The sequence below is a fragment of the Mesorhizobium sp. WSM3626 genome, from assembly GCF_000513935.1.
GTDB lineage: Bacteria > Pseudomonadota > Alphaproteobacteria > Rhizobiales > Rhizobiaceae > Mesorhizobium > Mesorhizobium salmacidum.
In genome coordinates this window covers 1-56,015 of the sequence record NZ_AZUY01000030.1, presented here as the reverse complement: position 1 = coordinate 56,015, position 56,015 = coordinate 1, and the positions used below count along the sequence as shown (strand labels likewise).

The 56,015-nt window shown below is 62.9% G+C and carries 55 protein-coding genes and 2 pseudogenes (1 of these 57 running past the window's edge); 27 read left to right on the top strand and 30 right to left on the bottom strand.

Annotated elements, in window-relative coordinates; translation table 11 throughout:
* A protein-coding gene (locus M653_RS0120170) for a DUF4864 domain-containing protein (RefSeq protein ID WP_027144959.1) crosses the window boundary here: on the top strand, positions 1-271 show its 3' portion. It extends 149 nt beyond the left edge of the window; the window shows 271 of its 420 coding nt (coding positions 150-420); its start codon lies off the left edge, out of view; the stop codon is at positions 269-271.
* 19 nt (positions 272-290) lie between these two features.
* Here the strand turns inward: M653_RS0120170 and tgt are convergent, their stop codons facing one another.
* From tgt to coaD, 7 genes are read right to left on the bottom strand one after another with little or no spacing between them, the layout of a single operon-like run.
* A complete protein-coding gene (gene tgt / locus M653_RS0120165; RefSeq protein WP_027144958.1) occupies positions 291-1,421 on the bottom strand; it encodes a tRNA guanosine(34) transglycosylase Tgt in 1,131 nt (376 codons plus the stop codon).
* The gene (locus M653_RS0120160; RefSeq protein WP_027144957.1) at positions 1,414-1,683 is read right to left on the bottom strand and encodes a hypothetical protein; all 270 of its coding nucleotides are present in this window, start codon (positions 1,681-1,683) and stop codon (positions 1,414-1,416) included. The genes tgt and M653_RS0120160 overlap by 8 nt, the downstream gene beginning before the upstream one ends.
* Positions 1,673-2,761, bottom strand: a complete 1,089-nt coding sequence (queA, locus tag M653_RS0120155; RefSeq protein ID WP_027144956.1) for a tRNA preQ1(34) S-adenosylmethionine ribosyltransferase-isomerase QueA — start codon at positions 2,759-2,761, stop codon at positions 1,673-1,675. The genes M653_RS0120160 and queA overlap by 11 nt, the downstream gene beginning before the upstream one ends.
* Positions 2,761-3,210 carry a DMT family transporter gene (locus M653_RS0120150; RefSeq protein WP_027144955.1) on the bottom strand — a complete coding sequence of 150 codons (450 nt, stop codon included), beginning with the start codon at positions 3,208-3,210 and terminating at the stop codon, positions 2,761-2,763. The genes queA and M653_RS0120150 overlap by 1 nt, the downstream gene beginning before the upstream one ends.
* Positions 3,211-3,222: 12 nt before the next feature.
* On the bottom strand, positions 3,223-3,735 hold the full coding sequence (locus M653_RS0120145; protein ID WP_015317720.1) for a peptidylprolyl isomerase: 513 nt from the start codon (positions 3,733-3,735) through the stop codon (positions 3,223-3,225).
* A gap of 26 nt (positions 3,736-3,761) precedes the next feature.
* On the bottom strand, positions 3,762-4,349 hold the full coding sequence (locus M653_RS0120140) for a peptidylprolyl isomerase (protein ID WP_027144954.1): 588 nt from the start codon (positions 4,347-4,349) through the stop codon (positions 3,762-3,764).
* 17 nt (positions 4,350-4,366) lie between these two features.
* The gene (coaD, locus tag M653_RS0120135) at positions 4,367-4,867 is read right to left on the bottom strand and encodes a pantetheine-phosphate adenylyltransferase (RefSeq protein WP_027144953.1); all 501 of its coding nucleotides are present in this window, start codon (positions 4,865-4,867) and stop codon (positions 4,367-4,369) included.
* Positions 4,868-5,073: 206 nt separating this feature from the next.
* Here coaD and M653_RS1000000135845 point away from each other — a divergent pair, with 206 nt between their 5' ends.
* On the top strand, positions 5,074-5,226 hold the full coding sequence (locus M653_RS1000000135845; protein WP_084636784.1) for a hypothetical protein: 153 nt from the start codon (positions 5,074-5,076) through the stop codon (positions 5,224-5,226).
* 62 nt (positions 5,227-5,288) lie between these two features.
* Here M653_RS1000000135845 and gyrA read toward each other — a convergent pair whose 3' ends face one another.
* The gene (gene gyrA / locus M653_RS0120125; RefSeq protein ID WP_027144952.1) at positions 5,289-8,090 is read right to left on the bottom strand and encodes a DNA gyrase subunit A; all 2,802 of its coding nucleotides are present in this window, start codon (positions 8,088-8,090) and stop codon (positions 5,289-5,291) included.
* A 132-nt stretch (positions 8,091-8,222) separates the two neighbouring features.
* Here gyrA and M653_RS0120120 point away from each other — a divergent pair.
* Positions 8,223-8,571, top strand: a pseudogene (locus tag M653_RS0120120) (SulP family inorganic anion transporter); the annotation flags it as partial.
* 42 nt (positions 8,572-8,613) lie between these two features.
* On the opposite strand, the gene M653_RS0120115 reads toward M653_RS0120120, so the two are convergent.
* A complete protein-coding gene (locus M653_RS0120115) occupies positions 8,614-9,444 on the bottom strand; it encodes an AraC family transcriptional regulator (RefSeq protein ID WP_027144950.1) in 831 nt (276 codons plus the stop codon).
* An 85-nt stretch (positions 9,445-9,529) separates the two neighbouring features.
* Between M653_RS0120115 and M653_RS0120110 the strand changes: the two genes are divergently transcribed.
* From M653_RS0120110 to M653_RS0120100, 3 genes are all read left to right on the top strand, one after another.
* Complete coding sequence (locus tag M653_RS0120110; protein WP_027144949.1) at positions 9,530-10,066, top strand: hypothetical protein; 537 nt, start codon at positions 9,530-9,532, stop codon at positions 10,064-10,066.
* A 165-nt stretch (positions 10,067-10,231) separates the two neighbouring features.
* Positions 10,232-10,681: a hypothetical protein gene (locus M653_RS0120105; protein ID WP_156938231.1), complete on the top strand. Its 450-nt coding sequence runs from the start codon at positions 10,232-10,234 to the stop codon at positions 10,679-10,681.
* 116 nt (positions 10,682-10,797) lie between these two features.
* Complete coding sequence (locus tag M653_RS0120100; protein ID WP_027144947.1) at positions 10,798-11,427, top strand: MarC family protein; 630 nt, start codon at positions 10,798-10,800, stop codon at positions 11,425-11,427.
* Between the two features lie 17 nt (positions 11,428-11,444).
* On the opposite strand, the gene M653_RS0120095 is transcribed toward M653_RS0120100, so the two are convergent.
* Positions 11,445-11,870: an OsmC family protein gene (locus M653_RS0120095; RefSeq protein WP_027144946.1), complete on the bottom strand. Its 426-nt coding sequence runs from the start codon at positions 11,868-11,870 to the stop codon at positions 11,445-11,447.
* A 131-nt stretch (positions 11,871-12,001) separates the two neighbouring features.
* Positions 12,002-12,526 carry a single-stranded DNA-binding protein gene (locus M653_RS0120090; protein ID WP_027144945.1) on the bottom strand — a complete coding sequence of 175 codons (525 nt, stop codon included), beginning with the start codon at positions 12,524-12,526 and terminating at the stop codon, positions 12,002-12,004.
* A gap of 227 nt (positions 12,527-12,753) precedes the next feature.
* On the opposite strand from M653_RS0120090, the gene M653_RS0120085 reads away from it, so the two are divergent.
* From M653_RS0120085 to M653_RS1000000134590, 10 genes and pseudogenes are all read left to right on the top strand, one after another.
* The gene (locus tag M653_RS0120085; protein WP_027144944.1) at positions 12,754-13,068 is read left to right on the top strand and encodes a metalloregulator ArsR/SmtB family transcription factor; all 315 of its coding nucleotides are present in this window, start codon (positions 12,754-12,756) and stop codon (positions 13,066-13,068) included.
* A 14-nt stretch (positions 13,069-13,082) separates the two neighbouring features.
* Positions 13,083-13,550, top strand: coding sequence for an SRPBCC domain-containing protein (locus M653_RS0120080; RefSeq protein ID WP_032935673.1), 468 nt, complete (start codon positions 13,083-13,085; stop codon positions 13,548-13,550).
* Between the two features lie 23 nt (positions 13,551-13,573).
* Positions 13,574-14,179 carry an ATP-dependent Clp protease proteolytic subunit gene (locus tag M653_RS0120075; protein ID WP_027144942.1) on the top strand — a complete coding sequence of 202 codons (606 nt, stop codon included), beginning with the start codon at positions 13,574-13,576 and terminating at the stop codon, positions 14,177-14,179.
* An 88-nt stretch (positions 14,180-14,267) separates the two neighbouring features.
* Positions 14,268-14,567 (top strand): hypothetical protein, encoded by a 300-nt coding sequence (locus M653_RS0120070; RefSeq protein WP_032935671.1) that lies wholly within the window; start codon positions 14,268-14,270, stop codon positions 14,565-14,567.
* Positions 14,568-15,267: 700 nt separating this feature from the next.
* Positions 15,268-18,189 (top strand): excinuclease ABC subunit UvrA, encoded by a 2,922-nt coding sequence (gene uvrA / locus M653_RS0120065; RefSeq protein WP_027144940.1) that lies wholly within the window; start codon positions 15,268-15,270, stop codon positions 18,187-18,189.
* The gene (locus tag M653_RS0120060) at positions 18,189-18,593 is read left to right on the top strand and encodes a DUF302 domain-containing protein (protein ID WP_032935669.1); all 405 of its coding nucleotides are present in this window, start codon (positions 18,189-18,191) and stop codon (positions 18,591-18,593) included. Before uvrA ends, M653_RS0120060 begins: the two co-directional genes overlap by 1 nt.
* A complete protein-coding gene (locus M653_RS0120055) occupies positions 18,590-19,054 on the top strand; it encodes a GNAT family N-acetyltransferase (protein WP_027144938.1) in 465 nt (154 codons plus the stop codon). The genes M653_RS0120060 and M653_RS0120055 overlap by 4 nt, the downstream gene beginning before the upstream one ends.
* Positions 19,055-19,082: 28 nt before the next feature.
* Positions 19,083-19,889 carry a DUF72 domain-containing protein gene (locus tag M653_RS0120050; protein WP_027144937.1) on the top strand — a complete coding sequence of 269 codons (807 nt, stop codon included), beginning with the start codon at positions 19,083-19,085 and terminating at the stop codon, positions 19,887-19,889.
* 156 nt (positions 19,890-20,045) lie between these two features.
* Positions 20,046-20,279, top strand: coding sequence for a hypothetical protein (locus tag M653_RS0120045; RefSeq protein ID WP_027144936.1), 234 nt, complete (start codon positions 20,046-20,048; stop codon positions 20,277-20,279).
* A 117-nt stretch (positions 20,280-20,396) separates the two neighbouring features.
* Positions 20,397-21,546 (top strand): annotated as a pseudogene (locus M653_RS1000000134590) (GGDEF domain-containing protein).
* 49 nt (positions 21,547-21,595) lie between these two features.
* Here the strand turns inward: M653_RS1000000134590 and M653_RS1000000135840 are convergent.
* The 6 genes from M653_RS1000000135840 to urtA form a co-directional block, all read right to left on the bottom strand.
* Entirely contained in the window at positions 21,596-21,772 is a 177-nt protein-coding gene (locus M653_RS1000000135840) for a hypothetical protein (RefSeq protein WP_084636783.1), read from the bottom strand.
* A gap of 261 nt (positions 21,773-22,033) precedes the next feature.
* Positions 22,034-22,729 (bottom strand): urea ABC transporter ATP-binding subunit UrtE, encoded by a 696-nt coding sequence (gene urtE / locus M653_RS0120030; RefSeq protein ID WP_027144935.1) that lies wholly within the window; start codon positions 22,727-22,729, stop codon positions 22,034-22,036.
* Between the two features lie 69 nt (positions 22,730-22,798).
* Complete coding sequence (gene urtD, locus M653_RS0120025; RefSeq protein ID WP_027144934.1) at positions 22,799-23,545, bottom strand: urea ABC transporter ATP-binding protein UrtD; 747 nt, start codon at positions 23,543-23,545, stop codon at positions 22,799-22,801.
* A 6-nt stretch (positions 23,546-23,551) separates the two neighbouring features.
* On the bottom strand, positions 23,552-24,787 hold the full coding sequence (urtC, locus tag M653_RS0120020; RefSeq protein WP_027144933.1) for an urea ABC transporter permease subunit UrtC: 1,236 nt from the start codon (positions 24,785-24,787) through the stop codon (positions 23,552-23,554).
* Positions 24,784-26,400, bottom strand: a complete 1,617-nt coding sequence (gene urtB, locus M653_RS0120015) for an urea ABC transporter permease subunit UrtB (protein WP_027144932.1) — start codon at positions 26,398-26,400, stop codon at positions 24,784-24,786. The genes urtC and urtB overlap by 4 nt, the downstream gene beginning before the upstream one ends.
* Positions 26,401-26,514: 114 nt before the next feature.
* Positions 26,515-27,792, bottom strand: coding sequence for an urea ABC transporter substrate-binding protein (gene urtA, locus M653_RS0120010; protein WP_245262238.1), 1,278 nt, complete (start codon positions 27,790-27,792; stop codon positions 26,515-26,517).
* 344 nt (positions 27,793-28,136) lie between these two features.
* On the opposite strand from urtA, the gene M653_RS0120005 reads away from it, so the two are divergent.
* The gene (locus M653_RS0120005) at positions 28,137-28,544 is read left to right on the top strand and encodes a hypothetical protein (RefSeq protein WP_027144930.1); all 408 of its coding nucleotides are present in this window, start codon (positions 28,137-28,139) and stop codon (positions 28,542-28,544) included.
* An 88-nt stretch (positions 28,545-28,632) separates the two neighbouring features.
* Here the strand turns inward: M653_RS0120005 and M653_RS0120000 are convergent, their stop codons facing one another.
* Both M653_RS0120000 and M653_RS0119995 read right to left on the bottom strand, forming a co-directional pair.
* Positions 28,633-29,346: a DeoD-type purine-nucleoside phosphorylase gene (locus M653_RS0120000; protein WP_027144929.1), complete on the bottom strand. Its 714-nt coding sequence runs from the start codon at positions 29,344-29,346 to the stop codon at positions 28,633-28,635.
* An 86-nt stretch (positions 29,347-29,432) separates the two neighbouring features.
* The gene (locus M653_RS0119995) at positions 29,433-32,009 is read right to left on the bottom strand and encodes an ATP-binding protein (protein ID WP_027144928.1); all 2,577 of its coding nucleotides are present in this window, start codon (positions 32,007-32,009) and stop codon (positions 29,433-29,435) included.
* A gap of 329 nt (positions 32,010-32,338) precedes the next feature.
* Here M653_RS0119995 and M653_RS0119990 point away from each other — a divergent pair, with 329 nt between their 5' ends.
* Positions 32,339-33,088: a flagellar biosynthetic protein FliO gene (locus M653_RS0119990; RefSeq protein WP_027144927.1), complete on the top strand. Its 750-nt coding sequence runs from the start codon at positions 32,339-32,341 to the stop codon at positions 33,086-33,088.
* A gap of 136 nt (positions 33,089-33,224) precedes the next feature.
* On the opposite strand, the gene dksA is transcribed toward M653_RS0119990, so the two are convergent.
* Positions 33,225-33,641 carry an RNA polymerase-binding protein DksA gene (gene dksA, locus M653_RS0119985; RefSeq protein ID WP_027144926.1) on the bottom strand — a complete coding sequence of 139 codons (417 nt, stop codon included), beginning with the start codon at positions 33,639-33,641 and terminating at the stop codon, positions 33,225-33,227.
* A gap of 273 nt (positions 33,642-33,914) precedes the next feature.
* On the opposite strand from dksA, the gene M653_RS0119980 reads away from it, so the two are divergent.
* From M653_RS0119980 to M653_RS0119965, 4 genes are all read left to right on the top strand, one after another.
* On the top strand, positions 33,915-34,418 hold the full coding sequence (locus M653_RS0119980; RefSeq protein ID WP_027144925.1) for a histidine phosphatase family protein: 504 nt from the start codon (positions 33,915-33,917) through the stop codon (positions 34,416-34,418).
* 76 nt (positions 34,419-34,494) lie between these two features.
* On the top strand, positions 34,495-35,973 hold the full coding sequence (locus M653_RS0119975) for a YcjX family protein (protein ID WP_027144924.1): 1,479 nt from the start codon (positions 34,495-34,497) through the stop codon (positions 35,971-35,973).
* Positions 35,970-37,055, top strand: coding sequence for a TIGR01620 family protein (locus tag M653_RS0119970; RefSeq protein ID WP_027144923.1), 1,086 nt, complete (start codon positions 35,970-35,972; stop codon positions 37,053-37,055). The genes M653_RS0119975 and M653_RS0119970 overlap by 4 nt, the downstream gene beginning before the upstream one ends.
* Before the next feature lie 123 nt (positions 37,056-37,178).
* Positions 37,179-37,730, top strand: coding sequence for a hypothetical protein (locus M653_RS0119965; protein WP_027144922.1), 552 nt, complete (start codon positions 37,179-37,181; stop codon positions 37,728-37,730).
* A gap of 104 nt (positions 37,731-37,834) precedes the next feature.
* On the opposite strand, the gene M653_RS0119960 is transcribed toward M653_RS0119965, so the two are convergent.
* The 3 genes from M653_RS0119960 to M653_RS0119950 all read right to left on the bottom strand — a co-directional run bounded on the left by M653_RS0119960 (position 37,835) and on the right by M653_RS0119950 (position 40,538).
* On the bottom strand, positions 37,835-38,101 hold the full coding sequence (locus M653_RS0119960; protein WP_027144921.1) for a hypothetical protein: 267 nt from the start codon (positions 38,099-38,101) through the stop codon (positions 37,835-37,837).
* 179 nt (positions 38,102-38,280) lie between these two features.
* On the bottom strand, positions 38,281-39,489 hold the full coding sequence (locus M653_RS0119955) for an MFS transporter (protein ID WP_027144920.1): 1,209 nt from the start codon (positions 39,487-39,489) through the stop codon (positions 38,281-38,283).
* 59 nt (positions 39,490-39,548) lie between these two features.
* Complete coding sequence (locus M653_RS0119950) at positions 39,549-40,538, bottom strand: AraC family transcriptional regulator (protein ID WP_027144919.1); 990 nt, start codon at positions 40,536-40,538, stop codon at positions 39,549-39,551.
* Positions 40,539-40,699: 161 nt separating this feature from the next.
* Between M653_RS0119950 and M653_RS0119945 the strand changes: the two genes are divergently transcribed.
* Entirely contained in the window at positions 40,700-42,535 is a 1,836-nt protein-coding gene (locus M653_RS0119945; protein ID WP_027144918.1) for a monovalent cation:proton antiporter-2 (CPA2) family protein, read from the top strand.
* Positions 42,536-42,550: 15 nt separating this feature from the next.
* A complete protein-coding gene (locus tag M653_RS0119940) occupies positions 42,551-43,096 on the top strand; it encodes a DUF924 family protein (protein WP_027144917.1) in 546 nt (181 codons plus the stop codon).
* A gap of 10 nt (positions 43,097-43,106) precedes the next feature.
* On the opposite strand, the gene folK is transcribed toward M653_RS0119940, so the two are convergent.
* Genes folK through folP form a run of 3 tightly spaced genes read right to left on the bottom strand, consistent with a single transcriptional unit; the run spans position 43,107 to position 44,814 of the window.
* Positions 43,107-43,619, bottom strand: a complete 513-nt coding sequence (gene folK, locus M653_RS0119935; RefSeq protein WP_027144916.1) for a 2-amino-4-hydroxy-6-hydroxymethyldihydropteridine diphosphokinase — start codon at positions 43,617-43,619, stop codon at positions 43,107-43,109.
* Positions 43,603-43,962, bottom strand: a complete 360-nt coding sequence (folB, locus tag M653_RS0119930; RefSeq protein ID WP_027144915.1) for a dihydroneopterin aldolase — start codon at positions 43,960-43,962, stop codon at positions 43,603-43,605. Before folB ends, folK begins: the two co-directional genes overlap by 17 nt.
* A gap of 3 nt (positions 43,963-43,965) precedes the next feature.
* Positions 43,966-44,814, bottom strand: coding sequence for a dihydropteroate synthase (gene folP / locus M653_RS0119925; protein ID WP_027144914.1), 849 nt, complete (start codon positions 44,812-44,814; stop codon positions 43,966-43,968).
* A 114-nt stretch (positions 44,815-44,928) separates the two neighbouring features.
* Between folP and M653_RS0119920 the strand changes: the two genes are divergently transcribed.
* The gene (locus tag M653_RS0119920; RefSeq protein ID WP_027144913.1) at positions 44,929-45,549 is read left to right on the top strand and encodes a DUF922 domain-containing protein; all 621 of its coding nucleotides are present in this window, start codon (positions 44,929-44,931) and stop codon (positions 45,547-45,549) included.
* A 221-nt stretch (positions 45,550-45,770) separates the two neighbouring features.
* A complete protein-coding gene (locus tag M653_RS0119915; protein WP_027144912.1) occupies positions 45,771-47,252 on the top strand; it encodes an MDR family MFS transporter in 1,482 nt (493 codons plus the stop codon).
* Here M653_RS0119915 and M653_RS0119910 read toward each other — a convergent pair whose 3' ends face one another.
* From M653_RS0119910 to M653_RS0119900, 3 genes are all read right to left on the bottom strand, one after another.
* Positions 47,253-48,284 carry an NAD(P)/FAD-dependent oxidoreductase gene (locus M653_RS0119910; protein WP_027144911.1) on the bottom strand — a complete coding sequence of 344 codons (1,032 nt, stop codon included), beginning with the start codon at positions 48,282-48,284 and terminating at the stop codon, positions 47,253-47,255.
* 89 nt (positions 48,285-48,373) lie between these two features.
* Positions 48,374-48,694, bottom strand: a complete 321-nt coding sequence (locus M653_RS0119905) for a 2Fe-2S iron-sulfur cluster-binding protein (RefSeq protein ID WP_027144910.1) — start codon at positions 48,692-48,694, stop codon at positions 48,374-48,376.
* 144 nt (positions 48,695-48,838) lie between these two features.
* Positions 48,839-49,207 (bottom strand): Hpt domain-containing protein, encoded by a 369-nt coding sequence (locus M653_RS0119900; protein WP_027144909.1) that lies wholly within the window; start codon positions 49,205-49,207, stop codon positions 48,839-48,841.
* 276 nt (positions 49,208-49,483) lie between these two features.
* On the opposite strand from M653_RS0119900, the gene M653_RS0119895 reads away from it, so the two are divergent.
* Positions 49,484-55,675, top strand: a complete 6,192-nt coding sequence (locus M653_RS0119895) for a kinesin (protein ID WP_027144908.1) — start codon at positions 49,484-49,486, stop codon at positions 55,673-55,675.
* Between the two features lie 175 nt (positions 55,676-55,850).
* On the opposite strand, the gene M653_RS01000000133100 is transcribed toward M653_RS0119895, so the two are convergent.
* A partial coding sequence (locus M653_RS01000000133100; protein ID WP_051442751.1) for a transposase occupies positions 55,851-56,015 on the bottom strand: 165 nt, incomplete at its 5' end.

Below are 56,015 nucleotides of genomic sequence, written 5' to 3'. Positions count from 1 at the left end.
CTTCGCCGCCCCGAACGTGAAGCAGGTCTTCCCGACCGTCGAGGCCTTCATGAACATGGTGACCAACGGCTACCCACCGGTGCGCAAGCCGCAGTCCTATTCCTTCGGCAAGTTCGAGGAGACCGGCCCGGGTTCGATCGTCCAGCACGTGCTGATCGTCGGCCCCGACGGCAAGGACTACGAGGCGGTCTACACGCTGCAGCAACAGCCCGACGGCACGTTCCAGATCACCGGCTGCAGCCTGCGTGCTTCGAACTCGCTGAGCACCTGAACGCTGCAGCGCCGGGGCGTTACAACGCCGGGATGTCGCCTCTCGCCCAGCCTTCGCTGATCTCGGCGCCGCGTGCCTCGAAGCTGCCCGCCTCGATCGCGGCCCGGATGTCCTGCATCAGCTTCTGGTAGTAGGAAAGGTTGTTCCAGGTCAGCAGCATCGCTCCGAGCGCCTCCTGAGAGCGCACCAGATGGTGCAGATAGGCGCGCGAATAGTCGCGCGCCGCGGGGCAATCGCTCTCGTCGTCGAGCGGGCGCGGATCGTCGGCGTGGCGGGCATTGCGCAGATTGACCTTGCCGCGCCTGGTATAGGCAAGACCATGCCGGCCGGCCCTCGTCGGCATCACGCAGTCGAACATGTCGATGCCACGCGCCACCGATTTCAGGATATCGTCCGGCGTTCCCACGCCCATGAGGTAGCGCGGCTTGTCGTCAGGCAGTTCCGGGCACGTGATGTCGAGCATGTCGAGCATCACTGCTTGCGGCTCGCCGACAGCCAGGCCGCCGACGGCATAACCCTTCAGGTTCATCGCGCTCAGCGCCTGCGCCGAGCGCACCCTGAGCGCCGCGTTGTCGCCACCCTGCACGATGCCGAACATCGCCTTGCCCGGCTGGTCGCCGAACGCCGTCTTGCAGCGATCCGCCCAGCGCAGCGACAATTCCATGGCGCGCTCGATCTCTTTCATCTCGGCGGGCAGCGCCGTGCATTCGTCGAGCTGCATCTGGATGTCGGAATCGAGCAGCCCCTGGATTTCTATCGAGCGCTCTGGTGACATCTCATAAGCCGCGCCATCGATGTGCGAACGGAAGGTGACGCCCTTTTCCGTCAGCTTCCTCAGCTTCGACAGCGACATCACCTGGAATCCGCCGCTGTCGGTCAGGATCGGGTGCGGCCAGCGGGCGAATTCGTGCAGACCGCCGAGCCGCGCCACGCGCTCGGCCCCGGGCCGCAGCATCAGGTGATAGGTGTTGCCAAGGATGATGTCGGCGCCGACGCCGCGCACCTGGTCCATGTACATGGCCTTGACCGTGCCACCGGTGCCGACCGGCATGAAGGCCGGTGTGCGGATTTCGCCGCGCGGCATGTCGATCAAGCCGCGCCGCGCCTTGCCATCGGTCGCCAGCACCTTGAAGGTGAACGTCTCAGCCATTGAATTCCTTGTCGTGGACCGGCGCATCCGGCGCCTGCCTGTCGAGCGATTGGCGATATCGGATGCAGCCGCGCATGAATTTGGGCCAGGGGGGCACAGCGATCGACGGCTCGGTCTTCTCAGGCAGCAGGTCCCACAGATCGGGGTGATGCCAGCACAGATCGTGGCCTGTGGTGTCGCGGTGTGCGCGAATGCCGGCGCGCAGCTTTTTCACTTCCGCGATCAGGCTTTCGCGATCGAGGGTTTGCAGATCATCGTCCATCGCTCATCTCCGCTCGGTAAAGCAGGCTTGCGTCGCCATAGGAGTAGAACCTGTAGCGGTTCGTTATGGCATGCGCATAGGCGGCACGCATCGTGTCGAGGCCGCTGAAGGCCGAAACCAGCATGAACAGCGTCGAGCGCGGCAGATGGAAATTGGTCATCAGCATGTCGGCGGTGCGAAAGTGGTAGCCGGGCGTGATGAAGATGTCGGTCGGGCCTGACCACGGCGCCAGCGTGCCGTCTTCACGCGCCGCGCTCTCGAGCAGGCGCAGCGAAGTCGTACCCACGGCAATGATGCGCCCGCCCCTTGCCTTCGTGGCGTTGAGCGCCTCGGCGGTCGCCGGGCTGACCGAGCCGATCTCGGCATGCATCTTGTGGTCGGCGGTGTCGTCCGCCTTCACAGGAAGGAACGTACCGGCGCCCACATGTAAGGTGACGAAGCGGCGCTCGATGCCCTTGGCGTCCAGCGCCGCAAAAAGCTCCGGCGTGAAATGCAGGCCAGCGGTGGGCGCGGCAACGGCACCTTCTTCCCGGGCATAGATGGTCTGGTAGTCGGAACGGTCGCGCTCGTCGTCATCGCGCTTCGAGGCGATGTAGGGCGGCAGCGGAATGTGGCCGACCGCGTGCAGCGCCTCGTCGAGGAAGGGACCGGATAGATCAAAGCCGAGCAGCGCTTCGCCGCCCTCGCCCTTTTCGATCACCGTGGCATCGAGCTGGCCGAGGAAACAGGAATTGCCGTCATGGCCAAAATGGATGCGGTCGCCGGCGGCGATGCGCTTTCCCGGCCGCATGAACGCCAGCCAACGGTCTGGAGCCATGCGCATGTGCAGCGTGGCCTCGACCTGCGCCACCGCCTCGCCGCGCCGCCTGATCCCTTTCAGCTGCGCTGGAATGACCTTGGTGTCGTTGAAGACCAGCACATCGCCGGTGCGGAGCAAGGACGGCAGATCGCCAACCGTGCGGTCCTCCAGCCCCTTGCCCGGCTCGATGACGAGCATTTTGGCGCTGTCGCGCGGCTCCGCCGGGCGAAGCGCGATGCGCTCCTCCGGCAAGTCGAAATCAAAGAGGTCGACGCGCATCAGTACAGCCGAACGAGCAGCGCTCCGGCCAGCAGAAGCACGGCGCCGGTGATCCGGCCGAGCGAGATTTCGCGCACAGCGACGCCAAGGAAGCCGACGCGGTCGATGAGCATACCGGCGATCAACTGACCGGCCACCAGGAACGCCATCAGGGCGGCCGCACCAATGCGCGGCGTCAGGATAGTTGAAAGCGTGACGTAGAAGCCGCCGAGCATGCCGCCGGCGACGAACAACCAGGGTGCCGGCGCCTTCCAGTCGAGCGAAATCTCTTGCAGCTTCACCACCGTGACGGAGATGATGCCGAGTACGATCGCACCCGACAGGAACGAAAACGCGGCGGCCGCGACCGGGAGACCCAAGCCGCGCGCAAGCTGCGAGTTGATCGGCGCCTGAATGGCAATGAAGGCGCCGGACAGGATGCCGAGAAGCGACCAGACGACGCCCATCATTGTCGTTTCGCCTTACTTGACGTCGGCCGCGACCTTCAGCGACACGATCTTGTCGGGATCCTGCACCGGCTCGCCGCGCTTGATCTTGTCGACATTGTCCATGCCTTCGATGACCTGGCCCCAGACCGTGTACTGGCGGTTGAGGAACGCGGCATCGTCGAAGCAGATGAAGAACTGCGAGTTGGCCGAATTCGGGTTCTGCGAACGGGCCATTGAGCAGGTGCCGCGGCCGTGGTTCGCGTTGGAGAATTCAGCCTTCAGGTCAGGCTTTTCAGAGCCGCCCATGCCGGCGCGCGATGGCGCAAACGAAGGCTTGCTCGAATTGCCGAACTTGACGTCGCCGGTCTGCGCCATGAAGCCTTCGATGACGCGATGGAAGACGACGCCGTCATAGGCGCCTTCGCGGGCCAGTTCCTTGATGCGGGCGACATGGCCGGGGGCCAAATCAGGAAACAGTTCGATGACGACCTTGCCCTTGGTCGTTTCCATGATGAGCGCGTTCTCGCGGTCCTTGATCTCGGCCATGTCAGATATCCTTTTGAAAAATTGAATTATTTGTCGGCGGCGATGCGCACTTTGATCATGCGGTCGGGATCGGTGACCGTGCCATTGTCCGCCTCGTCGCCCTTCTTGATCTTGTCCACCAGCTCCATGCCGCTGACGACATTGCCGACGATTGTGTACTGGCCATCGAGCGGCGGTGCCGGTGCGAACATGATGAAGAACTGCGAATTGGCGGAATTCGGATCCTGCGAACGGGCCATGCCGACCACGCCACGCTTGTAATGCTCGGTCTGCGAGAATTCGGCCGGCAGGTCGGGCAGGTCCGAGCCGCCGGTGCCGACGGCCTGGGCATTGAAACCCTTATTCATGTTGCCGAACTTGACGTCGCCGGTCTGCGCCATGAAGCCGTCGATGACACGATGAAAAGCGACATTGTCATAGGCATGATCGCGCACCAGCTTCTTGATCTGTGCGACATGCTTGGGCGCCAGGTCGGGGCGCAGGGCGACAGTCACGTCGCCATCTTTCAGGGTGATGATCATGGTGTTTTCCGGATCGGCGGCATAGGCGGAAACGGACGCGGTCAAGAGACCGGCGAGCACAACAAAGAATGAGGCGAGCCTTTTGAGCTGCATGGGGATTTTCTCCGGGCTTATTTCGCGAATTTCGCGGTGAGCGCACCGGCCACGGCCGCCGGCACGAAGGGACGGATGTCGCCACCCATCGAGGCTATCTGGCGCACAAGTGTGGCGGTAATGGTGCGCACCGATGGGCTGGCGGGCAGGAAAACCGTCTGCAACTCAGGCGCCATGGTTTCGTTCATGCCGGCCATCTGCATCTCGTAGTCGAGATCGGTGCCGTCGCGCAGACCGCGGATCATGATCGAGGCGCCTTCTCTTCTGGCGGCATCGATCACCAGCCCATCGAAAGCGACCACTTTGATGCGGGCGCCGTCGCGACCGAATTCGGCTTTCGTGGCGGCTTCGATCAACCGCACCCGCTCTTCGAAGGAAAACAGCGGCTTCTTGCCCGGATGAATACCGATCGCGGCATAAACGATGTCGGCAACCGCCAGCGACGCTTTCAGCACATCGAGATGGCCGTTGGTCAGCGGGTCGAAGGAGCCTGCATAAAGGGCGATGCGTTCGGTCATGCGGGAGCTTCTAGCGAGCCTCTCTCACAAAGGCAAATCCGATTGGCAGGTGGCCCGTGAACCTTTTCCGACACATGAACGACAGATGAATACGCTGATCACGCAGCCTTCACGCAGCCTTCACGCAGCGTTCACTAGGTTCCACCCTTAATAAGATGAAACCAAAGTCCCATATATCCGTTTGTAAGGCGCAGGAGAACACGCACATGCTGATCTACATGCTCGCCACCGCGATGACCGTCGCCATGCTGATCGCCACAGTATTCGGGCTGCACCAGGAGGCACAGCGCATCCGCGTCAAGGCAACCACCAAGCGCTTCGAAGGCTTTGGCTCGCGCAAGCCGTATCGTCACTACTAAGTCAGTCCCGACTTGCTGCCACGCCGGCCATCGGCCGGCGTAAGTCAAGCCGGCTCCAGGGACTATTCGGCGCTATCCGGACCGCTATCAGTCGCCGTATCCGACTCCGCGCCACCCTCGACGGCCTCTTCCGTTTCCTCGTCCGATTGCGGCTCCGAAATCCGCTCGACCGAAACCACCTTTTCACCTTCAGCCGTGTTGAAGATGGTCACGCCCTTGGTGGCGCGGCTGGCGAAACGGATGCCGTTGACTGGCACCCGAATGACGGTGCCGCCGTCCGATACCAGCATGATCTGATCGTCGTTGCCGACCGGGAAGGTTGCCACCAACTGGCCGATTTCGGCTGTTTTCGAGACGTCGGTGGCGCGGATGCCCTTGCCGCCACGACCGGTCAGCCGGAAATCGTAGGACGACGAACGCTTGCCGTAACCATATTCGGTCACCGTCAGCACGTACTGCTCGTGCGCCTTGAGGAATTCGTAGCGATCGTCTGGAAGCTCGGTCTCCTCGCCGATCTCCTCATTGGTGAGCGCGATCTCTTCTTCCTCTCCAGCCGTCTCGGCGGCAAGCCGTCGCTCCGACGCCGCCCGCTTGAGGTAAGCGGCGCGTTCCGCCGGTGAAGCATCGACATGCTCTATCACCGACATGGAGATGATGCGGTCGGTCCCGGCCATGGTTATACCGCGCACGCCGACGGAGTTCCGGCTCTGGAAGACGCGCACGTCGCCGACCGAGAAGCGAATGCACTGACCCGAATTCGCCGTCAGAAGCACGTCGTCATTGTCGGTGCAGGTCTCGACGCCGAGGATTTCGTCGCCCTCCTCCTCCAGCTTCATGGCGATCTTGCCGTTGCGGTTGACCTGTACGAAGTCGGACAGTTTGTTGCGGCGCACGGTGCCGCGCGTGGTGGCGAACATCACGTCGAGTTCGCCCCAGCTCGTCTCGTCCTCGGGCAACGGCATGATCGTGGTGATGCGCTCGCCCTGCTCCAGCGGCAGCATATTGATCAGTGCCTTGCCGCGTGATTGAGGGTTGCCGATCGGCAGGCGCCAGACCTTTTCCTTGTAGACGATGCCGCGCGAGGAGAAGAACAGTACCGGCGTGTGGGTGTTGGCGACGAACAGCCGGGTGACGAAATCCTCTTCCTTGGTCGACATGCCGGAGCGGCCCTTGCCACCGCGGCGCTGCGCCCGGTACAGCGAAAGGGGCACGCGCTTGATGTAGCCGGAATGGCTCACCGTCACGACCATGTCCTCGCGCTGGATCAGGTCCTCGTCTTCCATGTCCGCGCCGCCGTCGGTGAGCTCGGTGCGGCGTGGCGTGCCGAACTCGTCGCGCACGGCGGCGAGTTCGTCCTTGACGATCTGCTGGATACGCGCGCGAGACGACAGGATGTCGAGGTAGTCCTTGATCTCGTCGCCGATCGTGTTCAACTCATCGGCGATTTCGTCGCGGCCGAGCGCGGTCAGGCGCTGCAGGCGCAGTTCGAGGATGGCGCGCGCCTGTTCCTCGGACAGATTGTAGGTGCCGTCCTCGTTGATGCGGTGGCGCGGATCGTCGATCAGAAGGATCAGCGATTCAACGTCACCTGAAGGCCAGCGCCGCTCCATCAACTGCTCGCGCGCCGTCTGCGGATCCGGCGCGGTACGTATAAGCTTGATCACTTCATCGATGTTGGCAACGGCGATGGCCAGACCAACCAGCACATGGGCGCGGTCGCGCGCCTTGCGGAGCAGGAACTTTGTCCGCCGGCTGATCACCTCCTCGCGGAAGGTGACGAAGGCCGTCAGCATGTCGGTCAGGTTCAGCAGCTCCGGCTTGCCGCCGTTTAGCGCCACCATGTTGGCGCCGAAGGACGTCTGCAGCGGCGTGAACCGGTAGAGCTGGTTGAGGACAACGTCGGCAACGGCATCGCGCTTGAGCTCGATGACGACGCGATAACCCTGACGGTCGCTTTCGTCGCGGATGTCCGAAATGCCCTCGACGCGCTTGTCGCGCACCAGTTCGGCCATCTTCTCGATCATCGAGGCCTTGTTCACCTGGTAGGGAACCTCGGTGATGATGATCGATTCGCGGTCGTTGCCGCGCTGTTCGATGTTGACCTTGCCGCGCATGACGATGGAGCCGCGGCCGGTGGAATAGGCGCTATAGATGCCGGAGCGGCCAAGCACGATGCCGCCGGTCGGGAAATCGGGGCCTGGAATGATCTCCATCAGCGCCGGCAGGTCGATCGCCGGATTGTCGATCACGGCAATGGCGGCATTGCAGACTTCACCGAGATTGTGCGGTGGGATGTTGGTGGCCATGCCGACGGCAATACCGCCCGAGCCGTTGACCAGCAGATTGGGAAAGCGCGCCGGCAGAACCTTCGGCTCGGTGTCCGAAGCATCATAAGTGTCCTGGAAATCGACGGTGTCCTTGTCGATATCCTCCAGAAGCTCGTGCGCGACCTTGGTCAGGCGCGATTCGGTATAGCGCATCGCCGCCGGCGGATCGCCATCGATCGAGCCGAAATTGCCTTGCCCGTCGATCAGCGGCACGCGCAGCGACCAATCCTGCGCCATGCGCACCAAGGCGTCATAGATCGAGGCATCGCCATGCGGATGGTATTTACCCATCACGTCGGCTACCGGACGCGCCGATTTCACATATTTGCGGTTCCAGTGGTAGCCGCTCTCATGCGCAGCATAGAGAATGCGGCGGTGCACCGGCTTCAGGCCATCGCGCACATCGGGCAACGCACGGCTGACGATCACGCTCATGGCGTAAGAGAGATAAGAACTCTGCATCTCCTCGATGATGGAGATGGGTTCGATGCCGGTAGGCCCGCCGTCGGCGCCGCGCGGTGTCTTTTGGTCGGTCAAATCGTATCACAATCTAATCAGGAATCACTGCCCGCTTATATAGGAAGCACGGCCGAAACTCCAACGTTCACGGCACTTTTCCAGTGTCATTTTCGGTGGTAATTTCAAAAGGATACCGCTAATTGCGACAATATGGCCATTATGCTTTTCGCCGCCACCAAGGCAAAAGCCGGCAATGGACCAACTCCCCAAGCAAAAAGCCGCGATCACCATGAATTGGAGCCTATGGCTGCCTTTCCGGGCGCTGAGCGGCTGGCAGGCCCGGGATATCAATGGTGATCTGATCGCGGGCGTGACACTGGCCGCGACCGCTATTCCCGAAAAGATGGCGACAGCCAGGCTCGGCGGTTTTGCTCCCGAGCTCGGCTTTTTCGTCTTTGTCGCCGGTTCGGTGGCGTTTGCCCTGTTCGGCGCCAATCGCCACCTTTCGGCGGGCGCGGATTCGACGATCACGCCACTGTTTGCCGGCGGCCTCGCCATGCGGGCCGATCATGGACTGATGCCGCGGGTGTGACGCGATTTTTCAGCCGCGGCCCGCGCGCCTGGCGCGATAGCGGCCCGGCGTCTCGCCCATGACGCGCCGAAACCGGCGATTGAACGTCGACAGATCGTTGAAGCCGGCCTCGAAAGCAATTGCCGAGATGGCATCGTTGGACGTGCGCAATCGCACCGCCGCGCGATGCAACCGGGTCCTGAGCAGGTACTGATAGGGCGTCATGCCGGCGACCTGCCGGAAGATGCGCAGGAAATGATAGGGACTGGTCGCGGTCTCATCCGCTAACGCCGGAAGCGAGATCAGCCCGTCGGCATCCAGTTCGATCCGCCGCACCGCCTCGGCAACCCTTTTCTGGTCGCGGCGGCTTGGATTGCACCCGGCATGCGTGTCGCCGGAGAGCGTTGCTACGGCGGCACCCGCGACGCGCAGGGCGAGTTCCTCGAATGCGTCCGTGTCGGCCATGTCGCGCGCGGCTTCCGCCTCGGCCAGCAGCGGCGCCAAGGCCTGTAACGGCGGCAGGCGTGGCGCCGCGAAGCTGAGCGTCCTGGCGCCCGGCACGTCGGCCACGATCCGGTCCATATAGGCCGACCCGAAATGGAAGGAGAGGCAACGGTCGCCATTGCCATGCTCGTGCCCGCATTCGTAGCATGTGCCGGAATTGCCGAGCAGGAGGCTGCCTGGCGCGAGCACTGCCGTGCCTTGCTGCGCGCGGTAGCGGAACGAGCCGCTGGTGACGGCCGCAACGCAGAAATCCCGATGCGCTTCCTCGAATGGCCGATCGCCGGCGCTGGCCGTGCAGATTACATCCGCCACGTGCCAACCGGGTCCGGATGCAAGGGTATCCGCGGTCGCCGTCATGGCCGAAATATAGCAATTTTTCCCAAGCCCAGAACCCTGCCAGCACTTATTCTTGGCGGTCTCCTGACAAGAAGAGGCCGCTGCCATGTTCGACCAATCCTCATTTGCCGAAGCCTTGCACAGTCCCGGACCGATGGAAGGGCTTGCCGAAAAACTGAACCTTTACGGCCGCTTCGTCGGTACCTGGACGTTTGACGCCTCGCGCCATCTCGAGGACGGCACGGTGCTGACCGGACGCGGCGAGGTGCATTTCGGCTGGGTGCTGGAAGGCCGGGCGATCCAGGATGTCTGGATCCTGCCGGCGCGCGAAGCCGGCCCCTCGCCGTCGCTCGGCAAATGGACGTTCTACGGCACGACATTGCGCCTCTATGATCCCACGGAGGACTCTTGGCACATTTTCTGGAGCGACCCGCGCAACCAGTATTACAGCCGCCAGCTCGGCCGCGCCGAGGGCGACACCATCGTACAAGTGGGCGCCGACGGCACCGGGTCATCGGTGCGCTGGAGCTTTTCGCGGATCACGAAGAATTCCTTCCGATGGCTTGGCGAGCGCTCGCACGACAAGGGTGCGACATGGCGGCTGGAAGTCGAGTTCCTGGCACGGCGGACGGCGACAAGATGAGGCTGTAATACATTGTAAGAATGGAGGAAAACATGTCTCATCATGTCTCGATCGGTTCCGCGACACCCAATGTGCCAGATGCGAAAGGGCCTCGTGACTATGGCATTTTCTTCGTTTCTCACTGCTCTCGTATCCGAAGCTCCCACAGCCGACCGAGCGAAAGACATGGACCTCTATGGATGGCTGATCGGAAGCTGGGAAATGGACACGGTCCGCCACCTTGACGACGGCACAATCCAGAAATGGACCGGAGAATGCCATTTCGGCTGGGTGCTCGAAGGCCGCGCGATTCAGGACATCTGGATCAGGCCCAGGCGCCCTGCGCGGCCCACTATGTATGGCACGACTTTGCGCATCTTCGATCCTGGGATCGGTGGCTGGCACATCATCTGGAATGATCCGCTCAACCAAGATTACTCGCGCCAGATCGGGCGGGCCGAGGGTAAGGACATTGTCCAGATCGGCGATGACTCGCGCGGTCTACAAACTCGATGGCGTTTCACCGGGATCACTGCCAACAGCTTCCATTGGATCGGCGAGGAAAGACCTTCCGAGAGCGACCCTTGGCAAATCACCTATGAACATTTAGCCCACCGGACAAAGCGCGTCGCCTGAATCCGTTTCGACGCGCGCCATACCGCATCGAAGTCTACGCCCCTCCGACAGTTCCCACCGACCGGGCTTTGCTCTACCAATGCGGGTACGGGCCCGGCCCGGTGGGAGGGTCAGCGATGCCGAGTTTCGACAGCCTGTTCAATGCCTTCGTCACCATTCTCGTGACCATCGATCCGCCCGGCCTGACGCCTCTGTTCCTGGCCGTCACACGCGGCATGAATCGCGAGGAGCGCAGCCAAGTTTCCGTCCGCGCCTCGATCATCGGTTTTCTGGTGATGGCGCTGTTTGCGCTGGCCGGCGCCTCTATCCTGTCGGTGTTCGGCATCACCCTGCCGGCGTTCCGCGTCGCCGGCGGGTTCCTGCTGTTCTTCATCGCCTTCGAAATGGTCTTCGAGCGCCGGCAGGACCGTAAGGAGAAGATCGGCGACGTCGCCATCACCAAGGACATGATCCACAACATCGCCGCCTTCCCGCTGGCGATCCCACTGATCGCCGGGCCTGGCGCGATTTCAGCGACGGTGCTGCTCTCCGGCTCGTTTCAGGGCTTTGCCGCGCAGGCGGCCCTGGTCGGCATCATTTTCGTCTGCCTCGTCATAACCTATCTGGTGTTCGTGCTGTCGGAACGCATCGACCGCATCCTCGGCCAGACCGGCCGCTCGATCCTGACCCGCCTGCTCGGCGTCATCCTGGCGGCCCTGGCCGTGCAGTTCGTGGCAGATGGCATCAAGGCGCTGATGACCGGTTGAGCGGTATACCGCTCAACCTACTTCGCCGCTGTATCGACGATCTCGAAATCATGCGTAAGCGTGGCCGTCTTGGCCATCATGGCGGAAGCCGAGCAATATTTGTCGATCGAAAGATCGATCGCGCGCTTGACCTTGTCGCGCGACAGCGCACGGCCCTTGACGATGAAATGCATATCGATGCGGGTAAACACTTTCGGGTCGGTCTCGGCCCGGTCGGCGTCAAGTTCGACTACGCAGTCCTCGACCGCCTCGCGGCCTTTTTCGAGGATATGGACGACATCATAGGCCCAGCAGCCGCCGGTGCCGATCAGCACCAGCTCCATCGGGCTCGGTCCCGGCGTCTTGCCTTCCGGACTGGACGCCGTGCCCAGCACGACCTTGTGGCCGCTGCCGGATTCGCCGACAAAGGTGCGCTCCTCGACCCATTTGACCCGTGCCTTCATCGCTCCGTCCTTTCAGTCGTCGATCGCGCCGACTGTCGGCTCAAAATCAACAATGCAAAACCCCGAAAGTCCGTGCAGGACCCTCGGGGCATCTCAAGCAACAAGCATTCGCCGTTTGGTATGGCTTCCGATCAGAACGGGATCTCGTCGTCCAGCTCGCGCGACGAGCCACCGCCACCGCCCCCTTTGGAACCGCCACCGCCGCCACGGCTAAAACCTTCGTTCGGGCTCGACTGGCCGAAATCGGAACCACGGCTGCTGCCGCCACCGCTGTAGCCGCCGACCTGACCACCCTCACCCTGGCCGCGCGCGTCGAGCATCTGCAGTTCGCCACGGAATTTCTGCAGCACGACTTCGGTCGTGTATTTGTCGGCACCGGTCTGGTCCTGCCATTTGCGCGTCTGCAACTGGCCCTCGACATAAACCTTCATGCCCTTCTTCAGATATTGCTCGGCCACCTTGGCAATGCCCTCATTGAAGATGACGACATTGTGCCACTCGGTCTTTTCCTTGCGCTCGCCGGAATTCTTGTCGCGCCAGCTTTCCGAGGTGGCGATGCGGATGTTGACGACCGGCTCGCCCGAATTCAGGCGACGGATTTCAGGGTCCGCGCCGAGATTGCCGACCAGAATGACCTTATTGACGCTACCCGCCATGACACTTCTCCGCGCTCATCCGAAACCAAATTTTTGTCGCTGCACCTTACAGGCTACCGACGTCGGCCGCCTGCCAAGGCTGGCTTTTCCCACAAGGTTTTTGTTCCCTTTTCGTTCCTATATGCACCGCCGCTGATTGTCAAGGAATGGCAGCAATGCCCGAACGAAACATATGGGTCTCAAAACAGCGCTTGCCAAATTGATAAGTATCGACTTATGTTTTTGTCATGATCGAAGCAGAGATTTTCCGCGCCCTGGCCGACCCGACGCGCCGCGCCGTCTTCGAGCGTCTCGCGGCGAGCGAGATGAGCGTGTCGGAACTGCGCAGCGGCCTCACGGTGTCGCAGCCGGCCGTGTCCCAGCATCTGGCGGTGTTGCGCGGCGCTGGCCTGGTGGTCGAGCGGCGGGCCGGCCGCAACGCCTATTATCGCGCCGATCCGCGGGGACTTGCTCCGCTGCTCTCCTGGATTGAACGCTATCGGACGTTCTGGCCGGAACGCATCGAAAGACTGAAGGCCGTTTTGAAGGACATGGACCAATGAAAAACGGTGGATCAATGAAAGACGCAAATCACCTCGAGCTCGCTCCAGATGCGCTCGAATTCGAATACGACCTTGCCGAGCCGCCGGAAAAGGTTTGGCGGGCGCTGACCGTGCCGGAATTGCTCGCCGCCTGGATGATGCCGAACGACATCAGGCCGCGGACCGGCAGCCGCTTTGCCTTCGCCGGGCCTGAGGCGCCGATCGAATGCGAGATCCTCGACGCGGAGCCCGAGCGCCTGCTGCGCTATTCCTGGCGGGAGCAGTCCGACGATGCGGCGCACCCGCTCGACAGCACCGTCACCTTCACACTCGCCCGTACCGTTTCCGGCGGCACGCATCTGCGCATCGTCCATGACGGCTTTGCCCGCAAGGCGATGCCCGCTGTTGCGATGGCGGGGGCCGGCTGCCGGCTTTCGCTGCGCGGGGCCAGAACGCCTATCGCCGCGAACACACCACGCCTTCTGCTGCCGCGCGCGGCCTGAACACGGAAAATCGGAGAAGAGAAATGAGTGGTGTTGCCAGCCTTGTGCCGATGGTGATCGAACAATCGAGCCGCGGCGAACGTGCCTTCGACATTTTTTCGCGACTGCTGCGCGAGCGCATCGTCTTCATCAACGGCGAGATCAACGACGACGTCTCGGCGCTGGTCTGCGCGCAACTTTTGTCGCTGGAATCGGACAATCCCGAGAAGGAGATCTCGCTCTACATCAACTCGCCTGGTGGCATGGTGACCAGCGGCTTCGCCATCTACGACACGATGCAATATATCAGCTGCCCGGTCTCGACCGTGTGCATGGGCTTTGCCGCATCGATGGGATCGTTCCTGCTGATGGCAGGCACGGCCGGGCGCCGCATCGCGCTGCCGAACGCCACCATCCTGCTGCATCAGCCGCTGGGCGGTTTCCAGGGCCAGGCTTCCGACATCCAGCGGCACGCCGAACGCATCGGCCAGACCAAACGCCATATGACCGAACTCTACGCCCAGCATTGTGGCCGCAGCTATGAAGAGGTCGAACGCACGCTCGACCGCGACCATTTCATGACGGCCCGCGAGGCCCAGGCATGGGGCATTGTCGACCATGTTTTCGACACCCGTAAGAAAGCGGCGTGAGGCAGAGTCCAGATCAAATCCTGCTAGGTGTCGAAGATTTGACGATATCGGTCTGGTTCCGGTGGCGGCAGGTCCCTATAAAAGGGGGATGACCGACACTCATCGATCCAGAACATCGCACCGTGTCACCGGCGCCATGGTGCTCGCCATCGTCGGCCTTGCGTCCAGTTCGGCACTTGCCGACGACGCTTCATCGTCAGCGCAAAAAAGCGCCCTGCCCGGCGTAACCGGCGACTATCGCATCGCCAAGCCGGCCCCGGTGCCCGAACCCGACGACGCGTTCCCCAGCAGCGGCAACGGGCAGTTCAAGATCGGCAATACGGATGTCAGGATTTCCGGCAGCATCACGGTCGATGTCGGAGTTGGCGGGATCAAGCCGCCCAGATAGGCAGGGGTCGGGGCCTGCGAACTCAAGCCTCGCCCAAAAAAACAGCCCCGCCGTGCCTTGGGCAAGCGGACGGGGCTTTTTTTGGATTTTTAATCCATGCTTGCCGGGAGTGTACTGCCGGCGTTTGATTTCGGATGCTTCGCGGCATTCAGCCGACGATCCGACCAATAGTCTCTGATTTTGAGAGATACGGCAGGTCACGGTTTGTCGGGTGGCGCAAACGCCTGCCTCTGGCACTTATGCCTGCCGCGGCTCCAGTGATAACTGAAGCCCTGGGGGACTATCCGGTGGCGTCATGCTCCGCTCCTGTGTCCATTGCGACATCGTCGTGGCGAAGCGCAAATCGCAAATGCCTGCGGCGTCTCGCAGGCCGCCTTGGGGCGGCGAGGCCATCGAAAGACGGCCGGCTTCGCTGACTTGCGAAGACTGCTCCCGTGAGTTGGCCGCGTCAACCATCAATAGCCGGTTACGGAAAAATGTGATCACCGGGAGGTTACGTCCAGGTCAGTTTCCGCACAGTTTTGTCAGGAGCATGTTCGGCCTTTGTTCTTTCCGCTTGCCCCTTCGCGCGAAAGACGGTTAAACGACTTCTGTCGGGAGTTGTGGCGTCTCTCGACGTGGCGGCAAAAAGACCTACATAGGGGATGGCTGGGAAAACCCGCCAATCCCACGAATTCCAGATCTGAGGCGGCGACCGGCGATGGCCGACCATAAATTCCTTTCCATTCGCGGGGCGCGCGAACACAATCTGAAGAACGTCGATCTCGACCTGCCGCGTGACAGCCTGATCGTCATGACCGGCCTGTCGGGCTCCGGCAAATCGTCGCTGGCCTTCGACACCATCTATGCCGAAGGCCAGCGCCGCTATGTCGAGAGCCTCTCGGCCTATGCACGGCAATTCCTCGAAATGATGCAGAAGCCCGACGTCGACCAGATCGACGGCCTGTCGCCGGCCATTTCCATCGAGCAGAAGACCACGTCGAAGAACCCGCGCTCGACGGTCGGCACCGTCACCGAAATCTACGACTATATGCGGCTTCTGTTTGCCCGTGTCGGCGTGCCCTATTCGCCGGCCACCGGCCTGCCGATCGAGAGCCAGACGGTCAGCCAGATGGTCGACCGGGTACTGGCGGTCGAGGAAGGCACGCGCCTGTTCCTGCTGGCGCCCATCGTGCGCGGCCGCAAGGGCGAGTACCGCAAGGAACTGCTGGAGTTGCAGAAGAAAGGGTTCCAGCGCGTCAAGGTCGACGGCGTCTTCTATGAAATCGCCGACGTTCCAGCGCTGGACAAGAAATACAAGCACGACATCGACGTTGTCGTCGACCGCATCGTCGTGCGCGGCGACCTTGCCACGCGTCTCGCCGACTCCATCGAGACGGCGCTGAAGCTGGCCGAAGGGCTGGCGGTGGCCGAGTTCGCCGACAAGCCGCTCGACGCCAGCCAGACTGGCGAGGATTCGGTCAACAAGTCGAAGAACGAGACGCATGAGCGCATCCTGTTCTCGGAAAAGTTCGCTTGCCCGGTGTCCGGCTTCACCATTCCGGAAATCGAGCCCAGGCTGTTCTCCTTCAACAACCCGTTCGGCGCTTGCCCGACCTGTGACGGTCTCGGCAGCCAGCGCGCCATCGACCCCAACCTCGTGGTGCCCGACGAGAACGTGTCGCTGCGCGACGGCGCCGTCAGCCCATGGGCGAAATCGACCTCGCCCTATTACTCGCAGACGCTCGAGGCGTTGGGCAAGGCGTACGACTTCAAGCTCGGCGACAAGTTCAAGGATCTTTCCGCGCAAGCGCAGGAGGCGATCCTGCGCGGCACCGGCGAGCGAGAGATCACCTTCCAGTATGATGACGGCCTGCGCTCCTACAAGACCACTAAGACCTTCGAAGGCGTCATCCCCAATCTCGAGCGGCGTTGGAAAGAGACCGAATCGGCCTGGATGCGCGAAGAAATCGAGCGCTTCATGTCGGCGACGCCCTGCCCGGTCTGCAAGGGCTACCGGCTGAAGCCGGAAGCGTTGGCGGTGAAGATTGCGGGCAAGCATATTGGCGAGGTCACGGAACAGTCGATCCGCAACGCCGACAAGTGGTTCACCGACCTGCCGGCGCAGCTCAACGACAAGCAGAACGAGATCGCTGTCCGCGTCTTGAAGGAAATCCGCGAACGCCTGCGCTTCCTCAACGATGTCGGGCTCGATTATCTCACTTTGTCGCGCAATTCCGGCACGCTGTCGGGCGGCGAAAGCCAACGCATCCGGCTGGCCTCGCAGATCGGCTCTGGGCTGACCGGCGTGCTCTATGTGCTGGACGAGCCGTCGATCGGCCTGCACCAGCGCGACAACACGCGCCTGCTCGACACGCTCAAGCATCTGCGCGACATCGGCAACACGGTGATCGTCGTCGAGCATGACGAGGACGCCATCCTGCATGCCGACTATGTCGTCGATATGGGCCCCGCCGCTGGCATCCATGGCGGCGAGATCATCGCCCAGGGCACGCCGCAGCAGGTGATGGCCAATCCCAATTCGATCACCGGCAAATATCTGTCGGGCGCACTTGAAGTGGCAACGCCTGGCGTGCGCCGCGAAGCCAAGAAGAACCGGCGGCTGAAGATCGTCGGCGCGCGCGGCAACAATCTGAAGAACGTCACCGCCGAGATCCCGCTCGGCACCTTCACCGCCGTCACCGGCGTGTCGGGTGGCGGCAAGTCGACCTTCCTGATCGAGACGCTGTTCAAGGCGGCCTCGCGTCGTATCATGGGCTCGCGCGAGCATCCGGCCGAGCACGACCGCATCGAGGGGCTGGAATTCCTCGACAAGGTCATCGACATCGACCAGTCGCCGATTGGGCGGACCCCGCGTTCGAACCCCGCCACCTACACCGGCGCCTTCACGCCGATCCGTGACTGGTTCGCGGGTCTTCCCGAAGCGAAGGCGCGCGGCTATCAGCCGGGCCGTTTCTCCTTCAACGTCAAGGGCGGCCGCTGCGAGGCCTGCCAGGGCGACGGCGTCATCAAGATCGAGATGCATTTTTTGCCCGACGTCTACGTCACCTGCGACGTCTGCCACGGCAAGCGCTACAACAGAGAGACGCTCGACGTCCTGTTCAAGGGCAAGTCGATCGCCGACGTGCTCGACATGACGGTCGAGGAAGGCGTCGACTTCTTCGCCGCCGTGCCTGGCGTGCGCGACAAGCTGGAGACGCTGAAGCAGGTCGGGCTGGGCTACATCCACATCGGCCAGCAGGCGACGACGCTGTCCGGCGGCGAGGCGCAGCGCATCAAGCTGGCCAAGGAACTGTCGCGCAAGGCAACCGGCAAGACGCTCTACATCCTCGATGAGCCGACCACCGGCCTGCACTTCCACGACGTCGCCAAATTGTTGGAAGTGCTGCACGAACTGGTCGACCAGGGCAACACCGTGGTCGTCATCGAGCACAATCTCGAAGTGATAAAAACCGCCGACTGGGTGCTCGACCTCGGGCCCGAAGGCGGTGATGGCGGCGGCGAACTGGTCGCCTCCGGCACTCCGGAAGCCATCGTGCGCGAGAAGCGCAGCTACACCGGCCAGTTCCTCAAGGAGCTTCTGGAGCGGCGCCCTGGAGGCAAGCGCGAAGCGGCGGAGTGATGACAGAGGATGGTCTCATCACGGTCCAGAGCCGCTTTGGCGTGACCGAAACCATCGACCGCCTGGCTGAGGTGGTCAAGCGCGCGGGACTGCTTGTATTCGCGCGCATCGATCACCGGGCCGGCGCGCGCGATGTCGGCACCGCGCTGCGGCCGACGGAGCTTCTGATTTTCGGCAACCCGAAGGGCGGCACACCGCTGATGCAGGACCAACAGCTTGCCGGCATCGACCTGCCGGTGAAGGCGCTGGCCTGGGAGGACGAGCATGGCAAGGTCTGGCTTTCCTACAATGACGCCCATTGGATCGCCGAACGCCACGATCTCCGTGACGCCAGCCGTAATGCCGTCGCCGCAATTGCCGTGGAAAAGGTGATAGCGGCCGCTGCCGGAATGGATCAATCATGAGGCTCGCTGGCCCAGAAGATCTCGCCGCGATCGTGGCGCTGACGCAAGCGGCCTATGCTCCCCACAACGCCATACTCGACGCGCCACCGATCCCCGTTACCGAGGATTATGCGCCGCGTATCGAGCGCGGCGAGGTCTGGCTACTTGAGAGCGGCAATGATCCCGCCGGGCTTATTGTCCTTGAACGACACGAAGACCACGCCATGATCTTCAGCGTCGCCGTCTCCCCTGCTTTTCAGGGCCAAAAACTCGGCATAGCACTGCTCAATCACGCGGATGAACAGGCGCGTCTGTGGGGTTTGCCGGAGGTGCGGCTCTACACCAACGCCAAGATGGAACTGAACATCGCGCTCTACGCCGCCTATGGCTACCGTGAAACGGGTCGCCGGCCCAATCCCTATCGGCCAGGGTGGATACTGGTCGACATGGCCAAACCTATCGACAGGCCCACCACGGTCTGATCGCTTTTAGAAATCGGGGAGGACGACAATGAGCACATCGGGAACAATCCGCGCCGGCATGGGCGGCTGGACCTTCGAGCCCTGGGACACGTCCTTCTATCCCGAAAAACTGTCGAAGGCGAAGCAACTGCAATATGCCACCCGGCAGGTGCCGAGCATCGAGGTCAACGGCACCTATTATTCGAGCTTCAAGGAGCCGACCTTCGTCAAATGGGCCAACGAGGCGCCGGACGGTTTCGTCTATTCGCTTAAAGGCAACCGCTTCGTCACCAATAGGCGCGTTCTCGGCGAAGCCGGTGAATCGATGATGCGTTTCCTGGGTTCCGGTGTTGCAGCACTCGGCGACAAGCTCGGGCCGATCCTGTGGCAGTTCGCGCCGACCAAGAAGTTCGATCCGGACGATTTCGAAGCGTTTCTGAAGCTGCTGCCGGAAAAGCAGGACGGCGTCGCGCTGCGCCACGCGCTCGAAGTCCGCAACGACAGCTTCATCGTGCCGGAATTCGCCGCGCTCGCGCGCAAATACAAGGCAGCGATCGTCTATGCCGACCATGCCAAATATCCTGACATCGCCGATATCACCGGCGATTTCGTCTATGCGCGGCTGCAGACCGGCAGCGACGACAATCCCGATTGCTACACGCCAAAGGGCCTCGACGAATGGGCAGCGCGGGCAAAGATTTGGGCGGAAGGCAAGCAGCCGGCCGATCTGCGGCGCGCCGACCCCACCACCGACGCCCCGGTTCAGCCGCGCGACGTGTTCGTCTACTTTATCACCGAGGGCAAGGTGCGTGCGCCGTTCGGGGCGATGGCGCTGATGAGGCGTGTGGCCGACTAAAATAGCAAGCTTGCACCGCGGCCATGTCTTTTGTCGAGGCTTCGAGGTCGGGTGTTGCTGCGTGTTCGGAACCCGCGGGGCATCTTGACCGTTTTGCCTATCTAGCCGAGAGCCTGCTTCCATGGCGTCCGGGGCGTTGGGCGAAAGCGAGGAGAGATGGCTATCATCCTCATCGGAGCGTTGCTGACCGTAGCCGGCCTTGTGTATATGGCGGGCGCAGCCATCAGGCGCGGCCAGTTGAGCGGCGGCTCGGCGCCTGCGGGCTCGACAGGTCCGACGCTTGAGCCACCCCGGCGTGGCCTTCGTTTCCTAGGCCTCTCGCAAGATTGGCCGGGCTTGCTGATGATGGGGGTCGGCATCCTCATGCTGTTGTCGGTGGCAATCCTCTGACACGGAGAAATCCTGGCATTCTCGGCCCGTCGTAACCTTATTGACACTTCCTTGCCGCATGAATGCGCCGACGCCAGGCCGCAGAGCTGGAACCGCCGCCGGCAGGGAAAGAGGGGCATGTCGCTCGACTACACTTCGCTTCTGCTGGCCGTCGGGTTCTCCGCCGCTTGCCTCAGCCTGACATTGTTCGGCATGTGGCTGACCGCCCGCTCGGAAAAATTCCTGCTGACATGGGCGATCAGCCTGGTGTTCGTGGTCGGCGATATTTTCATCTATGACGCCTATATCGACATGCCCGAGCGTCTGCTCGGCATCGCCACTTCAGCGTTCCTGCTGATCGGCTTTTCGGCAATGCTGGGTGCCGCCTATCAGTTCCGAACCGGCGGCTCGCCGTTGCCGCGGGCGCTGTGGGGTTGCGTTTCGTTGGCGATTGCGTTGCCTCCCATGGCTTTGGGCTATGATGGCCTCGGCTTCATGTTCGAGAACATGTTCGCCGCCTTGCTGCTGTTCGCCACGGCATTCGAATATTGGCGAGGCCGCGATGAGGCACCCGCCCTGACGATCGGCATCACCGCGCTCTATTCGGCCACGGCCACATCCTTCGCGCTCTGCGCCATGGTTCTTGCCTGGGATGGCAAACTGGTTCTGGGACACGCACCACCAAGCAACTGGGCCGAGGAACTCAGCCTCATCGTGGTTATCGCCAGCATGACAGGTATCGGCGCGCTTTCGCTTGCCCTTAACCAGGGGCGCCTGGCGAGGTACCACCACCGCAACGCCCTGACGGATCCCTTGACCGGCCTGCTCAACCGGCGCGCTCTGTTCGACATGCACGGCGACGTCCCGGTCGGTGCCTTTACCGCGGTGGTCGTCTTCGACCTCGACAACTTCAAGGCCATCAACGACGAATTCGGTCACGCGGCAGGCGATGAGGTGCTGAGGGTGTTCGCCAGGGAACTCGCCGGCAATCTTCGCCGGACCGACGTCGCCGCGCGCATGGGCGGCGAAGAATTCGCACTGGTGCTGAAACGCACTCTGCCGGAAACGGTCGAGCAATCGGCAGAGCGAATCCGGGCCGTTCGCGACGCGGCTGATAGAAACCGAAAGCGGTTCGCTCACCTGCACGGTCAGCGCCGGGTTTGCCTTTGGCAGCAAGGAAGGGCTCAGCTTCGACAAGGTGCTCAACGCCGCCGACAAGGCGCTCTACGATGCCAAGCGCGGAGGCCGCAACCGCGTGACCGCCTCTCCCTTCCGACGCGTGAGCTGATCACGCGTATCATGGCGAGGCTGTGATTGTTGGATAGCGAAGGCTGCCCTTAGGCCGCCATGACGATTTCGTTGAAGGCATCGAGGTCGACATAGAAGACCTTGGTGATCTCCTCGATCAGATCGTCGTAATCGCAGCCTTGTGACCTCAGGATGTTGATGGCGGCGATGATGTCGACGCGTTCGGTAAGCCGCCGCTTCTGGTAGTCCTCGACGTAACGTTCCATGGCTGCCCCTTAGCCTGTGTGCCCAAACGCGTTTGAACGACAATCAGATCGGGAAGCTAGGAAGCCTTGCTTGTGTGGAACTTGCAGAACCTTCGCCGCGCCTCGATCTGCGATAACCAGACTGATACGGAAGCGGCCGACTCACAAAGCCTGGAAAAGATTAGCATGCGATATTGCGTGTGCCAGAGACGCAGATGATGGACGGAAGAAATATTGGACTTGCCAAGGACTTCAAATCTCAAATGAAGTTCAGCGCCGATTCTAGACCGTAAGGAATTTGCGAACATCAGCCCGGTCCAAATCTTCCGCTGGGCCGGCATGGACGATCTGGCCGCGGTCCATGATGTTGACCTCGTCGGCGAGTTCTCGGCAGAAGTCCAGATACTGTTCGACCAGAAGCACCGCGATGCCTGCCTGGTCGCGCAGGTAGCGTATGGCGCGGCCGATATCCTTGATGACAGAGGGCTGGATGCCTTCGGTCGGCTCGTCGAGGACTAGCAGCTTCGGCCGCATCACCAGCGCCCTGCCGATGGCCAACTGCTGCTGTTGACCGCCGGAAAGATCGCCACCACGACGACCAAGCATCTGCTTCAGCACCGGAAACAGTTCGAAGACGTGCGCCGGCACGTTGCGGTCGGCGCGCCTCAAGGGCGCGAAACCGGATTCGAGATTTTCCCGCACGCTGAGCAGCGGAAAGATCTCCCTGCCCTGCGGCACGAATGCGATGCCCGACCGGGCGCGGTCATACGCCGCGCTCCGGTCGAGCGCCTTCCCCTCGAAGGCAACACTTCCGCTCGTCAGCCGGTGATGGCCGACGATCGATCTCATCAAACTTGTCTTGCCGACGCCGTTGCGGCCGAGCACGCAGGTGATCTTACCCGCACCCGCCTTCATCGACACGCCGCGCAGCGCCTGGGCGGCGCCGTAATGGAGCGTGGCATTGGAAACCTCGAGCATGTCAGCGCCTTCTCCAGAAGCGAAGAAACGACATGTCGAAGTGATGGAATTGCACCCGCCAGACCATGTTCATCTCCCCAGATAGACTTCGACGACGCGCTCGTCGGCCGAGACGAAATCGAGCGTCCCTTCGGAGAGCACCGAGCCTTCATGCAGGCAGGTGACCTTCACGCCGAGTTCGCGCACGAAATGCATGTCGTGCTCGACGACAATGACCGAGTGGTCGCGGGCGATATCCCTGAGCAGCCGTGCGGTTTCCTCGGTTTCGGCATCGGTCATGCCGGCGACCGGCTCGTCGACCAGAAGCAGTTTCGGGTCTTGCGCCAGCAGCATGCCGATCTCGAGCCACTGCTTCTGGCCGTGGCTGAGATTGGCGGCGAGCTCGCGGCGCTTGTCGCCTAACCGAATGATGCCAAGGATGTCATCGATCTGCCGCGCCTCGGCGGCCGATTGGCGGTGGAACAGCGCCGGGAAGATCGAACGCGGCCCCTTCAGCGCCAGCATCAGGTTTTCTTCGATCGTGTGGCTTTCGAAGACGGTCGGCTTCTGGAATTTGCGGCCGATGCCCATCATGGCGATCTCGGCTTCGTCATGCCTGGTGAGGTCCACCTGGCCGTCGAAGAACACTTCGCCTTCATCCGGCCTCGTCTTGCCGGTGACGATGTCCATCATCGTCGTCTTTCCGGCGCCGTTGGGGCCGATGATGGCGCGCATCTCGCCCTTGTCGAGCACCAGCGACAGATTGTTGATGGCGCGAAAGCCGTCGAAGGAGACCGAGACGCCGTCGAGATAGAGGATGGTGTTGGATTTGCTCATGGTCGCTTACTCCGCCGCCTGCGGTTCGGGGTCGGACCAGGACCATTCGCCCGGATTTCGCGCCGGCGAGCGAGCGGGCTTCGACGTCGCGGACGCGATCCCGACCTCGGTGCCGGCTTCTTCGGCGAGGGAAGCCGCGCGCAACGCCCTGGCATTGCCGCGCCAACTGTCCCACATGCCGATGATGCCCTTGGGCAAGAGCAAGGTGACGGCGACGAACAGGCCGCCGAGCGCGAACAGCCAGAATTCCGGCAGCACGCCGGTGAACCAGGATTTCCCGGCATTGACCAGCAGCGCGCCGATGATCGGCCCGACAATTGTGCCGCGCCCGCCGACGGCCGCCCAGATTACGACCTCGATCGAATTGGACGGCTCGAACTCGCCGGGATTGATGATGCCTACCTGCGGCACATAGAGCGCGCCGGCAATGCCGGCCATGACGGCCGAGACGGTGAAGGCAAACAGTTTTATGTTCTCCGCCCGCCAGCCGAGGAAGCGCGTGCGGCTTTCAGCGTCGCGCACGGCCATCAGGAGCTTGCCGTATTTGGAGCCGACGATCGCCCAGGTGATGACGACGGCGAGTGCGAGCATGATGGCGCTGGCCGCGAACAGTGCCGAACGGGTCGCATCGGCTTGCACGTTGAAGCCGAGAATATCCTTGAAATCGGTCAGGCCGTTGTTGCCGCCGAAACCCATATCATTGCGGAAGAAGGCGAGCAGGAGCGCATAGGTCATCGCCTGCGTGATGATCGAGAGGTAGACGCCGGTGACACGGCTTCGGAAGGCGAACCAGCCGAAGATGAAGGCAAGCAGACCGGGCACTGCCAGGACCATGAGGCCGGCGAACCAGAAATGGTCGAAGCCGGTCCAGAACCAGGGCAGCTCCTTGTAGTTCAGGAACACCATGAAATCGGGCAGGATCGGATTGCCGTAGACGCCGCGCGAGCCGATCTGACGCATCAGATACATCCCCATCGCATAGCCGCCGAGCGCGAAGAAGGCGCCGTGGCCGAGCGAAAGGATGCCGCAATAACCCCAGACCAGGTCGAGCGAGAGCGCCAGCAGCGCGTAGCAGAGATATTTGCCGGTCAGCGCTACGATGTAGGACGGCACGTAGAAGGCGCTGGTCGGCGAAACAGCCAGATTGAGCAGCGGCACGATGACGGCCACCGCCAGCAGGACGAAAATGGTGATGGCGATACGGCGGTCGGCACCCGCGGCGAAGAAGCGTCCTGACATCATGCTTCCACCGCCCTGCCCTTGAGCGCGAACAGGCCGCGCGGGCGCTTCTGGATGAACAGGATGATCAGCACCAGCACGACAATCTTGCCGAGCACGGCGCCGGCATAAGGCTCGAGAACCTTGTTGACGATGCCGAGCGAAAAGGCGCCGACCAGCGTGCCCCAGAGATTGCCGACACCGCCGAAGACGACGACCATGAAGCTGTCGATGATGTAGCCGCGGCCGAGATTGGGCGAGACATTGTCGATCTGGCTGAGCGCGACGCCGGCAATGCCGGCAATGCCCGATCCCAGCGCGAAAGTCAGCGCGTCGACCCAGGGCGTCCTGATTCCCATCGAGGCGGCCATGCGCCGGTTGGCGGTGACGGCGCGCATCTGCAGGCCCCAGGGCGTGCGCTTCATCACGTAGAGCAACATGCCGAACACCGTGAGCGCGAACACCAGAATCCACAGACGGTTCCAGGTGATGGCCAGTTGCCCGATGTCGAAGGAGCCGGACATCCAGGACGGATTGCCGACCTCCTGGTTGGTCGGCCCGAAGATCGAGCGCACCGCCTGCTGCAGGATAAGCGAGACGCCCCAGGTCGCCAGCAGCGTCTCCAGCGGCCGGCCGTAGAGGAAGCGGATCACCCCGCGCTCGATGATGAGACCGACGAACGCCGCGACCAGGAAGGCAAGCGGCAGCGCGATCACCAGCGACCAGTCGAACAATCCGGGAAAGGATGTCCGGATCACCTGCTGGACGACGAAGGTCGTGTAGGCGCCAAGCATCACCATCTCGCCATGCGCCATGTTGATGACACCCATGACACCGAAGGTGATGGCAAGCCCGATCGCCGCCAGCAGCAGGACCGAACCCAGCGAAATCCCGTACCAGATGTTCTGGCCGGCATCCCACAAGGCCAGCGTCGAATTGATGCTGGCGATCGCCGCCGTCGCCGCGTCCTTGACCGCGCCCGACGCACTGGATTCGACCGAGGTGAGCAGCGAAACCGCATCGCGGTCACCACGCGTTCCGATCAAGGCGACTGCGGCGAGTTTGTCGGCCTCAGGCCTATCGGAAACAAGCACCGAGGCCGCACGAGCCTGTTCGAGCAGGGCCTTGACGCCGGCCACGGTCTCTTTGGCGATCGCCGTGTCGAGTGGCTCTATGTTCGAGGCATCGGGTGTTTTGAACATCGTGTCGGCCGCGGCCAGTCGTGCGGCCGGATCCTTGGCGCCAAGCGTCAACGTGCCCAGCGCGTCGCGGATGACGCGTCGCAGCGTGTTGTTGACCTTGATCTTGGTGACGTCGTCCTTGGCAGCCTCGCCTGATGCTTCGCTGCCGAGCGGGTCGAAAAGCTGGACGCTTTCGCCGGCTTCCTTGCCGACGAAAACCAGGGAATCGGCCTTGCGGATATAGAGATTGCCGTCGGCGAGTGCCGAGAGCGGCCTTTCGACCGTTGGATCGCCTGTGGCGGTTAGTTCATGCACCACTGCTCCGATGTCCGAAAAACCCTTGGCGGTAGCGAACTTGGCGATGGTGGCGCGCAGATCGGCTTCGCCTGCCCCCGACGACGACAGCATCGCCAGCAGGAACAACAGCGTCAGGCCAATCGTGCGGATCAAGGTCATCGGCTTCTGTGGACCCTTGGAGGCGTGAAATTAGGTCCGGACTGTGGAGGAAACTGCCCGGACGCGCGGTCTTGGGGATGGACCTGAAGGCCCAGCCCGGTAGACCTGGGAGGATCAGTTTGTGCCCTTGCCGCCGCACTTGCCCGTGGCAACGTTGAAGTTGCCGCAGGACAGAGGCTTGCGCCAATCGGAGATCAGGTCCTTGGAGTCCGGCAGATAGTCCGACCACTCGTCGCCCATCACCAGGCCCGGTGTGCGCGAAACCGTTTCGAACTGGCCGTCGGCCTGGATTTCGCCGATCAGCACCGGCTTGGTGATGTGGTGGTTCGGCATCATCGTCGCATAGCCGCCGGTCAGGTTGGGCACCGAAACGCCGACCATGGCGTCGATCACCTTGTCCGGATCGGTGGTGCCGGCCTTCTCGACCGCCTTCACCCACATATTGAAGCCGATATAATGGGCTTCCATCGGGTCGTTGGTGGTGCGCTTGTCGTTCTTGATGAACTTGTGCCAGTCGGCGATGAACTTCTTGTTCTCGGGCGTGTCGATGCTCTCGAAGTAGTTCCAGGCGGCGAGATGGCCGACCAGGGGTGCGGTGTCGAGACCGGCCAGCTCTTCCTCGCCGACCGAGAAGGCCATGACCGGGATGTCCTCGGCCTTGATGCCCTGGTTACCGAGTTCCTTGTAGAATGGCACGTTGGCGTCGCCATTGACGGTCGAGACAACGGCCGTCTTCTTGCCGGCCGAGCCGAACTTCTTGATCGCCGACACCTCGGTCTGCCAGTCGGCGAAGCCGAACGGCGTATAGTTGACCATGATGTCTTCGGCAGCGACGCCCTTCGACTTCAGGTAGGCTTCGAGGATCTTGTTGGTGGTGCGTGGATAGACGTAGTCGGTTCCTTCGAGCACCCAGCGCTTCACCGAGCCGCCATCCTCGCTCATCAGGTAGTCGACAGCTGGAATCGCCTGCTGGTTCGGCGCGGCGCCCGTGTAGAACACGTTGCGCTCGCTCTCCTCGCCCTCATACTGGACGGGATAGAACAGGATATTGTCCAGTTCCGAGAACACTGGCAGCACCGATTTGCGCGATACCGAGGTCCAGCAGCCAAACACCGCCGCGACCTTGTCCTTCGATATGAGCTCGCGCGCCTTTTCGGCGAAGAGGGGCCAGTTGGATGCCGGATCGACCACGACAGCTTCGAGCTTCTTGCCGAGCAGGCCGCCCTTGGCGTTCTGCTCGTCGATGAGCATCAGCATGGCGTCCTTCAGCGTCGTTTCCGAGATCGCCATCGTGCCCGACAGCGAATGGAGAATGCCGACCTTGATCGTGTCGTCGGCAGCCCTGGCCGGAGCGGCCATCAGACCGGCGGCAACCACGCTCGCCGAGAACATTTTTGCTATTATCGAGAAATTACCCCTCATTACGGAGGACTCCCAAGCTGGTTGATTGCACCGCCACAATGCAATGCAACCCCCATGCCAACCGCTGACGGTATGCCGAAAATAGGGAAATATCACAACATTATCAGATGGTTGTTATATTAGAATGAACAGATAGAAGAGAACCGGTTAAAAATTGATTGAGGGAAAATTGCGCAGTGTAGAGCGCGTTTGCCTAATTTTAGCCCATTTTCTCCAAATGCCTATATTTTGGCCGTAGCACACGCGTCGTGAGCAACAATTGTTGCGGCGCGGCGCAAAAATAGGGCAAGCTTGTCGTTCAAGCGGGCGGCATCATGACATCAGGCATCTCACGCATATTTATCGGCATCTTGTCTCTGGCGGCGGCAACCGGAGCGGCGCGGGCCGACTTCAGCGACGGCAAGATGCCCGATGGCACTTATCACTGCGAAGTCTACCTGCTCGGCCTGTTCCTCAATCTCGGCGACATCACCATCAAGGGAAATGTCTACACGGGTCCTGTCACCTTCGGTACCGCCAAACAGGCTTACAATTACCAGATGGACGCAAACGGTGTGATCTCGTGGCTGGGCCCGCTGGGCGGCTACACCACTGGCGGCAACGCGCTCTCGATGACCCAGGCAACGCTCGACGGCCAGAGCCCGCCCTCGTTCGACATCATCATGAAGCAGCCCGATGGCGCCTTCACCGCCTCGACCTGCACCCGGGGAGGCAACCAGTAGGCCCTCGCCGCCATTGGGGGCCCCAGCGGTCTGCACCTCTTCGCGGCCACCGGTCATCCATGGCGGAGGTGCTGAAGCGCGAGGCCGCCTAGCGCCCTTGCGTGGCAATTTCGAGCGCCAGGCGGCTCATGTCGGTGAAAAGCTCCTGGCGTTCGGAATAGTCGGCCTGTTCGCCTGTGATAAGATTGTCGACGACGGTCAGCAGCGACAATGCCCTCGCGCCGAAATGCGCCGAGATGCGATAGAGAGCGCTGGTTTCCATGTCTACGGCCAGCGCTCCGAGCGCCTTTGCATCGGCATAGCGGGCGGGCGCTTCAGGATGGTAGAATATGTCGGTGCAGGCTGTCAGGCCGACGTGGTGGTCGATGCCGAGTTCGGTTGCCTTGGCCAATGCGCAGGCGAGCAGCGCTGGATCCGGGCCGACATCAGCTTCGTAAAGACCAAAGACCCTACCGCTCTCGGTGTCTTCAGGCCGTGCCGATTGCGAGATCACAAGGCTGCGCAGCTTTGCCTCGGCGCTCAGGGTACCGCAGGTACCGGTACGGATCAGTGTTCGGGCACCATAATAGTCAAGCAATTCATGCGCATAGATCAGGAACGATGACACACCGATACCCGTCGCCTGAATGCTGACGGGCTTGCCGCGAAACAGGCCGGTAAAACCAAGCGCGCCGCGTCGACGATTGACGCAGCGCGGCGCGTCCAGGAAAGTCTGCGCCATCCACTCCGCGCGCTGCGGGTCGCCCGGCAACAAAACCGTGTCGGCGTAGTCGCCCTTGCCTGCCTCGATGTGTGGCGTCAACAGCTGCTCCCCCAAGCCCGCCTGCCATATTGTCAATAATCATGGCGTTGTTACGGCGTTGCGCAAGGGCGCGGCATCAGAAATACCTAGGATTCAAGCACATCCTTCACGATCGTGGCCAGTTGCTTGAGCGAGAACGGCTTTGGCAGGAAGCCGAAATGCGCCTCCGCCGGCAGGTTCCTGGCGAATGCGTCCTCGGCATAGCCGGAGACGAAGACGAACTTGATGTCCGGCTGGCGTTTGCGCAATTCACCGAGCAGCGTCGGCCCGTCCATTTCCGGCATCACCACGTCGGAAACGACGATGTCGACCTTGCCGCCGAGCGCTTCGAACACTTCCAGCGCCTCGACGCCCGAGGACGCCTCGTGAACGGTGTAGCCGCGCGAGGTCAGTGCCCGCATGCCGCCCATGCGCACCGCGTCCTCGTCCTCGACCAGCAGCACCGTGGCCGACCCGGACAGGTCCTTGGCATTGTCGACCGGTTTGGCCGGTGCCGTGGCCGGCGCTTCGCCGGGTTCAGCTGCGTTTTTCGCTTCAGCGATGTGACGTGGCAGGAAGATGCGGAAAGTCGACCCCTTGCCGAGTTCGGAATCACAGAAAATGAAGCCGCCGGTCTGCTTGATGATGCCGTAGACCATAGACAGGCCAAGGCCCGTGCCCTTGCCGACCTCCTTGGTGGTGAAGAACGGCTCGAAGATCTTCTTCAGCACGTCGGGCGCGATGCCGCTGCCGGTATCCTCGACTTCGACCACCACATAGTCGGCCGCGGTGAGTTCGCGATAGGCAAAGGTCTTGCACTCCTCGGCGGTCACGTTGCGGGTGCGCACCGTGAGATCGCCGCCGGCCGGCATCGCGTCGCGCGCGTTGACCGCCAGGTTAACCACCACTTGCTCGAACTGGCCGATATCGACCTTGACCGGCCACAGGTCGCGGCCGTGGTCGACCTTGAGCTTGATGTCGTTGCCGACCAGCCGGGCAAGCAGCATCCTGAGATCGGCGAGTACGTCGGTGAGGTTCAGCACTTCCGGCCGCAGCGTCTGCTTGCGCGAGAAGGCCAGCAACTGTCTCACCAGGGAGGCCGCGCGATTGGCGTTCTGCTTGATGTTCATGATGTCCGGGAAGGACGGATCCGACGGCCGGTGATTGGTCAACAGCAGGTCCGATGCCATGATGATGGCGGTCAGCACATTGTTGAAGTCGTGTGCGATGCCACCGGCGAGCTGGCCGACGGCCTGCATCTTCTGGCTTTGCGCCATCTGCCCTTCGAGCGCCTTCTGCTCGGTCGTCTCGACGGCGTAGACGATGGCCGATTCCTCGGCTCCTTCGCCGCCGGTGCCGTCGGCGACGGCGTTGACGTAGAAACGGATGTGCCGCTCTTCATTGCCGGGCAGCACGGTGTCGATCGGCTCGATGTCGGCCTGCCGCTGCCGGGCTTTCTCGAACGCGGCAGCGAAGGCCGGCCGGTCGCGGTCATGGATCACCGTGTCGAGCCGCACGCGGCGATCCACGGCATCGCGGTCGACGACCGAGGAAAACAGCGAAAGAAAAGGTGCGTTGGTGCGCAGGATGCGCCCGCTGGCATCGACACCGGCGATCGCCATCGGTGTCGAATTGAAGAAGCGGGTGAAGCGCACTTCCGAAGCGCGCAGATCGGCCGAGGCATCCTCGCCTTGCGTGCGGTTGAGCACGATGGTGCGTGTCGGGCCGCCGACGCCCTCCCGGCTGGCCGAAACGCGATGCATGAAGCGTACCGGCAGCGCCTCGCCGGTCATCGTCGTCAAGTCGAGATCGATGACCGCATTGCGCGTCGTGCCGGGATCCGCCTTGACGGAGCGCACCAGCGCCATGCCGTCGCCGGCAACGATATCTGGCAAGGTGACGGCGCCGGGCGTGAAGCTGGCAAGGTCGATGCCCAGCCATCCGGCGAGCGTGGCGTTGATGTAGGTGACGCGGCCGTCCTGGTCGGCCGAAAAGAAACCGGCCGGTGCGTGGTCGAGGTGATCGATGGCCTTCTGCAGATCGAGGAAGAAACGCTCCTGCTCGGCCCGCTCCTGCGAAATATCGGCGAGCTGCCAGGCCAGCATCGGCAGCCGCTGGCCCGGGACGCTGAACGTGCGGGCGCGTGCCCGGTACCAGCGGGCGCCCGGTTCAGCGCCGGGCCGGATCGATTGCGCGAGCCGGAACTCGCCGTCGCCCGGCTGCCCGTCACGCAGGCCGGACGCCAGCCGGTAGATGGTCACCGAGGCTTCGGGGATATCGGAGAGCAATCCTTCGACCGTCTTCAGGTCTGCGGCCGAGGAAGCCCCGGTCATATCGGCATAGGCCCGGTTGGCGTAGACGACGCGGCCCTTGGTGTCCGTGACCAGCAGGCCCTGTGACATCGAGTCGACGAAAGCCTTGGACAGTTCGTCGCCCGTCGAGCGCGGTGTGATCTGCACGAAGCCGATCGCGGTCGCGAACAGGAAGCCGACGCCGATCATCGCCAGCACGCCGAGCATGCCGAGCAGGAAGGGATCGCCGAGGCGCTCCCGGAAAAGGCCGAAGACGATTGCCGCTCCCGTCAGAACGACGATGAAGATGATAAGCCGGGTGACCGCGCCCGGTCGCGTATTCTGGTCGACGATCGGTACCGGATAGAAATCGCCGCGCGCTTCCTTGGCCATATGCCCCCTGCTCGTGAAATCCGAGTTTCCGACACCCGCCCCTAATGCATGTCGCCCAAAAGTGACTTCGGTTTCGCGAAAACGACATGCATGAAAAACAAGGACCTAAAGCGCGTCGCATGAATCTGCTTCAGCGCGACGCGCTTTAGCCGGTTGAATCACATTCTCCTAGTCCGGAAAAGGCCCGGGCGGCAAATGTCAGATAAAAATGATGTCGGCCGGCCTTCCCTGTGTTTCAAGCTGTTCACGATGCGTGAAAGGCAACTTGCGGTGGCCAGTCGCAACGGTCTAGTGTCGCGTCACTTTCCAAAACCGATCAGGGGAAACCAATGCAGTGGCTGGATAGCGTGGCGGGTCCCGGTTATGCGGCGGCACTCCTGTGGACCTTCGCGGCGCTGATCCTGCTGGTCATCGTTCTCATCATCGTCAGGCTCGTGCGCAACCTGACCTTCGGCACGTTTGTCGCGGGGGGCCGCAACCGCAAGACGCGGCTCGCTGTCATGGACGCCACCGCCGTCGACAGCCATCGCCGACTGGTGCTGGTGCGACGCGACGACATCGAACATCTGCTCCTGATCGGCGGCCCGACCGACGTTGTTGTCGAACGCGACATCCGCCTCGCCGCGCCGCGTCGTCCTGCGTTGACCGGAGATGGCGGCCTGCAGCCAGTCCCGGCGGCCGCGACGCCGGCCGCGAAGCCGCGGCCGCCGCAGACCGCTCCCGCGCCTCCCAGACAAGCACCCGCTCCGCAGCCTGTGGCAGGATCCGCCCGGCAGCGCCCGGCAGCGCCGCCACCGGCCCCGGCTCCCACACCGAAACCAGCGGCACAGCCCTATCAGTCGACCAATGTCACGCCGCTGCCTGCCTATGGCTCAGCCAACGCCAATGCCGCCAGGCAGGCGCCACCGCCGCCGCCGAGGCAGGACAGCATCGACGACACGCTGATGAAGGAACTCGAAGTTTCGCTGGACCAACCCCGGTCCGGCGGGCCGGCCGACAAACCGGCAGCCAAGGCACCGCCGTCGCTCGACGATGAAATGACCAGGCTTTTGGGCGAACTCTCGAGCCAGAAGAGATGATTTGCGCCCCGGGCCGCCTGCCGGTGAATCGAACCAGTCGACATTCAAGCGCGCTTGGCCAGTTAAAGTGCGCGGCGACATCGAACAAAAATGGCCGGAGAACCGGCCATTTGGAAATTAATGCAGAGGCGATCTGTCAGTCGTCGCGATAGACTTTTTCACGGCGCTCATGCCGCTCCTGCGCTTCGATCGACAAGGTAGCGATCGGGCGCGCGTCGAGCCGCTTCAACGCGATCGGCTCACCGGTCTCCTCGCAATAGCCATAAGTGCCTTCGTCGATGCGCTGCAGCGCCGAATCAATCTTTGAGATGAGCTTCCGCTGACGGTCGCGGGCCCTGAGCTCGATGGCGCGGTCGGTTTCCGAAGAGGCGCGGTCGGCGAGGTCGGGATGGTTGGCGTTTTCCTGCTGCAGGATTTCGAGTGTTTCGCGCGCTTCGCGCAAGATGTCATTTTTCCAGGTGACGAGCTTCGAGCGGAAGTAGGATTTCTGCCGTTCGTTCATGAACGGCTCGTCTTCGGAGGGTACGTAATCGGCGGTAACGATGTCGTTCATTCGACTCACCCAACAGCCCCAAATTTGGCGCTTATATATTCGCCGCCAGACGCCTGCACAAGCGCAATCAACCGCCGACTCACGCAATTGTTAAAGTGTGTCTTCGGCCTTCGCCGGAGCGGGATAAATCTGTTTTGATGGCGAAAGTACGACGATCCTCGCCGATCGCCCAGGTGATTCGCCGCGCTGAAGAACGCGCACCATTGTGCGCGACGCTTTTCTCGTGGCTAATCGCGGCAGGACTTCGGCTTTTCGGGGGTCATTGGAGGTTGTGTGAGCAGGCTTTATCTGTTGCGACACGCCAAGGCCGGCTGGGCCTTGCCAGGCATGCGTGATTTCGATCGTCCACTCGACGCATCCGGCCGCGCCGATGCCGAAAAGATGGGGACCGCGATGCGATCCCGCTCCTATGTTCCGGACCTGACGCTGTGCTCCAACGCCAAACGCGCCAGGGAAACGCTCGAGGGACTGGCTGGCCAGACCGACACAGGCAAGGTGCTGTTTTTCGACACGCTCTACAGCGAAGACGCGGCCGGCTATCTCCGGCTCGTCCGGGATCATGGCGGACCCGGGTCATTGCTGGTCATAGGCCACAACCCGATGACTGAGGATCTCGCCATGGCGGTTTCGGGCGATGGTGGCGAGACGGAGCGGGCGATGCTCAATCATGGCTTTCCGACCTCGGGTCTCGCCGTCGTCCGTTTCCCCGGCAATCTGGCGAAAGCGGCCCAGGGAGCGGGTTATCTCGAAGCGTTCCTGACACCTGCCGATCTCTGATGCCGATTTCCAGCACCATTTCAAAGCCTGGTTCCAGCGCCTATATCGGACGGACGCAAGTCCGAGAGAGCATATTTTGGCATCATCGCTGACCACCTTCACCGACGAGGCAAGAATTGCCCTCGACACTTTGTCGGGACGTGCCACCGGACTTTTTTCTCCATCGCTGCGTCTGGGTGTCACGGGTCTCTCCCGCGCGGGCAAGACCGTCTTCATCTCGGCCTTCGTCCACAATCTGATCCACGGCGGACGCCTGCCGCTCTTCGAGGCGCAAAAATCAGGGCGGATCGCGCGCGCCTTCCTCGAACAGCAGCCCGACGATGCCGTGCCGCGTTTTCAGTACGAGGACCACATCGCCGCTCTGATCAACGATCGCGTCTGGCCGGACTCGACCCGCGCCATTTCGGAACTGCGGCTGACGATCGAATATGAATCGGCCTCCGGCTGGAACCGCATGTTTTCGTCAGGCAAACTGTCGGTCGACATTGTCGATTACCCCGGCGAATGGCTGCTCGACCTGCCGCTGCTCGGCAAATCCTTCGCCGATTTTTCGCGCGAAGCCCTCGAAATGGCCACGCTGCCGGTGCGCGAGGACCTTTCGCGGGCCTGGCGAGCGATCTCAGCGGAAATCGACCCGAATGCCGACGCCGACGAAATGACGGCACGCCGGCTGGCTGATAGCTTCGCCGCCTATCTCAAGGCATGCAAGCTCGACGAGCGGGCGCTTTCGACCCTGCCGCCCGGCCGTTTCCTGATGCCCGGCGACCTCGAAGGCTCTCCCGCGCTGACCTTCGCGCCGCTGGCAGGCCTCGGAGACAGGCGCGCGCGCAACGGCTCGCTGCACGCCATGATGGAACGCCGCTACGAGGCCTACAAGACGCATGTCGTCAAACCGTTCTTCCGCGAGCATATCACGCGTCTGGACCGCCAGATCGTGCTCATCGACGCCATGCAGGCGCTGAACGCCGGGCCAGGTGCAATGGCCGACCTGGAGCGCGCCGTCACCGAGATCCTGAGCTGTTTCCGTCCTGGCCGGGGCAGCTTCCTCACCGACCTTTTCTCCCGGCGTATCGACCGCATCCTGGTCGCAGCGACCAAGGCCGATCATCTGCACCACGAAAGTCATGAGCGGCTGCAGGCCATCGTGCGGCGCCTGGCTGACCGCGCCGTGGCGCGGGCGAATTTCACCGGCGCCGATGTCGACGTGGTCGCCATGGCGGCGGTGCGCGCAACCCGCGAGGGCACCGTAAAACAAGGCCGCGAGACATTGCCTGTTATTATCGGCACGCCGATCGCCGGCGAGAAGATCAATGGCGAAACATTCGATGGAAAGACGGAAACAGCTATATTTCCTGGTGATTTACCGGAAAATATTGATGCTGTTTTCGACCTTTCGGGGTCGGACCACAGGCAGGACTCCGCGGACCCGGCAATCCGCTTCGTCCGGTTCCGTCCGCCGAAACTCGAACGCACGGCCGAAGGTGTCACGCTGTCGCTGCCGCATATCAGGCTCGACCGCGCCTTGCACTTCCTGATCGGAGACCATCTGGCATGACCGCGCCCCGCAAACCGGCGGCATTCCGCATCGGGCCGGAAGCAGCGCCGAAAGAAGACGCGCCACAAGCGCGCCAGGCCGAACCGCCGCGCAAACCGCGCCCGATGAAGGCCGATGTGGCGCTGGTCATCCCGGCGGAGGTCGACGTTTTCGACGAACCGGACATTATTGCCGCCGAGCCACCGCCGGCGGTCGCCCCCAGAAAGCGCTCGGTTCTCGGCAGCATCTTCTTCGGCGCCTTCGGCGTGCTGGTTTCGCTGGCTGTCGGCCTGTGGACCGACCAGTTGATACACGATCTCTTTGCCCGCGCCGAATGGCTGGGCTGGCTGGCCGCCGGCATGGCGGCGATTGCGCTGCTGGCGCTTCTTACGATCCTGATTCGCGAATTCCTTGCGATCGCCCGCCTCGCCGAGGTCGAAAAGCTGCAGAAGCGCGCGCTCGATGCCATCACGCGTGACGATCCGAAGGCGGCACGCGCGGTGGTCGATGAACTGTCGGCCTTTGTCGCGGCCAAACCCGAGACCGCGGCTGGCCGGCGCGCGCTGGCCGAATTGCGCGGCGAGATCATCGACGGCGCCAATCTGGTGCGCCTGGCGGAAGCGGAAATCCTCGGTCCCCTCGATGTCAGGGCCAAGGTAATGATTCTCGAGGCCGCCAAGCGGGTCTCGCTGGTGACGGCGGTGAGCCCGCGCGCGCTCGTCGATGTCGCCTATGTCGTCTTCGAGGCCGGGCGCCTCATCCGCCGGCTGTCGGAACTCTATGGCGGACGGCCCGGAACGCTAGGTTTCTTCCATCTGGCGCGCAGTGTGCTGGCGCATCTGGCGGTCACCGGCTCGATTGCCATCGGCGACAGCTTTGTCCAACAGATCGTCGGCCACGGCCTGGCGGCGCGCCTCTCGGCAAAGCTCGGCGAGGGCGTCGTCAACGGCATGATGACGGCGCGCATCGGCATCGCCGCGATGGAGACGGCGCGCCCCCTGCCCTTCAGCGCCGCCAAGCGCCCGGGACTGGGCGATTTTCTCGCCGCGCTGACATCATTCGCGACCAAGAAAGACGCCGAAACAGGCGGCTCCGCCAAATAGCGTCCGGCTCTTTGGGACGGTGCTCGGATTGTGGTTTCGAAGACTCCCGGTGACGAAGCATTAACCAATCTTCTTCATGGTCAAACCGGTTTCAAACAGTCTCGTTGTTGCCGGGTGTCGTCTATGAAAAGCGTAATTCTGTCCAGCATCCTGCCCCTGGCGGCGGCGATCACAGCGGTCGCCGGTATTGCCTCCGGGGCCTGCGCCGGAGAGCCGGACAAGCAGTTTTTCCAGTCGGCCGAAGGCAAGTGGATCGGCCCCGGCGAAATCGTCGCCGGCAAGTACAAGGGCACGAAATTCAACTGCAGCTTCACCGGCGCCACCCCCGACGGCAAGATGGGCATGACGCTTGACGGCGGTTGCCGGGTCGGCATGTTCACCCAGCCGATGTCGGCCAAGATCGAGCGCAAGGGCCGCGACTACAAGGGTTCCTTCATGGGTGGCGCGGCCGGTGCCGGCCTCGATATCATCGGCGGCAATGTCGTCGACGCCCGCAAGGTTGTCTTCACCATCAACCGCAACCAACTGCGCGGCGTCATGCAGGCACGTATTCCCGACGACAATTCGATGACGGTGACGATCGCCGTGCGCGTTCAGGACCAGTTGGTGCCGGTCATCGGCATGAGTCTTAAGCGGGTCGATGCCGTCGAAGTCGGCTCCATCGCGCCGAACTGAGCGACGAAAATCGCTTCACACTTTCCTGGAATTGCTCGAATACACCCCAAAAAACCAAAGAGGCGGCAGCCCATCGCCACCGCCTCCTTTGAAACAGTCGGGCGTCAGCCCTTGATCGCGGCGGTCACCTCGTCATACGCCTTGCAGGCGTCGGCCAGCGTCGTGGAGCCCTGATATTTGGTCGTCACCGCCTGGACCTTGGCGGTCAGGTCAGCCGCCTTGGAGGGGTCCTTGGTGATCGCCTCCTGCAGCGCGGCGGCCATGTCCTGCGCCTTCTTGGTCGCCATCTCGGTCGTGCATTCCGGCGCCTTCGAACAGGCGGAACCGGCAAGCACCGCCAGCCCGACGGCAACGAGCAAAAGCTTCTTCATGTCAGTCATCTCCTCAAAAGGGTGGGACATGATCGCCGCTCACCCCCAATGGCCGAAGCCGAGCGTGCTTAGCCTTCGATTGCGGCAACAAGCAACGCGTTACCGACGTCAACTTGTGTAACGCGCCTGCAACATTGCCAACGGCCGGATTCAGGCTGCTGTGTCGGTGGCGGCAAAGTTCAGCTGCGCGGTTGTAGCAGCGCCAAGACGGCCGTCGATGCGGCAAGGATGGCAGTCGCAGTCAAAGGCGCTGTCGGGCCATAAGTGTCCACAACATAACCGCCGACAACCGCGCCGATGGTGATGGCGACCTGAAAGGACGCGACCATCAGGCTGCCCGCTGCTTCCAGCGCGTCCGGCGCCGCGCGAGACAGATTTGTCGGCAGCACCACCGGCGCCATGCCGAAGGCGAAGCCCCATAGCGTGGCGAAGCCAAAGGCAACGCCGATGTGCACGCCCCAAAGCACCAATGCCAGCGCCGCGAACGCCATCAATGCGGCCGTAACCACGAGAGCCACGTGGATATTGGCGTCGGCCATGCGGCCACCGGCAATATTGCCGATCACAGCCGCGATGCCAAATCCGAGCAACGCCAGGGCAATTGGCCCGGTCGCAAGGAGCGTCACGTGTTCGAGAAACGGACGTACATAGACCGAGCCGGCAAAATGCCCCGTCATCAGCAAAAGGATAGCAAGCATACCGAGTTGAATGCCACGCCGCCGTGTCAGCCGAAGGACGTCTGCAAGACTATTGCTTGCCGTTGCAGGCAAGGTCGGCAGGCTGAGTAACTGCAGCAGCATGGCGATCAAGGCCAATCCCGCCGTCATCGCCATGGCGCTGCGCCAACCCAGCCAGTCGCTGATCAACGCGCCCATCGACGGTGCGGCAATTGTTGCGAGCGAGACGCCGAGGGTAACGATAGCCATGCCCCGCCCCGTCGCATTGGCACCCACCAGCCTCGCCACGACGGCTACCGAAAGTGCCCAGAAAGCGCTGAGAGCGATCCCCAGCCCGGCCCGGCCCAACAATAACAGCCAGAAATTGGGCGCCAGCGCCGCAAGAATGTTGGAACCGACCGCCAAGGCCATGAGGCCGACAAGCACCGTCTTGCGGTTCAATCGGCCGATGAGGACATTGCTCAACATGGCCGTCACGGCGCCGACGGAAGCGGTGGCGGTGACCACCTGCCCGGCCGTCCCCTCGCTGATGCCGAGATCGCGCGCCATCGGCGTCAACAGACCTGCCGGCAGGAATTCGGCGGACACCAGCGCAAAGCTGGTGGCCGCCAACGAAAGGACCGCGAACCATGTGGTCGCGCTCCATGTGGCCGGCGCGGCGGCATCAAGGTCAATCGCCGCGTCTTCAAGTTGTAATGTTGTATCAGTCACGGAAGGATCTCCAAGGTTTGGAGATCTTCATAAACGAGTCTTTTCGGATGACATGTATCTCAAAATCCGAAATTCATGTCTATTCGTCCGGGAATTGTGCGACGCACAACGCCCGGTGAGACATTGGTGATGCGCTTGAAGGCGCGAGCGAAGGATGCCTCGGAATCATAGCCCAAGCGGGTAGCAACCTCGGCCACCGACAGGCCGTTTTGTCCCAACAACTCGCGGGCAAGCTGCATGCGCAGACGGGCGAGATAGCGTGCCGCGCCTTCTCCCAATACGGCACTGAAGCGCTCCGCGAAAATCGAGCGAGATTGGCCTGCCAGGCCGGCGAGGCTTTCGAGCGTCCAGTTATGGCCGGGGTCCCTGTGCATGGCTGCCAGAGCGCGGCCAATATGAGGGTCGCGGATGGCCGCGAGCCAACCGGTGGTCGAAGCCCCCGTGCAATTGACCCAGCAGCGAATGAGCCGGGCTGTCAGCAAGTCCGCCATCCGAGACAAGATGGTGGCGCTGCCCATCTGCGGTTGCGCGGCTTCGGCAGTCATAGCCGCCAGCAAGGGACCAACGACCGGGTCATTGCCGGCCACGTCGCAACCCTTGATGATAGGCGGCATCAACGTAATCAACGGGTTTAGCGCACAGACACCCAAGGCCATGGAGCCGCAGAAAAGGGTGCTTGCCGCGCCCGTTCCTTCCCGCACCACTTCGCAGACGTTGCCCCCCAACTTGGTCACCTGGCAACCCTCGAGCGAGTCGCCCACGACGTCCGGCGCACTCGCCAGCCGATGGGCGATACCTTGCGGCAACAGCACCAGATCGCCATCGCGCAACTCCTGCCAGCCTTGCGCTTCGGTATGAATCCAGCATGGACCCTGACCAACAAAGTGAAAACGCAGCAGCGACTGTTGCGGAAATTCTATGCTCCAAGGATGTCGGAGTTCGCAGCGGCCATAATTGACTCCACTCAAGCGAAAGTCCCGTAAAACTTCGCTGAGCGCATCCATCGGGATGTGAGGCGGAGAACCCGGCCGGGACGAATAGTCAAGCATCGGGCTTACATAGACACCAATCGTCCGACAGGCAAGCGGAGACCGTTGTTCCACCAGGGGAATCGCTTCAACGGCACCCTACCCGTCCTGGCAGGCTCCCCGCCCTTGCCTCCCGCTCCAACTGCATGCAAGGAGTGATGTCGGACACAGGGACAAGAGGCATGGCAGCGGAAGCATCAGGCAGCGATCTCATTCAGGTGGTGGCTCTGCTGGCGGCGGGTGTGGTGGCCGTCCCGATCTTCAAGCGCATCGGTCTCGGTTCGATTCTCGGTTACCTGGCCGCCGGCGTGGTGATCGGCCCATTCGGCATCGGTGTCTTTTCTGAATCGGGAGCCATCCTCCATGTCGCCGAACTCGGCGTCGTCATGTTCCTGTTCATCATCGGCCTGGAAATGCAGCCGTCGCGGCTCTGGGGCCTGCGCCGCGAGATCTTTGGGCTTGGCGCGCTTCAAGTCGGGGTATGCGCCGTGCTGCTGACCGGTGTCGGCATGGCCGGCGGGTTTCCGATCGCGCAATCCTTCGTCGCCGGCGCCGGTTTCGTGCTGACCTCGACGGCCATCGTCATGCAGCTTCTTGAGGAACGCGGCGAAATCGCCTCGCCCAAGGGCCAACGCATCGTTTCCATCCTGCTGCTGGAGGATCTGGCGATCGTGCCTCTGCTCGCCCTGATCGCTTTCCTGGCGCCCGGCGGTGCCGATACCAGCCTGTCGGAGCGGCTGACCGAGGTCGGCATCGGCCTCGCCGCGATCGTGGGACTGGTGGTGGCGGGACGCTACCTGCTCAACCCCTTCTTCCGCATCCTGGCGGATGCCCGTGCGCGCGAAGTGATGACGGCCGCGGCTCTTCTGGTCGTACTCGGGTCGGCGCTCGCCATGCAGCTCAGCGGCCTGTCGATGGCGATGGGCGCGTTCCTGGCCGGCGTGCTGCTCTCGGAATCGACCTTCCGCCATCAACTCGAAGCCGACATCGAGCCGTTCCGCGGCATCCTGCTCGGCCTGTTCTTCCTTGCGGTAGGCATGTCGCTCGATCTGCATGTGGTGGCGGCGAACTGGAAGCTGATCGCCATCTATGTCGTCGCCTACATGGTGATGAAGGCTTTCGGCATCTACATCGTCGCCCGCATCCTGAAATCAGGCCACCGCGAGGCACTGGAACGCGCGGTTTTCATGGCGCAAGGCGGTGAATTCGCTTTCGTGCTCTATTCCGCGGCCGCCGCCGTCGGCATCATCGATGGCCAGGCAAACGCGACGCTGACGGCGATCGTCATCATCTCCATGGTGCTGACGCCGCTGGCGATCATTGCCTTGCGCTATTTCACGCCGCGCGACGAGCAGTCGCTGGACGGCGTCGAAGTCGCCGACGGCCTGACCGGCAGCGTGCTGGTCATCGGCTTCGGCCGCTTCGGCCAGATCGCGAGCCAACCCCTGCTCTTGCGCGGCATCGACGTCTCGATCATCGACAACGATGTCGAGATGATCCAGGCGGCCGCCGATTTCGGCTTCAAGGTCTATTATGGCGACGGCACGCGGCTGGACATCCTGCACGCGGCCGGGGCCGGCCGCGCGCGGGCCGTGCTCATCTGTGTCGACAAGCCCGACGCCGCCATCCGGATCGCCGAACTCGTCAAGGCGGAGTTCCCCTTGCTTACGGTGCTGGCACGTGCGTTCGACCGCGGCACGGCACTGCAGCTCATCCGCGCCGGCGTCGACTATCAGCTGCGCGAAACCTTCGAATCGGCGCTCGTCTTTGGTGGCTCGACCCTCGAGGCGCTGGGCGTCGATCCCGAAGACGTCGCCGAAACGATCGAGGACGTCAGGCGCCGCGACACGGCCCGGTTCGAGACCCAGCTCGCCGAAGGCATCCGCTCTGGACAGCGTTTCCTGAAAGGCAATATCGGCACGCCGATCCCGGCCCCGCTTTCCACGCCCCGCCGTCCCGGCCAGGCGCTCAACGAGGAAACGGCCGGCGTCTTGCATAAATCCGAACCGGCGAATTGAATGGGGAATCAGGTAATGGAACTGGACAGCAGAGCCCTGTCGGTCACCAAATTCTGGCGCGACGCCGGCGAGGATGCGTGGTTCGAGAAGAACAACGCTTTCGATGCCGATTTCCGCGACGGCTTCCTCGACTTCCATTACGCTGCCGCGCGCCGTGAATACGACGACTGGTCAGGATATGCCGAAGGCTCGCTGGCGCTGATGATCCTGCTTGATCAGTTTCCGCGCAATTGCTTTCGCGGTACCGGCCACATGTTCGCCACCGACCCGCTGGCAAAGCACTTCGCGCAAAAGGCCGTTGCTGCCGGCCATGATGTCGTGCTGGAACCGGAAGTCCGCGTGTTTCTTTATCTGCCGTTCGAACATTCGGAAAACCTTGCCGACCAGGATCTGTCGGTCGAACTTCACACCGCCAGGGCCGAGTTCAATCTGAAATACGCGCTGGAACATCGTGACATCATCCAGCGCTTCGGCCGTTTCCCGCACCGCAACAGAATGCTCGGCCGCGAGACCACGGCTGAGGAAAAGGCGTTCCTGGATGACGGCGGTTTCTCCGGCTGATACCGCCGGTCTAGGACAGCCACCAGTCGCGGCCGGATGGCAGCCGCTCGATGCCGGCCGCATCGACCGCGCCCAGGCGATCGACAACGCGTTTGCCGTCTACGGTAAGGTCCGGCGCGATCTCGGCCAGCGGCTCCAGCACGAAGGCACGCTCCAGCATGCGCGGGTGCGGCACTTCCAGGCCCGTTTCATGGATGATGCGGTCGCCGAACACCAGGATGTCGATGTCGATCAGGCGCGGCCCCCACCTCTCCTCGCGCACGCGTTTGAGCTTTCGCTCGGCATCGAGGCAGAGGTCGAGCAATGTCCGCGGCGACAGCCGTGTCGACAATTCGGCGGCCGCGTTGAGGAAGTCCGGCTGGTCGAGCTTGCCCCAGGGCGGCGTCCGGTAGAGCGAAGAAACGGCGGCCACGTCAGTATCGGTATCGGCGTCGAGCAGGCGCAACGCGGCCCCCATCGACTTGGCCGGATCACCGAGATTGCCGCCGAGGCTCAGATAGACGGTGTTACTCGGGCCAGACAACGGTCACCTCGACGTAATCGAGCACGCCAGGCACCGGGGCATTCGGCTTGCGAACGGTAACCTCGGCTTTGCGGATCTGGGGAAAGCGCCCGGTGAGAGCCTTTGCGACTTCCAGGGCCAAGGCCTCGATCAGGAAACGCCTGTGTCCGGTGATGATTTCCTCAATGACGGTGAAGGCGACGCCGTAATTGACGGTTTCCGCGATGGCGTCATCGACGAGCGCGCGTCCGGGCTCAACGGTGAGCGAGGCATCGACATAGAAGCGCTGACCGAGCGCTTCTTCCTCGTCCAGCACGCCGTGCCGGGCAAAGAAGGCGCAATTCTTCATGCGGATGACATACATGGCTCAGCGTTCCGATCCGGTTTCCCGCGCCAGCATAGCATCCGCCACGGCCAGCGCGTCCACGTTGATTGCGACATCATGGACGCGAAACAGATGCGCGCCCTTGAGCCGGAGAATGACGCTGGTCGCCGCCGTCCCGGCTGCCCGGTCGGCTGCATCGCGACCGGTGACGGTGCCGATGAAGCGCTTCCGCGACGTACCGGCCATCAGTGGGAAGCCGAGTGCATCAAGCTCGGAAAACCGTGCCATCAGGTCGAGGTTTTCCTCCGCCGTCTCCTTGGCGAAACCAAAGCCGGGGTCGAGCACGATCTGGTCGTCGGCGACACCTTGCCCGCGCCCGATCTCCAGCGATTTCCCCAGGAACGCCAGCTGGTCCGCGATCACGTCGGGAAGCTTCTCGCGATCCCGGCCGGTATGCATGATGACGAGCCCGGCGCCGGTTTCGGCCGCCACTCGCGCAATGTCGGGCTCGCGCTGCAGACCCCAGACATCATTGACGATATGCGCGCCGGCGGCCACGGCGAGCCGCGCGGTGTCCGCACGATAGGTGTCCACCGAGATCAGCACGTCGCCCGCACGCGCCAGCGCCTCGATCACCGGCAGGATACGGGCCTGCTCCTCGGTGGCCGAGATCGCGGCGGCGCCCGGCCGGGTGGATTCTCCGCCGACATCGATGATTGCGGCGCCTTCCCCGATCATGCGGCGCGCCTGGACCAGCGCGGTTTCGGGAGCATCAAACAGGCCGCCATCGGAGAAGCTGTCAGGCGTGACATTGAGGATGCCGACCACCACGGCCTTGCCGCCAAGCTCGAGATGGCGCCCATGCGCCAGCTGCCATCGCCTCGCCGTCATTGCGCATCAACCATGGGCTCATCAACCAAGAGGTCATCAACGATGTGTGATCCGCATCGGATCAGTTCCGTTGCGCCGGCAAAGGCCGTAAAGCAAGGTGACAGAAGAGGCAACATGATGACACGATCCCTGCTCTGCGCACTGCTGCTTACCGCCGCCGTTCCGGCGGATGCGGCCAATCTGGTGAAGACATACAGCTATTTCGCCATCGGCGGCAGAACGCTGGAGGATATCGAGCAGCAACTCGCCAAACACGGGCCGCAGGTCAAAAGCACGGGATCGCGCCACCCTGGCGCCACCCAGATGGCTTTCACGACACGCATCAGCTACGCCAGCCAGTCCGGCTCCTGCCGGATCGCCGACGCGGTCGTGACCGTCAAGGTCAAGGTGATCCTCCCCGAATGGCGCCGGCCGCGCAAAGCCGATGCCGACGTGCGGCTGTTCTGGGATACATTGTCGGCCGACATCAAGCGCCATGAAGACCGCCATGTCGAGATCGCCAAGAACCACGGCCGTGCACTCGAAGACGCGTTGAAGGCAAGCTATCCGCAGAAGGATTGCGATGCGGCAAAGGCCAAGGCCGCCGAGATCACGGCGGTCCAGCTAGCCAGACACGATAAGGATCAGGTGCGGTTTGACCTTGTCGAAGGCGCCAATTTCGAAAGCCGCATCCTGCGGCTGATGCGCTACAGGATGGAGCGCATCGGAAGTGGCCGATTGCCGCCGCCGACCTGAATTTCCTCACCGCTTCCGTTGGCCTGGATGCAAGCCAACCGGGCGGAAGCGTAGTGCCAGTTTCGATTTTTTTTCGAGCACTAGTCGAAATAGGCCTATACGGAACGACATATCCAGGGTTGCTACAGCCACAAGCTGGAAACACGAGAATCACGATCGATCGCACCGCGGATGCACCAGACAGACCCGGTGCGGCAGCGCAAAGCGCATGGACGAGAATTATGGACCAGGCTGTCGATAAGCAGACCGTGGCGGCGGCGAGCGCGCCGCTGACCGAAAGCGAAAAGAACGCCATCATCGGCGGCGTCCTCCTGTCGATGCTGCTGGCAGCCCTCGACCAGACCATCGTCGCACCCGCCATGCCGACCATCGGGCGCTCGCTCGGCCATGCCGAATATCTGCCATGGATCGTCACCGGCTATCTCCTGACCGCAACCGCCGTGGCGCCGCTCTACGGCAAGATTTCCGACGTCCATGGACGGCGGCCGACCGTCTATGCGGCAATCCTCATCTTTCTCGCCGGATCGCTGGTCAGCGCACTGGCCCCCAACATGTTCGTCCTTATCCTGGGGCGCGCGATCCAGGGGGCCGGTGGCGGCGGCCTTTTCGCGCTGACGCAGACCGTGGTCGGAGACCTTGTCCCGCCGCGCGAACGGGCGCGCTATGCGGCGTGGTTTTCCGGCACCTGGGCCGTTGCCAGCGTCGCCGGGCCGCTGCTGGGCGGCACTTTTGCTGAACATCTGCACTGGTCCCTCATCTTCTGGATCAACATCCCGCTGGGCTTTGTTGCGATGGCGATCATCAACAAGCCGCTCAAGAAGCTGCCGATCGCGGCCAAGAATCACAGCATCGATGGTCTCGGCGCATTGCTGCTCATCGTCGCCACGGCGCTGTTGCTGCTGGCGCTGAACTGGGGCGGCAGTGCCTATCCCTGGTTGTCGCCGGAAGTCATTGGCGTCCTGGCGTGCTCCGCGCTTTTCTGGGGCGCCTTTGCCCTGCGGCTGACGCGGGCGGGCGAACCGCTCATTTCGCTTGAGGTATTAAGCAACCCGATCGTCCTGGCCGGCACTCTGTCGATGTTCCTGCTCCAGGCCGCCAGCGTCGGCCTTGCCGTCTATCTGCCTGTCTATCTGCAGTCGATACTTGGCCTGACGGCGAGCGAGTCGGGCATTGCAATGCTTGGCCTACTGCTTGGAACCGTGGGCGGCGCCGCTTCCAGCGGCCGCCTGATACCGCGCTTCACCCACTACAAGCGCATCGCCATGGTCGGCGTCATCTTCGCCATCCTGTGCATGGGCCTGCTGGCCTTTGTCGCCGGCCATGCATCGCTGCTTGTCGTCGAAGTCCTGACGATCTGTATCGGGCTGGGAACTGGTACGACGTTTCCGGTAACCACCGTATCCGTGCAGAACGCCGTCGACCGAATGCATCTTGGCGTAGCGACTGGGGTGCTTACCTTTCTGCGTTCGCTGGGCAGTGCATTGGGGGTCGCGATGCTCGGCGCCGTCGCTCTGGGCTTCGGATTGCCGCTGGCCGGTGAAGGCGTTGAGGTGGCCGGACATGTCGTATCGGCCGAACCCTTCGCGATGATCTTCCTCGTCGCAGCCGGCACTCTGGGACTGGGCCTCATCGCGCTGACCCTGATGCCCGAGAAAGAACTTCGAGGCCACGTCGACGATCCGGCGCCGATCCTGGCGGAATAATTAACCCGTGACGCCGAGCTTCTTCTGCAGGCTGGTCGACGAAGTCGTGTACTGGAACACGATGCGTTCGCCGGGGCTGATGACGCGCTTGGCGGCCTGCGCCATCAGCGCCACCTCGTGGAAACCCGACAGGATCAGCTTCAGCTTGCCCGGGTACCAGTTGATGTCGCCCACCGCGAAAATGCCGGGCACCGATGTCTGGAACTTCTCGGTGTCGACCGGGATCAGGTTCTCGTGGAGATTGAGCCCCCATTCCGCGATCGGGCCGAGCTTCATGGTCAGCCCGAAGAACGGCAGCATGCGCGTACAAGACACCTCGATGTCGCCGTCCGGACCGCCCTTGATCGTGGCCGATGCCAGCTGGCCATCGGCCCCGGTAAGTCCGGCCACCTGGCCGACCCTGAATTCCAGCTGCTTCATCTCCTGCATGGCGTACATCTTGTTGACGCTGTCGGGCGCCGCGCGAAACTCTGGCCGCCGATGAACGAGCGTCACGCTCTTTGCCACCGGCTGCAGGTTCAGCGTCCAGTCAAGCGCCGAATCGCCGCCGCCCACGATGACCAGGTCATGGCTGCGAAAATCCTCCATCCGGCGGACCGAATAGAAGACGCTCGTGCCCTCATACGCTTCGATGCCGGGAATTGGCGGGCGCTTCGGCTGGAATGAGCCGCCGCCGGCGGCAATCACCACCACCTTGGCCTCGAACACCTCGTTCTCGTCGGTGGTCACGCGAAAGCCGCCGTCGTCCAACTTTTCGAGGCTGGAGACCATGCGGTTGTAGGTGAAGTCGGGCTTGAACGGCGCAACCTGCTCGAGCAGCTTGTCAACGAGCCCTTGCGCCGAGATCGAGGGCCAGCCGGGAATGTCGTAGATCGGCTTTTCCGGATAGAGTTCCGCGCATTGGCCGCCGGGCTTGTCGAGAATGTCGATCAGATGGCACTTCAGGTCCAACAGGCCGAGCTCGAATACGGCGAACAGGCCGACCGGCCCTGCCCCGACAATGAGGACGTCTGTGCTGATGATGCCGGTCATGATGCGCCTCGCTGCGAAAGTCCAGGCGAGACTGCATGACCGTTGGCCCGCTGCCAAGCGTCAGCGGGAAAAATCGCCGATGCTGGATTTCAGCCCTGACGTTCGGGAACCCGCACGATCAGGCCGTCGAGAGCGTCGCGCACCTTGATCTGGCACGACAGGCGCGAGTTCGGCTGGACCTCATAGGCGAAGTCCAGCATGTCTTCTTCCATCGCCTCGGGCTCGCCGACTTCAGCCGTCCATGCCTCGTCGACATAGACATGGCAGGTCGCGCAGGCGCAGGCGCCGCCGCACTCCGCCTCGATGCCCGGCACGGCGTTGCGGATGGCGTTTTCCATGACCGTCGACCCGTTTTCGGCATCCACGTCGAAATGTGTGCCGTCATGGGCGATGAAGGTCAGTTTGGTCATTTGTCACCTGAAGGGAGTTTCGCCCGGGACGAAGGGAGGTTCGCCCGGGACGAAAGGGAATTTCGCCCGAGATAATCACTCCGGCAAACAAGTCAACTGCCGCGCGAAAGCGGCGCTCCGTGACGTTTTTGTCGCAAACCGGAATCAGCGACTGATGGCGGCTATGAAGTCGCGCACTTCATCGATCAGCCCGCCGAGCCGCTTGAGGGTCTGGACGTCCTCCGGCCGGTGCTCGATATCGGTGGCGCAGTCGGCGATGGCAAAGGCGCCCACGCCGCGGGCCGACCCTTTCAAGCCGTGAGCCAGCAGAAGCCGGTTCTTGATGTCGGCATCGACTATTTTGTCGCGCACCGATAATGCCTGCTGTACAAATAGCGCCAGCACCTCTTGCTCGAGGGCGCGGTCGCCCATCGTTTGCCGGGCAAGGTGTGCCAAATCGACCGGCCGGGACTGCCTCGTTCCCGATACGTCGCCCCCGGGCATTGAGAAGGCAATGCCGCTTTCGCCACGCATGAACTCGAACTCCATTTTCTTCGGCCGCCCTGAAAAACTAGGCGATTCCAGTGGACAACGGGTTAATGAATGGCCGGGAAAAATGTTGCGAAAGCGGCGCCCAAATCACGGTTGCGTTAACCTTATATTTAAAGTTTTACGTATCCCGCGGAATGCATGTTTTCTTTACCCCCCTGTGTCATTACGATACGAGGGGTCCATTTTCAGCCTCCTGCGCGGGGGTAAGACAAACAGAATTATAAGCCCCCGCGGCAGCTAGTACAGGGTAGCGAAGGCATGGCGAAGAAACCAACGACGACCAGAAATCTCGACAGCGACGTAGCCAGGGAACTCGAAAAAGCACTCGATCTCGACTTGAGCGGCGACGCCGACAGCGGCGACCTCGATATCGCGGCTTCGATGGAAGATCTGGAAGCGCAGATATCCCAGGCCGCAGACGAGCTGGCACGCGAGGGACGCAATCAGCAGCCGGCGGCGCCCGTCGTCAATCAGGCTCAGGGCGCCAAGCCCGCGCCAATGGCTCAGGGCGCCAAGCCCGCGCCAATGGCCAAGCCGGCCGAACTTCGCCCGGTGGAGACGCGCAATGGTGGCCAGCCCGCCGGCTTCGCCCCAGCCAACGATGATCGCCAGAAAGATTACAAGACCCTTCTGCACAGCCTGAACAGGCGCGCCTCCAACACCATCTACTGGGTCATCGCCTTTGTCTCGCTCGCCTGGATCGCCGGCGCCGGCGGATTGGCCAACCTGCTTTTTGGACCGAGCATCTGGCGGATACGCACGCTGGACCAGTTCTTTGCCCGCCCCGAACTGATCGGCCTCGCCGTCGCGGCAATCGTGCCCGTCATCCTGTTCTGGGCCTTCGCGGCGATGATTCGCCGCGCCCAGGACATGCGCATCGCCGCGCAATCGATGACGGAAGTGGCTTTCCGCCTGACCGAGCCGGAAAACATGGCTCAGGATCGCGTCATGATGATCGGCCAGGCCGTCCGCCGCGAGGTGGCCGCAATGGGCGAAGGCATCGAACGCACCCTTGCCCGTGCCGTCGAACTGGAAACGCTGGTCCACAGCGAGGTCAACCAGATCGAGCGCTCCTATTCGGAAAACGAAACCCGGATCAGGTCGCTGGTCGACGGACTGGGCAGCGAACGCGAAGCGGTGGTCACCCATGCCGAACGCGTCCGCGCCTCGATCTCCGGCGCCCACGAGACGTTGCGCGATGAAATCGGCGCGGCAAGCGACATCATCCGCGACAGCATCCTCAATGCGTCGACCAAACTGTCGATGACGATCACCAATTCCGGCGACACGCTGATCGACCGCATCAACGAAAGCTCGATGTCGATCTTCGACTCCGTGGAGGGCCGCCTCGACAACATCACCGACCGGCTTTCAACCTCCGGTGAGGCTTTCGCCAGCCTGCTCGACACCCGTATCGCCAAGCTGACGGACACCACGGACGGCTTGACCCGTTCCTTGACCGACCTGCTCGACGACCGCACCACCGGCATGGTGTCGCTGCTCGGCGGCGCCGCACGCACCCTCAATTCCGAGTTCGAAGCCAGCCTCAACGGCATCGAGCGCACCTTGGCCGAACGGGGCCAGGCGCTGATCAGCGAGTTCCAGACCCGCGCAGAAGCGCTGGATACCGGCACCCAGAAGCTCAATGCCGCGCTTGAGGCCCGTGCCCGCCAGATCAACGAAACGCTGGTCGAGCGTGCGCGTGAAATCGCCCACACCTTCGCCGAGAGCAAGGACACGCTGTCGGCCATGATCGATCAGGGCAAGACCCAGATCGGCGCCGACATGGCCGACATCGTCACCTCGACCTCATCCATGCTCGAAGCGCGCGCCAGCGATTTCGCCGGCCGCATGGAGGCAGCCCGCCACGTCGTGTCGCGCTCCTTCGACGCCGACATTCAGCGGCTTGCCGATGCGCGCGTCGGTATCGAGGAAGCCGTCGAAAACCACAGCCGCAAGCTCTCCGAGAGCCGCGAGCGCATGGCGGCCGCCATGCAGGCGGACTTGGAGAAATTCGCCGAGGGCCGCGCCGGCATCGATGCCGCCGTGACCAACCAGGTGCAGAAGCTGGCCGAAGGCCGCGGCCTGATAGCGCGTGCGCTCGAAGAAGACCTGCGCAAGGTCAACGAATCGCGCGCCGCCATCGATGCGTCGCTCGGCAGTCATCTCGAACGATTGGAAGAAGGCCGCAACCGGCTCTCTCTGGCTCTCAACGAAGACTCTGGTAAATTGGTGCAAGCTCGCACGATCATTGATGAAATGGTCGCCGGACATGTCGGAAAGCTGGCTGAAGGCCGCAACATCCTGTCGCGCGCCCTGGAAGCTGATCTCGGCAAACTGTCCGACAGCCGCGCCGACATAGACGGCCTTGTCGCCGGCCAGGTCGAGAAGATCGCCGAGGGCCGCGCGGTGCTCGCCAAGGCACTGGAAAACGATATTGCCGGCATCAAGAACCTCATCGAGGCGCATTCGGCAAAACTGGCCGAAGACCGCTCGCAGCTCGGCCGTTCGCTCGAAAGCGACCTGTCGGGCATACGCGGCCTGATCGACAGCCATTCCGGGCGTCTGGCAGAAGACCGCAGCCTGCTGTCGCAGACGCTTGAAGCCGACCTCGCCAAGCTGGCCGAAAGCCGTTCCAGCATCGACGGGCTGGTCGCCGGCCAGGTCGAGAAGCTGGCCGAGGGCCGCGACATCCTCAAGCGTGCGCTGGAATCCGACCTCAACACGATCAAGAGCGTCATATCGAGCCAGTCGGACAAACTGGCCGAGGATCGCGGACAGCTCTCGCGCGTTCTGGAAGCCGATCTGCAGAATGTGAACAGCGTCATCGCCGATCACATGAACAGGCTGGTTCAGGATCGCTCGACCTTGTCGAAAGCGCTGGAGGACGATCTCGCCAAGCTGGCCGAAAGCCGCTCCAGCATCGACGGGCTGGTCGCCGGCCAGGTCGAGAAGCTGGCCGAAGGCCGCGACATCCTGCGCCGCGCATTGGAGGCCGATCTCAACACGGTCAGAAACAGCGTTGCCGACCAGTCCCAGAAACTGGTCGACGATCGCTCCCAGTTCGCCCGTGCACTGGAGGCCGATCTCGAAACCGTCAACAGCCTTGTCAACAGCCATTCGGACCGGCTTGTCCAGGAGCGTTCGACACTGTCGAAGGCGCTTGAGGCCGACCTGCTGACCGTTAGCGGGCACGTCAACAATCACGCGGAACGGCTTGTCGAGGAGCGTTCGACCTTGTCGAAGGCGCTGGAGGACGATCTCGCCAAGCTGGCCGAGAGCCGATCCAGCATCGATGGTCTGGTCGCCGGCCAGGTCGAGAAGCTCGCCGAGGGCCGCGACATTCTCAAGCGCGCTCTCGAAGCCGACCTGCAGAGGCTGGCCGAAAGCCGCGGCGATATCGATGAGATCATCGCTGGACATGTCGGCAAGTTGTCCGAAGGCCGCAATATGCTCAGCCGCGCGCTGGAAGACGATCTTGGCAAGCTCGCCGAGACCCGCAAGGACGTCGATCGCTCGCTGTCCGGCCACATCGACCAGATCGCGGCCAGGAGCACGGATATTTCCGCCGCGATTGCTGCCGATGTCGACAAGATCGAGCAGGCGTTCAGCCGCCAGACCGGCATCATCGAGGAACGCGCCGGCACCATGGAGCGCGCGCTGTCGACTGGCGTCGATAACGTCCGCAGCGTGCTCGAGAAGAGCGCGGTCTTCGTCGCCGGCGCCTTGCGCGAAAAGGTCCTGGAAGTCACCAGCACGCTGCACGAGCAGGCCGGTGCCGCCTTCAGTGACGCCGATCGCAAGATCGCCGAGCGCGCCGAACAGACGTCCGCCGCCCTGCTGGCACGGGCCGAAGACATCGCCCGCACCTTCGAGGAGGCCGACCGTCGCCTGCACGCCCGTGCGGAAGATACGTCGAACGCCTTGCTCGCCCGCGCCGACGACACCTCCAGCTCGCTGCTGGCCCGCGCCCATGAAACCGCCGATCAGCTCGCCGCTCGCGCTGGCGAGATCGCAGGGACCTTCGACATGGCGGACCAGAAGCTCGCCGCCCGTGCCCAGGAGACCGCCGATCAGCTGGCCGCCCGCGCAAGCGAGATTGCCGGCACGTTCGACGCGGCCGACCAGAAGCTCGTCGCCCGGGCCGTGGAAACGGCGCAGTCGCTGGCCGCCCGCGCCGGCGACATCCTGCGCAACTTCGAAAGCGCCGACCAGCGGCTCGGCATGCGCATCGGCGAATCCGCCGAGGCGCTCGCCGCCCGTGCGTCGGACCTCGGCCGCATCTTCGACGCCGCCGACCAGCATTTGGTCTCGCGCATCGCAGAGGGTTCAGGCGCGCTGTCCAGCCGGGCGTCCGAAATCGCCCGCATCTTCGACGACGCCGACCAGCGCCTGGTTTCGCGCATCGCCGACAGCACCTCGACGATCGGCGAGCATGCGCAGACCATTGTCGGCGCCTTCGCAAGCACCGAACAGAGGGTCGCCGATCGCGCGCGCCAGACCGGCCAGGAACTGGCCGTGCATGCCCGCGAAATCGAACAGGCGCTTGCCGGCGCCGACGAGCGTCTCGCGTCGAGCGCGGCGGCCGCGGCCGCCCGTGTCGAAGAGCAGATCGCCGGCGTCGAAAACCGGCTCGCCAACACTGCCGAGACGATGGGCCAGAGGCTCAACGAGCAGGTGTCGACCGCCGAGGCGCAACTCGTATCGCGTGCCAACGTGATCGCGGAAACCTTCACCGCGGTCGGCCAGCATATCGGCCAGAGCACCAACGACGCCGCCAAGACGATCGGTGCCAACACCCGCGAACTCAACACCATGCTCGCGGCGCGGTCCGCCGAGATGTCGAAGATCCTCGACGAAACCGCGCGGCCATTGGTCGAGCGCTTCGCCCAGGGCGGCTCGGAACTGCAAAAGAGCATGGAGGAGGTCACCGAACGCGCGACCGAGAAGCTGCGTAGCGAGAATGCGACCCTGGTCAACGCGCTCGCCAACCGTACCGCCGAAACTTTGTCGGCGGTCGAAGGCGCCCGTTCTTCGCTGTCCGACAGCGTCGCCGATCTCATCGGCCGCATGACCAAATCCAGCTCGCAGCTCGGTCAGCTGATCGAGCAGGCCGCGGTCAACCTCGGCGAGGTCGACCAACGACTGACCGGCAGTACGCAAAGCTTCGCTGCGACCACCGAAAAGGCGGCACAGACCTTTGCCAGCTCGGCGCGTCTGGTCGATTCGAACACGACAAGGCTGACGGAACTGTCGTCGTCGACCTTGCGCGAGGTCGCCTCGATCGCCACCAAGTTCGACGAACACAGCCGTCTGCTCGCCGGCGCTTCCGACCTCCTGAGCTCGGCCCAGAGCAACCTCGAACACACGCTGGAAAGACAGTCGTCGCTCGAGGATCTCGCCGTCGGCCTGGTCAAGAAGTCGGAAGATCTCGAAAGGGTCATGCGTTCTTTCGAAAACCTCGTGGGCCAGACGCTGCAGAACGCCGAAGGCAAGACGCTGGAATCGGCCGACAAGATCCGCAACGCCATCACCGATGTCGTCGAGTCGGCAACCAAGCGCTTCGCCGATGCGACCGAGGAAATGCGGCGCACGGCGGGCTCGATCAAGAGCGAACTCGACCTCACCCGCGCCGAGCTCAAGAAAGGCGTCATCGAGATGCCGGAAGAGGCCAAGGAATCGACCTCGGCCATCCGCCGCGCCGTTTCCGAGCAGATCAACGCCTTGAAGGAGCTTTCGGATATCGTTGCGAAATCCGGTCGTGGTGGCGACTCCTCGGAACCGCGCCCCTTGCGCCCGGCGCCGCAGGCACCGGCGGCACGCGCCGCCGAGCCGCCCCGTCGTGCCCCGGCACAGCCGCAGGCGGATCTGCGCCCGCCACAGGCACCGCTGGGTGGCGCGGGACTGCGTGGCACGCTCGATCTGGAGCGTCCTGCGGAGGCGGCACCGCGCCAGCGTGCCGCCGACGCCACTGCCCGCGCGCCGCAGGGCGGTTGGGTGCGCGATCTGCTGACCGCCGCGTCGAACGATGCCGAGCTCAGGCCGGCGGCCCCCCAGGCGCCCGCGGAAGCACCGCGCCCGGCCCCTGCCCAGCGTTCGCCGCTGCATGTCGTGGAATCGCTGAACTCGCTGTCCGTCGATATCGCCCGGGCCATCGACCACGATGCCTCGATCGAACTGTGGAACCGCTATCGGCGTGGCGAGCGTGACGTGTTCACGCGCAGGCTCTACACGCTGAAAGGCCAGCAGACGTTCGACGAAATCCGCCGCAAATACCAGGCGGAGGCAGAATTCCGCGCTGCCGTCGACCGCTATTGCGACGATTTCGAGAAGCTGCTCAAGGATGTCTCGCGCAATGACCGCGACAACATCATGGCGCAGACCTATCTCACGTCGGATACCGGCAAGGTCTACACCATGCTGGCCCATGCCAGCGGCCGCCTGCACTAGGCGGTCGACAGAATGGATGCAAAAAAGGCGGGACAAGTCCCGCCTTCAGACTGCTGACAAACCCCCGTCGAATTTCGGCGGGGTTTTGTTTTATGGGACTGAATGGATTTGCGATTTTGGTGTCAGGATAATTTGACNNGATGGCGCAGGAGGCACACCNGGTGGTTCTTGGGCCTCAGGCGAAGCCGGTTCTTGGCTTTGGCCACTGGCAAAGGGCGATTTTCTTGATGTTCTGCGCTGCGGCTGCAATCAGGCACTGGCAGGCGACGCGAACGTGACTTCGGAAGCGGGCGTAGCGGTGGCCATGCAGTTGTTTGGCATCCGCGAAGGAGCGTTCGAC

Bases quoted from the DNA above. Each gene is read 5' to 3' on its own strand.
- tgt (WP_027144958.1), bottom strand. From the start codon at position 1,421: ATGGCTGAGACGTTCACCTTCAAGGTGCTGGCGACCGATGGCAAGGCG.
- M653_RS0120160 (WP_027144957.1), bottom strand. From the start codon at position 1,683: ATGGACGATGATCTGCAAACCCTCGATCGCGAAAGCCTGATCGCGGAA.
- queA (WP_027144956.1), bottom strand. From the start codon at position 2,761: ATGCGCGTCGACCTCTTTGATTTCGACTTGCCGGAGGAGCGCATCGCG.
- M653_RS0120150 (WP_027144955.1), bottom strand. From the start codon at position 3,210: ATGATGGGCGTCGTCTGGTCGCTTCTCGGCATCCTGTCCGGCGCCTTC.
- M653_RS0120145 (WP_015317720.1), bottom strand. From the start codon at position 3,735: ATGGCCGAGATCAAGGACCGCGAGAACGCGCTCATCATGGAAACGACC.
- M653_RS0120140 (WP_027144954.1), bottom strand. From the start codon at position 4,349: ATGCAGCTCAAAAGGCTCGCCTCATTCTTTGTTGTGCTCGCCGGTCTC.
- coaD (WP_027144953.1), bottom strand. From the start codon at position 4,867: ATGACCGAACGCATCGCCCTTTATGCAGGCTCCTTCGACCCGCTGACC.
- M653_RS1000000135845 (WP_084636784.1), top strand. From the start codon at position 5,074: ATGCTGATCTACATGCTCGCCACCGCGATGACCGTCGCCATGCTGATC.
- M653_RS0120115 (WP_027144950.1), bottom strand. From the start codon at position 9,444: ATGACGGCGACCGCGGATACCCTTGCATCCGGACCCGGTTGGCACGTG.
- M653_RS0120110 (WP_027144949.1), top strand. From the start codon at position 9,530: ATGTTCGACCAATCCTCATTTGCCGAAGCCTTGCACAGTCCCGGACCG.
- M653_RS0120105 (WP_156938231.1), top strand. From the start codon at position 10,232: ATGGACCTCTATGGATGGCTGATCGGAAGCTGGGAAATGGACACGGTC.
- M653_RS0120100 (WP_027144947.1), top strand. From the start codon at position 10,798: ATGCCGAGTTTCGACAGCCTGTTCAATGCCTTCGTCACCATTCTCGTG.
- M653_RS0120095 (WP_027144946.1), bottom strand. From the start codon at position 11,870: ATGAAGGCACGGGTCAAATGGGTCGAGGAGCGCACCTTTGTCGGCGAA.
- M653_RS0120090 (WP_027144945.1), bottom strand. From the start codon at position 12,526: ATGGCGGGTAGCGTCAATAAGGTCATTCTGGTCGGCAATCTCGGCGCG.
- M653_RS0120085 (WP_027144944.1), top strand. From the start codon at position 12,754: ATGATCGAAGCAGAGATTTTCCGCGCCCTGGCCGACCCGACGCGCCGC.
- M653_RS0120080 (WP_032935673.1), top strand. From the start codon at position 13,083: ATGAAAGACGCAAATCACCTCGAGCTCGCTCCAGATGCGCTCGAATTC.
- M653_RS0120075 (WP_027144942.1), top strand. From the start codon at position 13,574: ATGAGTGGTGTTGCCAGCCTTGTGCCGATGGTGATCGAACAATCGAGC.
- M653_RS0120070 (WP_032935671.1), top strand. From the start codon at position 14,268: ATGACCGACACTCATCGATCCAGAACATCGCACCGTGTCACCGGCGCC.
- uvrA (WP_027144940.1), top strand. From the start codon at position 15,268: ATGGCCGACCATAAATTCCTTTCCATTCGCGGGGCGCGCGAACACAAT.
- M653_RS0120060 (WP_032935669.1), top strand. From the start codon at position 18,189: ATGACAGAGGATGGTCTCATCACGGTCCAGAGCCGCTTTGGCGTGACC.
- M653_RS0120055 (WP_027144938.1), top strand. From the start codon at position 18,590: ATGAGGCTCGCTGGCCCAGAAGATCTCGCCGCGATCGTGGCGCTGACG.
- M653_RS0120050 (WP_027144937.1), top strand. From the start codon at position 19,083: ATGAGCACATCGGGAACAATCCGCGCCGGCATGGGCGGCTGGACCTTC.
- M653_RS0120045 (WP_027144936.1), top strand. From the start codon at position 20,046: ATGGCTATCATCCTCATCGGAGCGTTGCTGACCGTAGCCGGCCTTGTG.
- M653_RS1000000135840 (WP_084636783.1), bottom strand. From the start codon at position 21,772: ATGGAACGTTACGTCGAGGACTACCAGAAGCGGCGGCTTACCGAACGC.
- urtE (WP_027144935.1), bottom strand. From the start codon at position 22,729: ATGCTCGAGGTTTCCAATGCCACGCTCCATTACGGCGCCGCCCAGGCG.
- urtD (WP_027144934.1), bottom strand. From the start codon at position 23,545: ATGAGCAAATCCAACACCATCCTCTATCTCGACGGCGTCTCGGTCTCC.
- urtC (WP_027144933.1), bottom strand. From the start codon at position 24,787: ATGATGTCAGGACGCTTCTTCGCCGCGGGTGCCGACCGCCGTATCGCC.
- urtB (WP_027144932.1), bottom strand. From the start codon at position 26,400: ATGACCTTGATCCGCACGATTGGCCTGACGCTGTTGTTCCTGCTGGCG.
- urtA (WP_245262238.1), bottom strand. From the start codon at position 27,792: ATGTTCTCGGCGAGCGTGGTTGCCGCCGGTCTGATGGCCGCTCCGGCC.
- M653_RS0120005 (WP_027144930.1), top strand. From the start codon at position 28,137: ATGACATCAGGCATCTCACGCATATTTATCGGCATCTTGTCTCTGGCG.
- M653_RS0119995 (WP_027144928.1), bottom strand. From the start codon at position 32,009: ATGGCCAAGGAAGCGCGCGGCGATTTCTATCCGGTACCGATCGTCGAC.
- M653_RS0119990 (WP_027144927.1), top strand. From the start codon at position 32,339: ATGCAGTGGCTGGATAGCGTGGCGGGTCCCGGTTATGCGGCGGCACTC.
- dksA (WP_027144926.1), bottom strand. From the start codon at position 33,641: ATGAACGACATCGTTACCGCCGATTACGTACCCTCCGAAGACGAGCCG.
- M653_RS0119970 (WP_027144923.1), top strand. From the start codon at position 35,970: ATGACCGCGCCCCGCAAACCGGCGGCATTCCGCATCGGGCCGGAAGCA.
- M653_RS0119965 (WP_027144922.1), top strand. From the start codon at position 37,179: ATGAAAAGCGTAATTCTGTCCAGCATCCTGCCCCTGGCGGCGGCGATC.
- M653_RS0119960 (WP_027144921.1), bottom strand. From the start codon at position 38,101: ATGAAGAAGCTTTTGCTCGTTGCCGTCGGGCTGGCGGTGCTTGCCGGT.
- M653_RS0119950 (WP_027144919.1), bottom strand. From the start codon at position 40,538: ATGCTTGACTATTCGTCCCGGCCGGGTTCTCCGCCTCACATCCCGATG.
- M653_RS0119945 (WP_027144918.1), top strand. From the start codon at position 40,700: ATGGCAGCGGAAGCATCAGGCAGCGATCTCATTCAGGTGGTGGCTCTG.
- M653_RS0119940 (WP_027144917.1), top strand. From the start codon at position 42,551: ATGGAACTGGACAGCAGAGCCCTGTCGGTCACCAAATTCTGGCGCGAC.
- folB (WP_027144915.1), bottom strand. From the start codon at position 43,962: ATGTATGTCATCCGCATGAAGAATTGCGCCTTCTTTGCCCGGCACGGC.
- folP (WP_027144914.1), bottom strand. From the start codon at position 44,814: ATGACGGCGAGGCGATGGCAGCTGGCGCATGGGCGCCATCTCGAGCTT.
- M653_RS0119920 (WP_027144913.1), top strand. From the start codon at position 44,929: ATGATGACACGATCCCTGCTCTGCGCACTGCTGCTTACCGCCGCCGTT.
- M653_RS0119915 (WP_027144912.1), top strand. From the start codon at position 45,771: ATGGACCAGGCTGTCGATAAGCAGACCGTGGCGGCGGCGAGCGCGCCG.
- M653_RS0119910 (WP_027144911.1), bottom strand. From the start codon at position 48,284: ATGACCGGCATCATCAGCACAGACGTCCTCATTGTCGGGGCAGGGCCG.
- M653_RS0119905 (WP_027144910.1), bottom strand. From the start codon at position 48,694: ATGACCAAACTGACCTTCATCGCCCATGACGGCACACATTTCGACGTG.
- M653_RS0119900 (WP_027144909.1), bottom strand. From the start codon at position 49,207: ATGCGTGGCGAAAGCGGCATTGCCTTCTCAATGCCCGGGGGCGACGTA.
- M653_RS0119895 (WP_027144908.1), top strand. From the start codon at position 49,484: ATGGCGAAGAAACCAACGACGACCAGAAATCTCGACAGCGACGTAGCC.